The sequence below is a fragment of the Pseudomonas sp. dw_358 genome, assembly GCF_018449655.1.
In the GTDB taxonomy this organism is placed as follows: domain Bacteria; phylum Pseudomonadota; class Gammaproteobacteria; order Pseudomonadales; family Pseudomonadaceae; genus Aquipseudomonas.
Genome location: NZ_JAAVUX010000025.1, coordinates 1 through 57,671 on the forward strand (window position 1 = coordinate 1; position 57,671 = coordinate 57,671).

Genomic DNA, 57,671 nt, shown 5'->3' on the forward strand with positions numbered 1-57,671 from the left:
ACAAGAGGTTTTTCGTTTCGTCTGCGCCGGAAGTGGGGCGAATTATAGAGAGATCTGAAGGGGCGTCAAGCCCCCCTTTCAACTTTATTCGGGTTTAAGGGTGATACGGGCAAAAGCCTTCTTCCCAGCCTGGCAGACGTGGGTCTTGCCCAGCGCGAAGACAAACCCGCGATCAGCCGCTTCACCATCTATACGCACGCTACCCGCCGCCAGCAGGTCGCGTGCCGCGGCCGAGTTCTTCACCAGCCCCGCCTTGTTAAGGACGGCAGCAATGGGCATCGCCTCGGACGCAGTGATCACGACCTCAGGTAGATCATCCGGCAATTCACCATCCTTCATGCGGTTGCCAGCACCACGGTGCGCGTTGGCTGCCGCTTCTTCACCGTGAAACCGCGCCACGATCTCTTCGGCCAGCTTGATCTTGATGTCGCGCGGATTGGCGCCAGTGTCTACATCGACCTTGAACTGATTGATCTCATCCATCGAGCGGAAGCTCAGCAGCTCGAAGTAACGCCACATCAATGCATCAGGGATGGACACCAGCTTGCTGTACATCACCCCCGGCGCCTCCTGAATGCCAACGTAGTTGTTCAACGACTTGGACATCTTCTTCACACCGTCCAGCCCCTCGAGCAACGGCATGGTCAGAATGTTCTGCGCCTCCTGCCCATAGGAGCGCTGCAACTCGCGCCCCATCAGCAGGTTGAATTTCTGGTCAGTACCGCCCAGCTCGACATCCGCCTTCAAAGCCACAGAGTCGTAGCCCTGAACCAGCGGGTACAGAAACTCATGAATGGCAATGGGCTGGTTCGAGCTATAGCGCTTATCGAAGTCGTCGCGCTCCAGCATCCGCGCCACGGTGTACTGGGACGCCAGGCGAATGAAGTCGGCGGGACTGAATTGATCCATCCAGGTGGAGTTGAACGCCACCTCGGTCTTGGCCGGGTCAAGGATCTTGAACACCTGAGCCTTGTAGGTCTCGGCATTCGACAATACTTGCTCGCGAGTGAGCGGCGGGCGCGTCGCACTCTTGCCGCTGGGGTCGCCGATCATCCCGGTGAAATCACCAATCAGGAAGACCACCTGATGACCCAACTCCTGGAACTGGCGTAGCTTGTTGATCAAAACCGTGTGCCCCAGGTGCAGATCGGGAGCCGTTGGATCGAAACCTGCCTTGATGCGCAGGGGCTGCCCACGCTTGAGCTTCTCGACCAACTCGGACTCGACCAACACCTCTTCGGCGCCGCGCTTGATCAGCGCCAGCTGCTCTTCAACCGACTTCATATAAAGGGACCCACAGGCTCAGATTTCAAAGGGGTTCAACCATACAAGATCAACCGTCAAATACAAGGTGTGCCCGCGACCGCGACCCGAGAGGGTCGATGTGACGCCCACACGCTTGCCTAGATGACGATTTGGTTATATTTTATACAGTTATTTCATCTTCATCATGTCATTCATCTTCTCCTTTTCATTTATTCCAAAGCCAAAAATCACCTATGACCACCGAACCGACTAAAGCGCCCCCGCTTTATCCGAAGAGCCATCTATTGGCCGCCAGCGGCATAGCCGCCCTTCTCAGCCTGGCCCTGCTGGTATTTCCGTCCAGCGAAGTGGAAGCCAAACGAACCTCCAACAACCTTGACGTACTGACCCCGGCGGACCGTCTGAAGGAAGAGCAGGACGTCGACACCAGCGAAACACCTTCAAACGCCCCCTCCCCCTTCGCCCAGATCGACAACGGCCAGAGCGAAGCCGAGAACGCTGCCCAGACCGTTGCACCGACAGTCGCTTCCACACCCAAAAGTCCCGGGCACCGCGAGGTCAAAGTGGCCAAGGGCGATACCCTGTCGACCCTTTTCGCCGAAGCCGGTCTGGCCCCTGGTGTCGTTCATGACGTGCTGGCCAGCGACCGTCAGGCCAAGCAGTTCTCGCAACTCAAGAACGGTCAGGTTCTGCAATTCGAACTCAGCGATGCCGGCGATCTGCAAAGCCTGCACAGCACGATCAGCGAGACCGAAACCATCCGCCTCGACAGGACCGCCAAGGGCTTCGCCTTTACCCGCGACGTCGTCAAACCCATTGTGCGTCAGGCCTACGCCCACGGCGTGATCACCACATCACTGTCGCTGGCCGCCCAACGGGCCGGCCTGAGCCACGCCCAGATCATGGACATGACCAGCATCTTCGGCTACGACGTGGATTTCGCCCAGGATATCCACCCTGGCGACGAGTTCGACGCGATCTATGAGCAACGCGTGCTCAATGGCAAGGTCATCGGCACCGGCAGCATCCTCTCGGCGCGCTTTACCACCCGCGGCAAGACCTACACCGCCGTGCGCTACACTAACCACCAAGGCAACACCAGCTACTACAGCGCCGATGGCAACAGCCTGCGCAAGGCCTTCATTCGGACGCCCGTCGATTACGCGCGCATCAGTTCGCGCTTCTCGCTGGAGCGCAAGCACCCGATCCTGAACACGATTCGCGCGCACATGGGTGTGGACTACGCCGCTCCGCGAGGCACGCCGATCAAGGCCACCGGTGATGGCAAGGTGTTCCTCGCCGGCCGCAAGGGCGGCTATGGCAATACCGTCATCATTCAGCACGGCAAGACCTACCGTACGCTCTATGGGCACATGCAGGGATTTGCCAAGGGGATTCACAGCGGCGTGAGCGTCAAGCAGGGCCAGGTCATCGGCTATATCGGTACCACCGGCCTGTCCACCGGACCGCACTTGCACTATGAATTCCAGGTCAATGGCGTTCACGTCGACCCGCTGGGCCAGAAGATCCCGATGGCCGACCCGATCGCCAGGAGCGAAAAAAACCGGTTCCAACAGCAAAGCCAACCCTTGATGGCGCGCATGGAACAGGAAAAATCCACCCTGCTGGCGAGCAAGCGATAAACCATGAGCCTCTATATAGGTGTGATGTCGGGTACCAGCCTGGACGGGCTGGACATTGCCCTGATCGAACAGCAACAACATACACGCTTGCTGGCCACGTATTACGTGCCGATGCCCGCCGAACTGCGCAGCCAATTGCTGGCGCTGTGCAGCAGCGGTGTCGACGAAGTTGCCCGTAGCGCCCTCGCCGAGAATGCCTGGGTCACTTTGGCCGCGCAAGGCATTGCGCATCTGCTCGACGCGCAACGACTCACTGCCCAAGACATCACCGCGATCGGTAGCCATGGCCAGACCATACGCCACGAGCCCGCTCGCGGGTTTACCGTGCAGATCGGCAACCCGGCGCTGCTGGCCGAGCTGACCGGCGTCACTGTGGTCGGTGATTTTCGGCGGCGTGACGTCGCGGCCGGAGGCCAGGGCGCGCCGCTGGTACCCGCTTTCCACGAAGCCCTGTTTACCGAATCAGCCGATGAGCGTGCCGTTCTGAACGTCGGTGGCTTCAGCAACCTGAGCCTCATCACACCCGGTGCCGGGGTCAGCGGATTCGACTGTGGGCCCGGCAATGTGCTACTGGATGCGTGGATCGACCTCAAGCAAGGCGTGGCGTTTGACCGCAACGGTGACTGGGCAGCCAGCGGCCATGTGTCCTCGACGCTCCTGAAAGCACTGATGAGCGATCCTTTTTTTGCCGGCACTGGCCCGAAAAGCACCGGCCGCGAAGTCTTCAACTTGCCGTGGCTCCAGCAGCACCTGGCGCATGCGGGACCGATCAGCAACGAAGATGTGCAGGCGACCCTGCTCGAGCTGACCGCATTGACCATTGTTCAGTCGCTGCAGACCGCCCAGCGCGAGACCCGCCAATTGCTGGTATGCGGCGGCGGCGCGCACAACAAGGCACTGCTTGACCGTTTGGCGACACTGCTGCCTGCCACGCGAGTGGCCAGCACCGCCCTCGTCGGCGTCGATCCTGATTGGGTCGAAGCCATGGCCTTCGCCTGGCTGGCCCACTGCTGCCTCGAAGGCATTGCCGCCAATCGCCCCAGCGTCACGGGTGCAAAAGGCCTGCGAGTGCTGGGCGCGATCTACCCGGCGTGATCGGACACCGCAATGCAAAACGCCGCGCAAGAAGCGCGGCGTTTGCAGGTGAAACAAGCCCGATCAGATCGAAAACGACTGACCGCAACCACAGGTGGTCGAGGCATTCGGGTTATTGATCACAAAGCGTGAACCTTCCAGGCCTTCCTGGTAATCCACCTCGGCACCGGCCAGGTATTGAAAGCTCATCGGGTCGACCACCAGACTGACGCCTTCGCGTTCGACAATAGTGTCATCATCGGCCACGTCCTCATCAAAGGTGAAGCCGTACTGGAAACCCGAGCATCCACCACCGGTGACGAATACCCGCAGCTTGAGGCGGTCATTGCCTTCTTCGTCGACCAGGTTCTTTACCTTGGAAGCAGCCCCTTGGGTGAATTGCAGGGCCGTAGGCGTAAAGGATTCAACAGTCATGCGGATAATCTCCCGGCACATTGCCGTCATATAGCCTGATGACACTCATTATCCTCTTCCCCGACAAAATTGGTCAACTATTGTCCAGCATGACATTTCTCGGTACCGACAAACGCGCCCCCTCAGGGTGACGCTGCCTGCCGCAGCCACTACTATCGCGCTACCGTGAACCTGGGAAATTACTCGAATGCTCTATCTATGGATCAAAGCCCTGCACATCGTCAGTGTCGTCTGCTGGTTTGCCGGGCTGTTCTACCTGCCACGCCTGTTCGTCTACCACGCCTCCAGCAACGACAGCATCAGCCACGAACGCTTTTGCATCATGGAACGCAAGCTCTACCGGGGCATCATGCTGCCCTCGATGATCGCCAGCCTTGCCTTCGGCATCTGGATGATCGTTCTTTCCCCGGGCTGGATGACGCAGGGCTGGTTGCACGCCAAGCTCGCGCTAGTGGTCATTTTGATCGGCTACCACCATATGTGTGGTGCGCAGCTCAAGCGTTTTGCCCGCGGCGAAAATACACGCAGCCACACATTCTATCGTTGGTTCAACGAAGTCCCGGTGCTGATCCTGTTGGCCATCGTGATCCTCGTGGTCGTGAAACCTTTTTAAAGGAACGCCAGCGACCGTGGCACCTCGCAGGCCTGTAAACTAGCCGGCATTGAAGGCACGGAGAGCTGCATGCCGAGTTACGCATTGATCACCGGCGCGTCCAGCGGTCTGGGACTGGCCATGGCCGAGGCACTGGCACGCCGGGGATACCCTTTGTTGCTGGTCGCGCGCCAACGTGACCCATTGGAAAGCATCGCGACCGAACTCACCCAGCGCTTTGGCGTAGAGGTGCTCTTTCGCGCCTGCGATCTGGGCGAACCGCTGCGCCTGTCCGGCTTTTTGCTGGAAATAGAGGAGAGCGACCGGCGCATCGATCTGCTGGTCAATTGTGCGGGCATTCGCAGCTACGGGCACTTCCTGGCGCAGGAATGGGCAGACGAACAGGACTTGATCGAACTCAACATCCTTGCCCTGACCCGGCTGTGTCACGCCATCGGCAACCGCATGGCCGTGCACGGTGGCGGGCAGATTCTGAACGTGGCGTCGATCGCCGGGTTTCAGCCAGGCCCATGGATGGCCAGCTATGCGGCCAGCAAGGCCTACGTGCTGAGTTTCTCCGAAGCCCTGCGCGAGGAACTGCGGCAAACCGGAATCAAGGTCTCGGTCCTTTGTCCGGGCCCTGTCCTGTCACCTCACCGGGTGATCGGCCGCTTGCGAGCCGCCCGTTGCATGAGCCCGGAGGAAGTTGCCCTGTACACCGTGCGCGCCCTCGCCCGCAACCGCGCCATCATCATTCCCGGCAAGCGCAATCGCTGGCTCGCCAGGGCACCTCGTTTGACCAGCCGCTGGCTCACGCGCAAGCTCGCCGGCACGATCAACAAGATGTTCCGACCGCACCAGCCGTTGTAAACCACACGGCCTGATACACTGGACGCGTCTGTAACCCAGGAGAAAACGCAGTGGATACTCTGTTCACCAAGATCATCAATCGGGAAATCCCGGCGAAGATCATCTATGAGGATGACCAGGTCCTGGCCTTCCACGACATCGCGCCGCAAGCGCCGGTACACTTTCTGGTCATCCCGAAAAAGCCGGTGCGCACGCTAAACGACCTGACCGAGGACGACAAGGCGCTGGCCGGTCATCTTCTACTCACTGCCCAACGTCTGGCGCTGGAGTTGGGTTGCGAGGAGGGCTTCCGAGTGGTCATGAACTGTAACGAACTGGGTGGCCAGACCGTCTACCATATCCATATGCATGTGCTGGGGCAGCGCCAGATGAACTGGCCACCGGGCTGAGCCTGTCTCCGCAACCGCATCATGAATCTCATAGTGGAGGTGCCCATGGCCACCGAACGTCATTACTCGCCCATTGACCGGCTGTTGCTGCAGGCCGACACCGCAATGCGCACGCTGCTCCCATTCAGCGGCCAACCCGCGCGACCGTCCCCCGCCATCGTGCAACCCGACAGCCAGATGAGCGAAGAGGACAGCCGTCACGCGGCCGGCTTGATGCGCATCAACCATACGGGCGAAGTCTGTGCTCAGGGCTTGTACCAAGGCCAGGCGCTGACGGCCAAGTTGCCTGAGGTGCGCAAGGCCATGGAACACGCCGCAGAAGAAGAGGTGGATCACTTGGCCTGGTGTGATCAACGGATCCGCCAGCTTGGCAGCCACACCAGCATTCTCAACCCGCTGTTCTATGGCATGTCATTCGGCATCGGCGCTGCGGCCGGGCTGATCAGCGACAAGATCAGCCTGGGGTTCGTGGCAGCCACCGAGGATCAGGTGTGCAAGCATCTGGATGAGCATCTGGTGACCCTGCCGTCCGGGGATGAAAAATCCCGGGCGATTCTCGAGCAGATGCGCACGGATGAGCAGCAGCATGCGGAGTCTGCACTGGACGCCGGGGGCTATCGCTTTCCGGCGCCAATCAAGTTCGGCATGAGTTTATTGGCCAAGCTCATGACCAAAAGTACTTATCGGGTTTGATTGGCGGCACTTCAACCTACGCGCGCCGGCCCCTGCATGACCGAGCATGCTCGGGAACCTTTTTCCCAAGCACGCTCGGTCATGCAGGGGCCCTGCTGATCAGCCCAGCTCGACAATTTCGTAATCGTGAGTGATTTCCACTCCTGCAGCGCCCAGCATGATCGAAGCCGAGCAGTATTTCTCGGCTGACAGCTCGATGGCACGCTTGACCTGCGCCTCTTTCAAGCCCCGCCCCTTGACCACGAAATGCAGGTGGATCTTGGTAAACACCTTCGGGTCTTCATTGGCCCGTTCAGCTTCCAGAAAAGCTTCGCAGCTCTCGATCGGCTGGCGAGCCTTCTTCAAGATGCTGACCACGTCATAGTTGCTGCACCCTCCCAGGCCGATCAGCACCATTTCCATGGGCCGTACGCCCAGGTTGCGACCACCGCTTTCCGGCGGGCCATCCATCACCACCACATGGCCACTGCCCGACTCGCCGAGAAACATCGACTCACCGGCCCACTGAATACGCGCTTTCATTACCGGGACTCCCGTTGATAAAAATGGCGGCCAGCTTAGCACAGGCTATTCAACAGGCCGATCCATCCCCCCCTATCACAATGGCCTCAAGTCGTGCGATGAGTGGCCGTTAAATAAAGAGATACAGTTCACACCCTCTGGTAAGCTTCGCCAAACCCATGACGTCAATATGATGTCATTCACTGCTTTCCCCGGAATTCAGAGCATGGTCGCGCCCCGCCCCAAAATTAAGAACATCGACCGACTTCTGGTGCATTGCCAGCGGCGCAGTTTTCGCGCGAAGACCAATATCATTTGCGCCGGCGAGCATTCGCAGACGGTGTCTTTCATTTTGAAAGGGTCCGTCACCATTCTCATCGAGGATGAAGATGGCCGCGAAATGATCATCGCTTACCTCAACCCTGGCGACTTCATTGGCGAAATGGGCCTGTTTGAACCTGTGGGTGACGACCATGAGCGCAGTGCCTGGGTACGCGCCAGAACCGAATGCGAAGTGGCAGAGATCAGTTACAGCAAATTTCGCGAGTTAGCCGATCAAGAGCCCGAAATTCTCTATGCCCTCGGCAGCCAAATGGCCAAGCGCCTGCGTGATACCACCCGCAAGGTGGGCGATCTGGCATTTTTCGATGTGACCGGACGGGTTGCTCGCTGCCTGCTGGAGTTGTGCAAGCAGCCAGACGCGATGACCCATCCTGATGGCATGCAGATCAAGATCACGCGCCAGGAAATCGGCCGTATCGTCGGGTGTTCGCGGGAGATGGTCGGCAGGGTGTTGAAAGATCTGGAGGAGCGCAGCCTCGTGCACGTCAAAGGCAAGACCATGGTGGTGTTCGGTACGCGCTAAACCTGGGAGAGAATCCGCGTAAAAGCCGCTGTCAGCTTTTCCAGCAAAGGTCCCCCTGGAAACACCTCATGCAAGGCAATGTGGCTTGCCGCGCGGCAACGCTGCTCCAGTGCACAGCGTTCATTGAACAGATTGACCGCGTCCACCATCGACTCGCGCTCGTTATCCAACAGAGCAGCACCATGAACCAGCACCACCGGCCGGGCTCCGTTCAAGCCTTGCCGCCAACGCTGCGCGGTGCCCACCCATTTACGCCCATTCAAATTGACGTTGTAGCGCCCGTCACAGAAAGCCCCGTCAATTTCTCCCAGCGACGCCTCGCCGCCCCAACCCTGCAACACATCGCACAATGGTTGGCACAGGCGCTGATACGCCGTTTCGATACGATTCAGATCCCCTTCGGCCTTGGGCGCCACGTACACCAGGGCGATATTGAGCGTGGCCGGCGACTGGGGTACCGGCTCACCGCCAGTTTCTCTAAGCAACACCGGCCAGCCCGAGGCCTGGACGGCGTTGCAGGCAGGTTCGAATTCGGCCAGGCGGCTCATACGCCGGGGCATGACCAAAGCCCGATCAAGCGGCTGCCAGAACAATAAACCACTGGCCAGGTGCCCGGCGCAGACATCCGCCAGCAGCGCTTGCTCGGCCTGAAGGCCGGCCTCGACAGTGAGCCGCTGCAACACGCTGATCAGTCCAGCCCCGGCACGATGTTCTGCGGCACTCGCTCCGGGAAGAACAACCGTTGCAATTCGGCTCCCGGGCTTTCGGCGCGCATAAAGGCCTCGCCCACCAGAAAAGAATACACCTCACTGATTTCCATCAGTTCGACGTCGGCCCGGTTGAGGATGCCGCTTTCAGTGATCACCAACTTGTCCCGCGGAATCCGCGGCAACAAATCCAGTGTGTTTTCCAGGCTGACTTCGAAGGTATGCAAATTGCGGTTGTTGACACCCAGCAGCGGGCTGTCCAGCAACTTCAAGGCACGGTCCAGTTCGAGACCGTCGTGGACTTCCACCAGCACATCAAGCCCGACGCTTTTCGCAGCAGCAGCCAGTTCGCTCAGGTGGCCATCGTCCAGTGCGGCGACGATCAGCAGAATGCAGTCTGCACCCAGCACCCGTGACTCGACGATCTGATAGGGGTCGATCATGAAATCCTTGCGGATCACCGGCAACTTGCACGCCTCGCGCGCCTGCTGCAGATAGAGATCGGCGCCCTGGAAATAATCCACGTCGGTGAGCACGGACAGGCAAGTCGCTCCGCCCTTCTCGTAGCTGCGTGCGATGTCCGCAGGAACAAAATGCTCACGGATCACGCCTTTGCTGGGCGAAGCCTTCTTGACCTCGGCGATCACGGCGGGCTGTTTGCGCGCCGCTTGTGCAATCAATGCCTGAGCGAAACCCCGTGGCGCGGAAGCGCCAGCCAGCCTTGCCTGCAAGTCGGCCAGCGTTACTTGCCCTTTGCGCTCGACCACTTCCTCAGCCTTGCGCGCCAGGATGTTCTCCAGCACGGTCGGTACCTTGAACGCTGTCATTGCTCGTTCTCCAACTTGAATACCGCAGTAAAGGCACCCAGCTCGTCGAGCTTTTCCCGGGCCAGGCCCGTGTGCAGAGCGTCGTGGGCCAACGCCACGCCCTCTTTCAGGCTGCTGGCGAGATCGGCGGCATACAACGCGGCCCCAGCGTTGAGGATAATCATTTCCGCCGCTTTCTGACCATTTTCGGTCTTGCGACGGCCCAGGGCGTCGCGAATCAGCTCGAGCGAAGCGGCTGGACCGTCCACGGCCAGGCCATGCAACGTCTGGCTCTTGATGCCCAGATCTTCGGGCTCGACCCAATACTCGCTGATTTCACCCTGCTTCAGCTCCGCCACGAACGTCGGCGCGGCCAGGCTGAACTCATCCAGGCCGTCCTTGGAATGAACCACCAGCACATGTTTGCTGCCCAGGCGCTGCAACACTTCAGCCAAGGGTCGGCAAAGTGCCTGATTGAAAACACCAACGACCTGATGCTTGACCCCGGCCGGATTGGTCAACGGGCCAAGCATATTGAACAGCGTGCGCAAGCCCAAATCCCGACGGGGGATGGCGGCAAAGCGCATGGCGCTATGGTGCTGCTGGGCAAACATGAAGCCGATGCCGACGCTGTCGATGCAGCGAGCCACTTGAACCGGCGTCAGGTTGAGAAATACGCCCGCCGCTTCGAGCAAGTCGGCACTGCCGCTTTTGCCCGAGACCGCGCGGTTGCCGTGCTTGGCCACCGTACCGCCAGCGGCGGCAATGACGAAGGACGAGGCGGTGGAAACGTTGAAAATGTTCGCGCCGTCACCGCCGGTGCCCACGATGTCCACGACGTGATCGAGGGTCTTGAGCTCGACCTGGCTGGCCAGTTCACGCATCACCGAAACGGCACCGACGATTTCGTCGATGGTTTCGCTTTTCATGCGCATGCCCATCATGAATGCACCGATCTGCGCCTCCGTGCATTGGCCCGTCATGATCTGGCGCATGACATCGCGCATTTCGTCGGTGGTCAGGTCCAGTTGTTCGGCGATACGCGCCAGCGCTTGCTTGATGTCCATGATCAGCCCTTGTTCGAGCGGCTGCCGCCGGTCTGCTTGAGAAAGTTGGCGAACAGTTCATGGCCCTGCTCGCTCAGGATCGACTCGGGGTGAAACTGCACCCCTTCGATGTTCAGCGTCTTGTGCCGCAGGCCCATGATCTCGTCCACCGAGCCGTCTTCCAGCTCGGTCCACGCGGTGGCTTCGAGGCAGGCGGGCAAGGTGTCGCGCTTGACCACCAGCGAGTGATAACGGGTCACGGTCAGCGGATGATTCAAGCCCTCGAACACCCCTTGATCCTGATGGGTCACCGGACTGGTCTTGCCATGCATGACCTGCCTCGCACGGACCACATCACCACCGAACGCCTGGCCGATGGATTGATGCCCGAGGCAGACGCCGAGAATCGGCAGCTTGCCGGCGAAGTGCTTGATGACTTCAAGGGATACGCCGGCCTCGGACGGGGTGCACGGGCCGGGGGATACGACGATGCGTTCCGGCGCCAGCGCTTCTATTTCTGCCAGGGTCAGCTCGTCATTGCGAATGACTTTGACATCGGCACCGAGCTCGCCCAGGTATTGCACGACGTTGTAGGTAAAGGAGTCGTAATTGTCGATCATGAGCAACATGGTGGTGGGCCTCAGGCGTCGAAGTCGGAAGTTTGTTGGGCCAGCGCTACGGCACGGAACATCGCGCGGCGCTTGTTCAGGGTTTCTTCCCACTCCGCTGCAGGCACCGAATCGGCGACGATGCCGCCGCCGGCCTGCACATGCAGCTCGCCATCCTTGATCACCGCCGTGCGAATGGCGATGGCGGTGTCCATGTTGCCGTTCCAGGCCAGGTAACCCACCGCGCCGCCATAGACGCCACGCTTGACCGGTTCCAGTTCATCGATGATTTCCATGGCGCGGATCTTCGGCGCGCCAGACAGGGTGCCCGCCGGCAGGATCGCCCGCAGCGCGTCCATGGCCGTGAGGCCTTCCTTCAGATGTCCGGTGACGTTTGACACGATGTGCATCACATTCGAATAACGCTCGATGACCATTTTCTCGGTCAGGCGCACTGAACCGATCTCGGACACCCGCCCGGTATCGTTGCGGCCCAGGTCGATCAGCATCAAATGCTCGGCAATTTCCTTCTCGTCCGACAGCAGGTCCACTTCCAGAGCGTGGTCCGCCTCTTCGGTGGCACCGCGCGGGCGGGTGCCGGCGATAGGGCGCACGGTAATCAGGTTGTCTTCGACCCGGACCAGCACTTCCGGCGAGCTGCCCACCACGTGGAAATCGCCGAAATTGAAAAAGTACATATAGGGCGTCGGGTTGAAGCAACGCAGGGCGCGGTACAGATCGATGGGTGCCGACTCGAAGTCGATGGTCATCCGTTGCGACGGTACGACTTGCATGCAGTCGCCCGCGAGGATGTATTCCTTGATGGTATCGACAGCCCGCTCATAGTCGTTCTGGGTAAAGCTGGAGCGGAACACGGGCTCGGCGGCAGCGGGACGATCCAGGTCAAGCCCGCGACGCGGGGTAATGGGCTGACGCAGCTTGTCCATCAAGGCATCGAGTTGCGCCTGGCCGAGGTCGTAGGCTTCGGCGTCTGCAGGATCCGCCAGGACGATGGCGTGCATCTTGCCGGCGAGGTTGTCGAACACCACCACCGCATCGGATACCATCAGCAGGATATCGGGGACGCCCAGCGGGTCCGGATTCGGCGACTGGCCCAGGCGCTTCTCGACATAGCGCACACAGTCATAACCGAAATACCCCACCAGGCCACCATTGAAGCGCGGCAGGCCCGGGATGGTTGGCACGTTGTAACGCGCCTTGAAGGCTTCGACGAAGGCCAGCGGGTCTTCGACGTCGTGGCTTTCGACTTCGACGCCGTCGCAGGTGATGCTCACGTGATAGTCGTGCACCCGCAATACGGTGCGGCATGGCAGGCCGATGATCGAATAACGGCCCCACTTTTCACCGCCCTGCACCGACTCCAGCAGATAGGAGTTGGGCTCGTCGGCCAGTTTCAGGTAGATCGACAACGGCGTGTCGAAGTCAGCCAGGGTTTCGCGGGCAAGGGGGACACGGTTATAGCCGGCAGCGGCCAAACGCAGGAATTCTTCGCGGATCATGATCAGCCTCGTGGCATGAGGGGCAAACGGTCGGGTAGGCAAACGTGCCGGCACACAAGCCGGCGGATGAAAGTCAGGCGCGCCAACGCCAGCGGGCCAAGGCCTTGATGACTTTCATCCAGAGTTTGCGGGTGACCACCACGATGGAATCTCTACGGCAGGGGGAAAAATCGTCCGCCAACGTTATCTCAGCGGCCGAATCTGCGCAACCGGGGATCAGCGCTCGCAGATCGTCGATGACCATGGCCGGCGACTCGTCGGCAATCGGCCGGCCATGGTTATAGCCATAGCTCAAGGCCACGCAAGGCACATTGGCGGCTTTGGCCGCCTGGACATCGGAGCGCGAGTCGCCCACGAACAGCGCCTGGTGAGCCGGCACGCCGGCCATTTTCATCACAAAAAACAGCGCCGCCGGGTCCGGTTTCTGCTGGGGCAGGGTGTCACCCCCGATGATCCACTTGAAATAACGGCCCAGCTTCAACTCGTCCAGCAGAGGCGCGACAAAACGCTCGGGCTTGTTGGTGATCATGGCCATCGGCACCTTGCGCTTGCGCAGCCACTTCAAGGTTTCGACCACGCCGGGGTACACCACGGTCAATTCATGGTTGTCCGCGTAGGCCTCCATGAACAGCGCCAGCGCCTGCTCGGCTTCGGCTTCGTCCACCGCCTCGTGCTCCAGCTGGCCGGCCAACGCCCGGCGCACCAGCACCCGCGCGCCGTTGCCGACCCAGTGGCGCACCGACTCCAGCGCCACCGGCGCACGGTCCATTTGCGCCATTACGACATTGACCGCTGCGGCGAGGTCCGGTACCGAATCCACCAAGGTGCCGTCCAGATCGAACATCACCAGTTTCGGCAGGTTGCCGGAGAACAGCTGGGCGAAGGCACTCATGCGCGGGCGAGAGCCAGTTCCGCGCGCATCTGCTCGATCACTTCACGGTAGTTCGGCGCATTGAAAATGGCCGAGCCGGCAACGAAGGTATCAGCGCCAGCGGCGGCGATCTCGCGGATATTGGCCACATTGACGCCGCCGTCGATCTCCAGGCGAATGTCACGTCCGCTGGCGTCGATCAAGGCGCGCGCTTCACGCAGCTTGGTCAGGGTGCCAGGGATGAATTTCTGCCCACCGAAGCCCGGGTTGACGCTCATGAGCAGGATCATGTCGACCTTGTCCATCACGTACTCCAGCAGGCTCAGAGGCGTGGCCGGGTTGAACACCAGGCCAGACTTGCAGCCGCCTTCACGCACCAACTGCAACGAGCGGTCGATGTGCAGGGTCGCCTCGGGATGGAAGGTGATGGAGCTGGCACCGGCTTCGATGAAGTCGCCAATGATACGGTCCACAGGGCTGACCATCAGGTGCACGTCGATCGGTGCGGTCACGCCGTACTTGCGCAACGCCGCGCAGACCATCGGGCCGATGGTCAGGTTGGGCACATAGTGATTGTCCATGACATCGAAATGGATCATGTCCGCGCCGGCGGCGAGAACCTTGTCGACTTCTTCACCCAGGCGGGCGAAATCTGCAGAAAGAATGGACGGAGCTATGAAGAAAGGCTGCATGACGCACCTGTTGGCTGGAATCACGGTGGGGCGCATTGTACATCACCCGCACCGCGATCAGGCCATCAGGCCGCCGTGCGCAACTTCTCGCCGCGCCCGCGCAGCCACTCCAGGGTCAGCAGCAACACCACCGAAAAGGCGATGAGCAAGGTCGCCGCCGCCGCGATGGTGGGGCTCAGGTTTTCGCGAATGCCGCTGAACATCTGGCGTGGCAGGGTCGCCTGTTCGGGTCCGGCGAGGAACAGCGTCACCACCACTTCGTCGAACGAGGTGGCAAAAGCGAACAGCGCCCCGCTGATTACCCCGGGGGCAATCAACGGCAAGGTCACCCGAAAGAAGGTCTCCAGCGGCGCGGCCCCCAGGCTGGCGGCTGCCCGCACCAGGTTATGGTTGAAACCTTGCAGCGTAGCCGACACGGTGATGATCACGAAGGGCACACCCAGCACCGCATGCACCAGGATCAACGAAACAAAGCTGTTGCCCAGGCCAAGCGGCGCAAAGAACAGGTAGCTGGCCACACCGACGATCACCACCGGCACCACCATCGGCGAAATCACCAGGGCCATCACCAGCGCTTTGCCGGGGAAGTTGCCACGGGTCAGGCCAATGGCAGCCAATGTACCGAAGACCATGGCCAGCACGGTGGCCGCCGGGGCAACGATGACGCTGTTGCGCAGGGCGCGCATCCATTCATCCGAGGTGAAGAAATCCTGGTACCAATGCAGGGAAAACCCCTGCAGCGGATAGACCAGAAAACTGCCGCCGTTGAACGACAACGGAATGATCACCAGCACCGGCAAGATCAGGAACAACAGGATGAGGCCACACAAAATGCGCAGGCTGTAGAACCAGATGCGTTCGATGGGCGACAGGTAAGGGCTGCTCGACATGATGACGCTCCTCAGCTCAGGCGCAGGCGGCTGGCACCGACCAATTTGTTGTAGATCAGGTAGAGCACCACCGTTGCCAACAGCAGCAAACCGCCCAGCGCCGTGGCCATGCCCCAGTTGATGCTGACGTTGGTGTAGAACGCCACGAAGTAGCTGACCATCTGATCGTTCGGGCTGCCCAGCAAGGCCGGGGTGATGTAGTAACCAATCGCCAGAATGAACACCAGCAGGCAGCCGGCGCCGACACCGGCATAGGTCTGTGGGAAATACACCCGCCAGAAGCTGGCGAAGGGATGGCAGCCCAGGGAGATGGCGGCGCGCATGTAGGTGGGCGAAATGCCCTTCATCACGCTGTAGATCGGCAGAATCATGAATGGCAGCAGAATGTGAACCATGGAGATGTACACGCCGACCCGGTTGAACACCAATTCCAGCGGGTGATCGATGATGCCCATGGCCATCAGTGCGCTGTTGATCAGGCCACCCGATTGCAGCAGGACGATCCAGGCCGCCACGCGCACCAGAATCGAAGTCCAGAAAGGCAACAGCACCATGATCATCAGCAGATTGCTGCGCCGGGCCGGGAGATTGGCCAGGAGGTACGCCAACGGGTAGGCCAGCACCAGGCAGATCAACGTGATTACCAGGCCCATCCAGAAAGTCCGGGCGAAGATGTCCAGGTAAATAGCCTGGTCCGGGGTCGCCGGGGCCACCTGGCCGGAGTCGTCGATGCGATGGTCCACCGAGGCCAGCAGGTAATACGCCGTGACGCTGCTGCCGTTACGCCGAATGGCCTGCCAATAGGCCGGATCGCCCCAGCGCTCGTCGAGGTTTTCCAGGGCTTCTTTATAAGAGGCCGGCGTACCATTGAAGGGCAATGCGCGGCCGGTTTTCATCAGCAGGCTGCGGTAGCCGGCCAATTCCATGTTCAGGCGTTTGGACAAGTCGCCAAGTTTCTGTTCTTTGCGGGCCTGAGCCAGATCTTCGCTCAGGGCCAGATAGACCGGCTCGTCGGGCAGGCCGCGGCCATCCCAATGGGCAATGGCTGCCACGGTACGGGGCAAGGCCCCCACCACTTCCGGGTTTTCGACGCTTTTGTACAACAGCGCCACGATGGGCACCAGAAACACCAACAGAAGGAAGAGCACCAATGGCGCGATCAAGGCTTGCGCCTTCCAGCGGTTGACCCGCTCGGCACGGGCCAGGCGTTGCTTCAGGCTGGGGCCAGTGACATCGGCCAGCGGTACGGTGAGGGCCATCGAGAACTCCTTGAACCCTTGCAGCGATGGCCGCGCGCCTTGCGGTGCGCGGCATGACGGTGTTGCCGTGACTTACTTGGCAGCCCAGGCGTTGAAACGCTGTTCCAGCTGCTCGCCGTTGTCAGCCCAGAAGCTCACGTCGATCTGCACCTGGTTGGCGATGTTTTCCGGGGTGGTCGGCATGTCCTTCAAGACAGTCTTGTCCAGCAGCGGCACCGCCAGCGTGTTGGCCGGGCCGTAGGCAATGTTTTCCGAATAGATCTTCTGCTGCCCCGGGGAGACCGAATAGGCAATGAACTTCTTCGCCGCTTCGGCATTCTTTGCGCCCTTCGGGATAGCCCACGCATCAAAGTCGTAGATGCCGCCGTTCCAGACCACTTTCAGGTTGCTCTCTTTCTGCACGGCAGCGATGCGGCCGTTGTAGGCCGAGCTCATCACCACGTCACCCGAGGCCAGGTACTGCGGCGGCTGGGCACCGGCTTCCCACCACTGGATGTAAGGCTTGAGCTGGTCGAGCTTCTTGAAGGCGCGGTCTTGGCCGTCTTTGCTGGCAAGCACTTTGTAGACGTCCTTGGGTGCCACGCCGTCGGCCATCAAGGCGAATTCCAGGGTGTACTTGGCACCCTTGCGCAGGCCGCGCTTGCCGGGGAATTTCTTGGTGTCCCAGAAATCCGCCCAGCTGGTCGGTGCGGTTTTCAACTTATCGGCGTTGTAGGCCAGCACGGTGGACCAGACGAAGAAACCGACGCCGCACGTCTGGATGGCGCCTTTGACGTAGTCACCCGAGTTGCCGAACATTTTCGGGTCAAGGGTTTCGAACATGTCTTCGTCGCAACCGCGGGACAGCTCGGGGGATTCGACTTCCACCAGGTCCCAGGTCACGCTCTTGGTGTCGACCATGGCTTTGACCTTGGCCATCTCGCCGTTGTACTCGCCAGCGATGATTTTGCCATTGCCTGCGGCTTCCCACGGCTCGTAGAACGCCTTGACCTGGGCCGCCTTGTTGGTCCCGCCAAACGAGACGACCGTCAGATCAGGGCCGGCAGCCATGACCTGAGCTGCCGCCAGCATGCCCAGGGTCAGGGCTGTGAATTTGAGGTGCTTGAGCATCGGTGTTCTCTCCAAATTGCAGGTTGGTGAGGCAGTGGCGCGAACGAGTCGGCCTGTTCTAATGACTTTCCAATGGGTCGAGCGCACGAGCGTGCTCGACTTCCCAGCCCAGCGGCACAACGTCCCCCACGGCCAGCGCAGGATCGAGCTCGGCAATGGGTTGTTTCACATAAAAATCGGTCAGGCCGCACACTTCCAGGCGCACACGCACGTGATCGCCCAGATAGACGAATTCGGCGACGCGACCGGAGAAGCGGTTCACGCACAGATCGCTGGCACCGTTGAGGCGCACCCGCTCAGGACGCACCGAGAGGGTCACCGCTGCCCCCGGCTGGCCTACGTTGATGGCCAGCGCCTCGACCCGCTCGCCCCGGGGCAGCCCTACCAGGCAGCGGTCACCGGTCCGGCTGATCAACTGCCCGCTGAGGCGGTTGTTCTCGCCGATGAAGTTGGCGACAAAGGTGTTCTTCGGGGATTCGTAAAGGGTGCGCGGTGCATCGATCTGCTGGATCTCGCCTTGGTGGAACACCGCGACCCGGTCGGACATGGTCAGCGCTTCGCCCTGATCGTGGGTCACGTAGACCACGGTCACGCCCAAGCGTTGATGCAAATGCTTGATCTCCATCTGCATGTGTTCGCGCAGTTGTTTGTCCAGTGCCCCCAGGGGTTCGTCCATCAGCACCAGCTGCGGCTCGAACACCAGTGCACGGGCCAGCGCCACACGCTGTTGCTGGCCGCCGGACAATTGCGCCGGATAGCGCGCGGCGAAGGCATCGAGCTGCACCATGCCGAGCACGCGCTTGACCCGCTCGGTGATGTCGGTCTTGCTCAATTTGCGCACCGACAACGGAAAGGCCAGGTTCTCGGCCACGGTCATGTGCGGGAACAGCGCGTAGTTCTGGAACACCATGCCGATGTCACGCTTGTGGGGCGGCACATGGTTGATCGAACGCCCGGCCAGGAGAATTTCCCCGGCAGTCGGGGTTTCGAAACCGGCCAGCATCATCAGACTGGTGGTCTTGCCCGACCCCGACGGCCCGAGCAGGGTCAGAAACTCGCCCTTGCGGATGTCCAGGTTGAGGTCTTTGACGATCAACTGCTCACCGTCGTAGCTCTTTTGCACGCCACGAAAACTGACCAGCACCTCGTTCGCCCCAGCGCTTGCTTCGACCTCGCTCATACCCACACCCTTGCGTTCATGACTAGCAGTGCACGCAGAGTAGTGAAGGCCACAGCCGGGGCACATCGGGACAGGAGAGAGATTGGGGTAGGGATTGCCCTACAAGGATGGCGCATTCAGATACGCCATCCTCGGCAGGACCGAGTTTGCCCGGGGAATCGATATGGCCTGCTTCCCCAGCAAGCTCGGTCCTGCGCGGGTGGCGGTGTATCAAGTGTTCATGAGGCCCTGTCGTTTCTGGATCGAGACGATTGAAGGGTTTGCGCAAAACAGCATCTGAAGGTCGCTTTCAGACCAACTTGTGCTCCATTGCATACTTCACCAGCTCTGCCAATGACGCGACATTGAGCTTTTGCATCAGCCGCGCCTTGTGGGTGCTGATGGTCTTGCTGCTCAGCGCCAGTTGCTGAGCGATGTCGTTGACGTTGGCGCCTTGCGCGAGGCGCTCGAACACCGAGAACTCGCGCTCGGAGAGCAGCGAGTGCAATGGCCGCGATTCGGTCAGGCCGACCTCGAAGATCATCCGGTCGGCCAGGTCCGGATCGATATAGCGGCTGCCCGCCGCGACCCGGCGAATAGCGGTGAGCAGCAGCGCCGGGTCACTGTCCTTGGTGGCGTAGCCGGCCGCGCCGTTTTTCAGGGCCCGAGCGGCCATCTGTGCTTCGTCATGCATGGACAACACCAGGATCGCCGGCGGACTGCTCAGCGCGCGAATGCGCGGGATGGCTTCGAGGCCGTTGACCCCGGGCATGGAGATGTCCAGCAACACCACGTCGCACGGGACATGGCGCAAGGTTTCCAGCAGTTGCTCGCCATGACTGGCTTCACCGACCACCAACAGGTCTGGCGCCATGCCGATCAGCTGCTTGATGCCCTCGCGGACAATGGTGTGGTCTTCAGCCACCAATACACGAATCACTGCGGCTCTCCATCCTGCTCAAAAAAGATCAATCGAACGGCACCCGCACGGTCAGGCTGGTGCCCTCCCCCGGCTCGCTGTCCAGCTCCAGCGTGCCGCCGAGCATGAGCACCCGTTCGCGCATGCCCACCAGCCCGAAGGACGCGCCGCGCCGGGCCCGGGCATCGAAGCCCTGGCCATCATCACTGATCGTCAGGCACAACTCGCCAGGGCTTTGGTTCAGGCTGATCTGCACAGTATGCGCCTGGGCGTGACGCATGACATTGGTCAGCGCCTCCTGAAGAATCCGGAACAGACCGATCGCCTTCGCATCGCCCAACTCCGACACCACCTCCGGCACTCGCACCAGACAAGGGATCTGCGTGCGCGCCTCGAAGCGCCGGGCCTGCCATTCAATGGCCGAGCCAATGCCGGCGTCGAGAATCGGCGGGCGCAAGGCGCTGGCCACGTCGCGCACCAACTGGAACAACTGGGCGATCAGGCGCTTCATGCTGTTCAGTCGTTCTTGCAGACCGGCGTCCAGATGCCCGTGAGCCAACTCGCACATCGAGGTCTCCAGCTTGAGCACGGTGAGCATCTGGCCCAGTTCGTCATGCACTTCCCGGGCGATCCGGGCCTTTTCTTCTTCGCGCACGCTTTCCAGATGGGCCGAGAGCTCGCGCAGTTGCGCTTCGCTTTGTTGCAAGGCGGCTACCGTGCGGCGCCGCTCGCTGATATCGCTGAGGTAGACCACCAGGTACTCGGCATCCCGCGAGCGCAAGAAGCTCAAGGACAGGTCCACCGGCAGCGCACTGCCATCGGCGCGCATGCACTGACTTTCGTAGCTCTGGGCGACCTGTTCGTTAAGACGCGCATTTTTCCAGCGGGCCATCCAGCGGTCCATGTTCAGCGCCGGTTCGATATCGCTCAACGGCCGGTCAACCAGAGTGCCACGGGTGTAACCCAGTACCTGTTCGGCCGCAGGGTTGGCGTAGCGCACGCGGCTGTCCCAGTTGACCCAGAGAATCCCCACCGTGCTCTGCTCGATGGAAAACTGGGTCAGACGCAGTGCCTCTTCGGCGGTTTCACGCAGGAGGAGGTCGGCTCGCGCGCTCGACAGGGCACGTTCGGTCTGCTGCAAACGTCGGCGCTGGACGATGACAATGGCTGCACTGGCAAAAAACAGCACCAGCAACAGTATGAACAGATTCTCCCAGAAACCGGGCGACTCGCTGAGCTTCGGCGTTTGCGGTTGCAGCCATTGCTTGCGCCATTGATCGAAATCACGGGCCGGGATCACATGCAGGGCCTGTTGCAGGACATTCGCCAGCATGGGCCAGTCACGCCGCGACCCTATGCGCAGCAACTGGGGGAAACCGATGTCTGCGACCACTGCCAACTCGGTAAACTCGGCCTCGTGAGCCAGCCGACTGAACTGCGCTTCATCCACCACGGCAAACCGGGACTGCTGAAGCACCACTGCCTGCAAGGCTTGGCGATCCTGAGTAACACCTTGCAGCGGCAGCCTGGGATAGGTGGTGCGCAGGTAATCGGCAACGGCCGATGGCTGACGCACGGCGATCGGCTCGCTGGTGTCCAGTTGTTCCAGGTCCACTCCGGTGGCACCGCCGCGCAGCCCTGCCAGCAGTTGTGAAACCCGCAAGTAAGGGTCGCTGAACAGCCAATGGCGCAGACCGGCCGGGGTTTGCGCCAGCCCCGGAGCAAAGTCGACGACCCCGCTTTGCAGCGCCACTAAAAGCGCCTCGGGGTCGTTGTAGTTGTGCCACTGCAATTGCACCCCCAGCACGGCGGCCAGGCAGTTGGTGATGTCGACGTTGAGGCCCGACAGTTGCTGCTGGCGGCGATCATACTGGGCGTAAGGCGCCTGCAGCACCACCCCCACCCGCAGCACCGGGTGCTGTTCGAGCCAGTGGCGCTGGGGCTCGTCAAAAGTTGCCGTTGCATTGCCGGGGCCGGACGCGCAAGCCACTTCGACGAGCCCCGCCCCGAGCACCAGACAGGCAATACACAGCAGGTGACGGACAACGGTCATGGAAGCTCTCTTGGGCAGGGGCACGCGACGAAATGAACAGCTACACAAGCTTGGCTGTCTCGGGTAAATACCATTAGTCTGCCGGGATTAGAACTGGCCAGGAACACCCAATGCCTTTCATCGACGTGGAAAACATCACGGCCTGCACGATCAAACGCGCCCTAGTGCCTGCGCTCTGTCTCTCTCTGCTGTGCATCGCCCTGCCCGTGCTGGCCGCCGACCCGGCACCCGCTGCGCCAGCCGCCGCCCCTGATACGATGGCACCGTTGCCTGAACGCAGTCAGGAAGACGCACTGGCCCTGCAGCGGCAACTGCCGGCAGATGAGCAACAACAGTTGCAGGCCGGTGGCGATAACTTCCTGGCCCTCTGGCAACCGGCCAACAGCGGCGCGCCGGAGGGCACCGTCGTGATCGTCCCGGGCGCTGGCGAAACCGCCGACTGGCCCAACACGGTCGGGCCCCTGCGGCGCAAAATGCCCGACGCCAACTGGGCTTCACTGAGCCTGACCTTGCCGGACCTCAGTGGCGACCTGCCCACCGTGGCGCCTGCCGAGCAACCGGCCGGGCCCGTCAGCTCGGACAATAAGTCTTCGCCGCCGGACGCCGGTGCGGGTGTGGAGAAAGCCACCGCGCCTGGGGCCGAAAATGGTTACAAGCCACCGGCAAACGACGCCAATCAGGATCAGACAAAAGCCGATGCCGAGCGGATCTTTGCCCGGATCGACGCTGGCCTGGCTTTCGCCCAGCAAAAAGGTGCGCGCAGCATTGCCCTCGTGGGTCACGGCACGGGGGCCTACTGGGCCGCCCGTTACCTCAACGAGCGCCAAGGGCCGCACGTGCAGAAATTGGTGATGATTGCTGCGAAAACCCCCACCGACGCCACCCAGACCCTGGTTCAACTTCTGCCCGGTCTGAAAGTGCCAACGGCGGACATTTTCTTCAATGACCGCAATCAGGCCCGAGTGGCTGCCGACCAGCGCTTGCAGGCGAGCAAGCGGCTCAAGGACAACGGCTACCGGCAGGTCAATCTGACGCCGATCATCGGCAACAGTGCAGACAACGAAGAACAGGTAGCGCGCAGGGTCAGGGGATTCCTGAGCCCGACGCCTCAATGAAACTCGTGCCTCAGCGAAAGTCCCGCTGCTCGCGGATCAGCGTATAGGCATTGTGCAGCTCGCGGGTGCGCTCGGTCGCCTCACGCAGTTGCGCGGGACTGGCACCAGCGCCGACGAGCTTGTCCGGGTGGTGGCGGCTGAGCAATCGACGGTAAGCGCGCTTGATCATCGCAGGCTCCGTATTGGCCCCTACGCCCAACAGCCGCATGGCTTGTTCATAGGCCCCCTCGCGGCTGGCAAGCGGCCGCTGGCGCGGCTCGTAATCACTGGACAAGGCTTGCACCCGCGCCACCGACCAGCCCAGCCAACTGCCCCATAACACGATCAACTCCCGCTCGTGCCGGCCTGCGCGGCCGTCAGCCCAGGCCATGCGCCAACACGCTCGCAGCACGCCCTCGGTCGCGTGAGGCTGCGAACCCAGGCGCTCCAGAGAAACCCGCAGGTCGTCCTGGCCACCCTTGCCCCGGTTGAACGAGGCAATGGCGCGCTGCTGGGTCACCTCGCTCATGCCCAGGTCATGCATCTCCTGGCGGGCCTGCTGGATATGGCCAGGCGCAACCACACCGTCAGCCTTGGCCAGACGCCCGAGCATGATGAATAGCAACTCATCATTGCGCAGCGTCGGACGCCCCTTGAGTCGCTCCCTCAATTCCTTCCAGCTGCGCAACTGCAACTGCCGGTCCACCACCTGCCCCAGCAGCACGCCCAGCATCGCCCCCGGGATACTGGCAACGTAATAGCCGGCCACCGCACCGATTACCGTCCCTGGCCACAGCATCTCAGGCGTTGTCCTTGAGCAGGCGTTCGGCCTCCGCCAGGCGTTCGTGGGTGCCCACGTCAACCCAACGGCCGCGATAATGCTCGCCGCTGACCTGCCCCAAAGCCATGGCATTGCGGTACAGCGGCGCAAGTTTGTGCACCCCTGGCGTGCAGCCGTGGAACAGTTCCGGGGTGAGCACGGCCAGACCGGCGTAAGTCAGGCGCGGATCAAGGTGAGGCACATCGCGCACCTGGCCTTCGACCAGAGAGAAATCCCCGGCCGGGTGATGCTCAGGATTATCCACCAGCACCAGGTGCGCCAGGCCCCTGAGGGGCACGCGCAGGGCAGCAAAATCGTAGTCGGTCCAGACGTCGCCATTGACCAGCACAAATGGCTCGGCGCCCAGCAAAGGCAGTGCCTTGAGAATTCCCCCCGCGGTTTCCAGCGGCTCGCCCTCGGCGGAATACTGGATGTGCAGGCCAAAGCGCGACCCGTCACCCAGGCCATCCTCAATCTGCCGACCCAGCCAGGCGTGGTTGATCACCACCTCGTGGAAGCCTGCGGCCGCCAGCGCTCGAAGGTGGTATTCAATCAGCGGCGAACCGCCCACCGGCAGCATGGGTTTGGGCGTGTGCAGCGTCAGCGGGCGCATGCGCTCCCCCTTGCCGGCCGCGAGAATCATTGCTTTCATCGAGAGACTCCGGCCGCCGTGTGCAGCTCATCGATCAGTTGGCCCAGCTCCGCCAGTTCCGGACGGCGCGCCAGCACTTCTTCTATATAAGTAAAGAAGCGCGGCACGTCGGCCAGGTAACGAGGTTTACCGTCGCGATGGCAGATGCGGGCAAAAATACCGATCACTTTGAGGTGCCGCTGCACACCCATCAGGTCACTGGCGCGATGAAATTCCTCGAAGCGCTCCTGGACTGGGATGCCCCGGGCCGCTGCCAGTTCCCAGTAACGGCGCAACCAGGCTTCGACCCGGGCTTGCGGCCAGCTCAGGAACGCGTCCTTGAACAGGCAGGTAATGTCGTAGGTCACAGGGCCATACACCGCGTCCTGAAAGTCCAGAACACCTGGATTGGGCGCGCTCTGCATGAGGTTGCGCGGCATGAAATCCCGGTGCACCAGCACCTTGGGCTGGGCCAGGGCGCTGTCGATCAATTGCTCGCTGACCCGCTCCCAGCGGGCCTGCTGCTCGCTGTCGAGGGTCAGTTTCAGCTCGCGCGCAACATACCATTCGGGAAACAACTGCAGCTCGCGACGTAGCAGCGCCACATCGTAGCTGGGCAGCGGTGCGTCCATGGCCAACTGCTGGTAAGCCAGCAGCGCCTCCATGGCATCGGCGAACAGCGTGTCGGCGTTGTCCGGGGTGATGATATCCAGGTAGGTCTGGGCACCCAGATCGCTGAGCAAAAGGAAGCCGCGATCGAGGTCTTCAGCGAGAATTTCCGGCACGTGAATGGCGGATTTTTTCAGCAATGCGGCGATTTCCACGAACGGCCGGCAGTTTTCATGTGGCGGCGGCGCGTCCATGACAATAAAACTGCGACCCTCGGCCTGCCAGCGAAAATACCGCCGGAAACTCGCATCGCTACTGGCCGCGACCAGCGTGGCCGGGGGTATCGCGCCCAAGCCGTGAGCGGCAAAAAGTTTTGTCAGCTGTTGTTCAAGCCAAGTTTCGAGCTGTTGCAGACGTACATCTTGATCGGGCATTGCAAGGGTCTCCGACGGCGCTAGCCGCCAAGCGGGTCATGCTTTATTATCCGGAATCTTTTTCAGACCATCGAGAGGCGTGCGGCCCCCCCGCGGGCAGATGGCACGCAGGAAGCCCGGACTAATAAGATGGCATTGAAATCCCCCGCGTTTCGTAAAAAATTTCCGTTGCTGGTCACAGGCGGTTTGCTGGCCATGCAACCTCTGGCCACACCCATGGTATATGCCGCCGAACAGTATGACTGTTCTGTTTCCGCTGCGGGAGCCTGGGACTGCAAACCCCGCGCCGAAGTCGGAAATCTGCCGCCGCGTCCCGTGCGCGAGGACCCTGCCTCGGCAGCTCCCGGCGCCGCCGTGGCCGACGCAGACGCCAAGCCCAAACAGGTGACCGAGGCCAAAGGCCGCGGACTGAGGTCGCGCAGCACCGACTACAGCCACCTGGACTGGGTCCCGCGTGACAAGCTCACCCCGGCGCAACTGGCCGAGGCTGGCCCGTATTGCGCCGGCTCCTACATCGAGCCGACCCGCCCGGGCATGAACGACAAGACGTCGAAGAAAGACTCGCCGACCTTCATCGGCGCCAAGGCTTCGCGTTACGATCAGGACTCGCAAGTCGCGACCCTGGCCGGTGACGTCGTCATGCGCCAGGGCAGTATGCAAATCGAAGCCGACGAGGCCAGCCTGAACCAGGCCCAGAGCCACGGCGAACTCACCGGCAACGTCAAGCTGCGCGACAACGGCGCATTGCTGGTGGGCGACCACGCCACCGTGCAGATGGACACCGGCGAAGCCCAGGTGGACAACGCCGAATACGTCCTGCACCAGCAGGGCATCCGCGGCAGTGCGTTGTATGCCAAGCGCGCCGAGAACTCGATCATCCGTCTCAAGGACGGTACGTACACCTCGTGCGAACCGAGCAGCAACGCCTGGGAAATCAAGGGCAACAACATCACCTTGAACCCGGCTACCGGTTTCGGTACCGCGACCAACGCCACGCTGCGGGTCAAGGACATTCCGATCCTGTATACGCCGTACATCTATTTCCCGATCGACAAGCGTCGTCAATCCGGCTTCCTGCCGCCGAGCTTCGGCACCGGCAGCGACACCGGCTTCACCCTGATGACGCCGTACTACTTCAACCTGGCGCCGAACTACGACGCCACGGTATATCCACGCTACATGGCCAAGCGCGGCATGATGGTGGAAGGCGAGTTCCGTTACCTGACGCCTTCCAGCGAAGGGCAACTGGGCGCCGCCTACCTGAACGACCAGGACGACGAGCGTGACGGTCAGTCCGATGCAACAGATCAGCGCTACATGCTCCACTGGGAGCATCAAGGTGGCTTGTCGGACCGCATCAGCACCAGGGTCGACTACACCAAGATCAGCGACCCGTACTACTTTCAGGATCTGTCCACCAATGAGTCGGGTATCGGCAACACCGACTACGTGAACCAGCAGGGCGTCGTCAACTATCGTGGCGACACCTTCAATGCCATGTTGAACGTGCAGAAGTACCAACTGGCGAACGTCTCCGACACCACGCCTTACGATCGCCTGCCGCAACTGCTGCTCACCGGCGCGTTGCCGGAACACCCATTCGGTCTGAACTTCGCCTACAAGGCCGAGGCCGTTCGCTTCCAGCGTGATCTGCTCACCGGTAACTACACCGACGAAGACGGCAACGTCAGCCCGCGCCTGGACAATAATGTCTTCGGTCTGGCCCGTGCCAATGGCAATCGCTTTTCCGTATCGCCGACCATCAGCCTGCCGATGCAGTCGACCTATGGTTTCGTCAAGCCAAGCCTGAAGTACGTGTATACCCAGTACGACCTGGACCTCGACTCAGAGGGCAAGGCAAACCTGCTGTCGGCCATGAACCAGCAAGCGGGCTACCGCCAGAGCTACGACAGCTCGCCTTCGCTCTCGATCCCTGTCGCCAGCATCGACAGCGGCCTGTATTTCGACCGCAACACCAACTGGTTCGGCACCAACTATCGCCAGACCCTGGAACCGCGGGCCTACTACCTGTATGTCCCGTATCGCAATCAGAATGACATTCCGGTCTTCGATACCGGGGAAAACACCTTCGACTTCGCCTCGCTGTTTCGCGACAACCGCTTCTCCGGGTCCGACCGTGTCGGCGACGAGAACAAGCTGTCGCTGGGCGTGACCAGCCGCTGGATTCAGGACAACGGTTTCGAACGCCAGCGCTACAGCATCGGTCAAGCCATCTACTTCGCCGACCGCAAGGTGCAGCTGCCTGGCATCGATTACGACACTCGCAAGGATGCCCAGACCAACCAGTCGCCGATCGCCCAGGAATACGAATATCGCTTCAACAAGGACTGGCGCTTCACCGGCAACCTGAACTGGGACCCGGACACCGACAGCACCCGTTCGGGCGCGGCGATGTTCCACTACCAGCCAGCAAACGACCCGAACAAAGTGGTCAACTTCGGTTATCGCTATCGTAACGACCTGATTCACTACGACGCTTCCACCGGCAAGTGGCAAGTGGGCGGTGGTGACTATGGCACACCGGGTCAGCCTGGTTATATCAAGGACTACTACAAGATCCAGCAGCATGACTTCTCGGTCATCTGGCCGGTGGTTCCGAAGTGGAACGCTATCGCTCGCTGGGAATACGACTACAACCGTCAACGTACGCTGGAAGCGTTCGGTGGTTTCGAATACGACAACTGCTGCTGGAAGATGCGCCTGATCACCCGTTACTGGGTCGACTACGACGAAACCAGCCAGCTGCTGCCGGAAAACGAAAAAGGCGACCGTGGCGTGTTCCTGCAAATCGTGCTGAAAGGCCTGGGTGGCATCGTTGGCACCAAGGTTGATAGCTTCCTCGACAAAGGCATTGAAGGTTATCGTGAACGTGAAGACCAAGCTAATTGATCGTCTGCGCCCGCTGTTGCTGGGCGCGCTGTTACTGGGCACTGCGGCACATGCCGAGGTCAAGCCACTGGATCGGGTCGTCGCCATCGTCGATAACGATGTAGTCATGCAAAGCCAACTCGACCAGCGCATTCACGAAGTGCAGCAAACGATCGCCAAGCGGGGGGCCGAGGTGCCTCCCGCCGATGTTCTGCAACAGCAGGTCCTGGATCGCCTGATCCTGGAAAACCTGCAGTTGCAGATCGGCGAGCGCTCCGGCATTCGGGTCACCGACGAGGACCTCAACCAGGCCATGGGCACCATTGCGCAGCGCAATGGCATGAACCTGGATCAATTCCGCGCCGCGTTGGCACACGACGGTCTGTCTTATGACGATGCCCGTGACCAGGTGCGTCGAGAGATGATCATCAGCCGCGTCCGTTCGCGCCGTGTGGCCGAACGGATCCAGGTATCGGAGCAGGAAGTGAAGAACTTCCTCGCCTCGGACCTTGGCAAGATGCAGCTCTCCGAAGAATTCCACCTGGCCAACATCCTCACGCCGACACCCGAGAATGCCAACGCCGAAGCCATCCAGGCGGCAGCCAAGCAGTCGATGGACCTCTACAACCAGCTCAAGGCCGGCGCTGACTTCGGCCAACTGGCCATCGCCAAGTCCACCAGCGACAACGCCCTGGAAGGCGGCGACATGGGCTGGCGCAAGGCAGCCCAGCTACCACCTCCGTTCGACAAACTGCTCGGCACCCTGGCCGTGGGTGACATCACCCAGCCGGTGCGCACGCCCGGTGGTTTCATCATCCTCAAAGTGCTGGAGAAGCGCGGCGGCGAAACCGTCACCCGCGATGAAGTGCACGTGCGTCATATCCTGATCAAGCCGAACGAGATCCGCAGCGACGAAGAGACTCATCTTCTGGCTGACCGTCTGTACGACCGGGTCAAGAATGGTGAGGATTTTGGCGAGCTGGCGAAGAGCTTCTCCGAAGACCCGGGCTCCGCGCTCAACGGTGGTGACCTGAACTGGGTCGATCCGAGCTCCCTGGTGCCCGAATTCCGCCAGGTGATGAACGAAACGCCGGTGGACACCGTGTCCAAGCCGTTCCATACCCAGTACGGCTGGCACATCCTCGAAGTCCTGGGACGCCGCGCCACCGACAGCACCGAGCAGGCCCGCGAGCAGCAGGCCATGACGGTCTTGCGCAACCGCAAATACGACGAAGAACTGCAGAACTGGCTGCGTCAGATCCGTGACGAAGCCTATGTCGAAATCAAGTTGCCTGGCGCCGACCAGGCCGCGCAGTGATCTCCCGCCGTTTTGCGTTGACGCCCGGCGAGCCGGCGGGCATAGGTCCAGACCTATGCCTGCTGCTCGCCACCCAGGCCCAGCCCTACCCCCTGATTGCCATCACCAGCCGTGACCTGCTCGCCGAGCGGGCCACCCAGCTGGGTGTGGCCGTCGACCTGATACTGGTCGACCCCGACGCCCTGCCCGATGCCCCGGCCGCTGCCGGGGCTTTGTATGTGTGGGACACGCCGCTGGGGGCACCGGTGCAGACGGGCGTACTGGACAAGCGCAACGCCGATTTCGTTTTGCAGACGTTGACCCGCGCCGGCCAGGGCTGCCTGGACGGGCGTTTCGCGGCAATGATCACCGCGCCGGTTCACAAAGGGGTGATCAACGACGGTGGCATCGCCTTTTCCGGCCACACCGAGTTCCTCGCCGAGCTGACCCAGACCGAACAAGTGGTGATGATGCTGGCCACCGGGGATCTGCGAGTTGCCCTGGTCACCACCCATCTGCCGTTGCGTGACGTGGCCGATGCCATTACCGCCGAGCGCCTGGAACGGGTCACGCGCATTCTGCACCGCGACCTGCGAAACAAGTTCGGCCTGGCCCGGCCACGCATCCTCGTCTGCGGGCTCAACCCCCATGCCGGCGAAAGCGGTCATCTGGGCCGAGAAGAACTGGACATCATCGAACCGACCCTCGAACGGCTGCGCGGCGAAGGCATGGACCTTCGCGGACCGCTACCGGCCGATACTCTTTTTACCCCCAAATATCTGGAGCACTGCGATGCAGTGCTGGCGATGTACCACGATCAGGGCCTCCCCGTACTCAAGTACAAGGGCTTTGGCGCGGCGGTGAACATCACTCTCGGCTTGCCGATCATCCGCACCTCGGTTGATCACGGCACAGCCCTGGACCTGGCCGGCAGCGGCCGGATCGACACCGGCAGCCTGCAAGTCGCGCTGCACACCGCCTACCAGATGGCCGAGACCCATTCATGAGTGAGCAATACCAACACCGGGCGCGCAAGCGCTTTGGCCAGAACTTCCTCCACGATGCTGGCGTGATCGATCGCATCCTGCGTGCCATCCGTGCGCGAGCGGGCGAACGCGTCCTGGAGATCGGTCCAGGCCAGGGCGCCCTGACCGAAGGCCTGCTGGACAGCGGCGCACAGCTGGACGTGGTCGAGCTGGACAAGGACCTGGTGCCGATTCTCAATCACCAGTTCGGCAACCGCGAAAACTTCAGCCTGCATCAGGGCGATGCCCTGAAGTTCGATTTCACCAGCCTGAATGCTGCCCCGGCCAGCCTGCGGGTGGTCGGCAACCTGCCCTACAACATCTCCACCCCGCTGATCTTCCACCTGCTGCAGAACGCTTCGCTGATTCGCGACATGCATTTCATGCTGCAAAAGGAAGTGGTCGAGCGTTTGGCCGCCGGACCCGGCGGCGGCGATTGGGGTCGCCTGTCGATCATGGTGCAGTACCACTGCAAGGTGGAGCACCTGTTCAACGTCGGACCCGGCGCGTTCAATCCGCCGCCCAAGGTCGACTCGGCCATTGTACGGCTGGTGCCCCACGAGGTCCTGCCCTACCCGGCCAAGGATCACCGCCTTCTGGAACGGGTTGTGCGCGAAGCCTTCAATCAACGCCGCAAGACCTTGCGCAACACGCTCAAGGCGCTGTTGCCGGCCGAAGCCATCGAGGCCGCCGGCGTGGACGGCAGCAAGCGTCCCGAGCAGTTGGACCTGGCCGCATTCGTGCGCCTGGCGGATCAGCTGGTGGATCAGTAACCGGTCGCTTCGCTGCGCCCATTCGCTCGGCGGGAGGCGCATCGATCCGGACGCGTTGCGGTCTCATGTCCTAGACTGATGAAATCGGCGGTGCCGGTTTTATCCTGCGTTTGTATTGGAAAGGCCCATTGCATGCCTGATTCTCGTTACCAGATCGACGTCAGCGTCGTCACCCGCTTCCTGGCGGAGCAATCCCAGCCCGAGCAGCAGCGCTTTGCGTTTGCCTACACGGTTACGGTCCAGAACAACGGTGAGGTGCCGGCTCGTCTGCTCTCGCGCCACTGGGTCATCACCGATGGCGATGGCAAGGTGGAGGAGGTTCGCGGCGCAGGGGTGGTCGGGCAGCAGCCGCTGATCGCCGCCGGCCAGAGCCACACCTACAGCAGCGGCACGGTGATGACCACCAAGGTGGGCAACATGCAGGGCAGCTACGAGATGCTGGCCGATGATGGCCAACGCTTTCATGCGGTGATAGCGCCTTTCCGGCTGGCGGTGCCCGGAGCCCTGCACTGATGACGGTGTACGCGGTCGGTGACCTGCAAGGTTGCCTTGAGCCCTTGCAGTGCCTGTTGGATCAAGTGGCTTTCGATGCGCGCAAAGATCAGCTCTGGCTGGTGGGTGATCTAGTCAATCGCGGCCCGCAATCCTTGGCGACCTTGCGCTATCTGTATGCCATGCGCGATGCCTTGACGTGTGTGCTGGGCAATCACGATCTGCACCTGCTGGCAGCGGCCGCCAATCCGGAGCGCCTGAAAAAGGGCGACACTCTTCGCGAAATCCTCGACGCTCCAGACGCCCCCCTGCTGCTCAGGTGGTTGCGCCAGCAAAAGTTGCTGCATTACGACGAACAGCGCAACACCGCTCTGGTGCATGCCGGCATTCCTCCGCAGTGGAGCATCCAGAAGGCCGGACGGCTGGCGGCGGAGGTGGAAACCGTGCTGCGCGATGACAACCTTTACCCGGCTTTTCTGGAAGGCATGTACGGGAACGAGCCGAACAAGTGGGACAAGGATCTGGAAGGCATTGCGCGGCTGCGCACCATCACTAACTACTTCACCCGAATGCGCTTCTGCACCCGCGATGGCAAGCTCGACCTCAAGGGCAAGGAAGGCGCCGACTCGGCGCCGCCCGGCTATGCTCCGTGGTTCAGTTACAAAGAGCGTAAAACCCGTGAGCAGAAGATCATCTTTGGCCACTGGGCAGCCCTTGAAGGTCGCTGTGACGAGCCTGGCGTCTTTGCCCTCGACACTGGCTGCGTGTGGGGCAACCGCATGACCTTGATGAACATCGACACCGGACAGCGCTTCGGCTGCGACTGCACCCAGGATGGCCACGCGGCCGCCGCGCAAAAACTGCCCGGCGACATTAGTACCGCAGCGTCCCCCCGGCTAGAATGACGCTTCAGCCAGCCACCAGGAGCGCTCCATGACCGAATTCAAACGCATCCCGCCCGCACAAGCCCAGGCTCTGCGAGAGCAAGGTGCGGTCGTGGTCGATGTCCGCGACCCCCAGACCTTCGCCAGCAGCCACATCGCCGGCGCCCTGCACCTCGATAATCATTCGCTGCACAGTTTCATCACCGGGGCCGACCTCGACAAGCCCGTGGTCGTGGTCTGCTACCACGGCAATTCGAGCCAAAGCGCTGCCGCCTACCTGGTGGGCCAAGGCTTTTCCGACGTCTATAGCCTCGATGGCGGATTCGAGTTGTGGCGCACCACTTATCCAGATGAAACAGCGCAAAGCGCCCCGCAATAAATTCAGCAATTTTTTTTGGGCGTCTACCCCGCAGGATACGCGGGCTGACGACCCCAAGCGCCGCGCGCGGCGCTTAACTAATTTCGCATTCCGCCTTGAAGTCTCCGATTCCGAACTACTCTTAAGCTCAGGCCATCCAAAACAGGGGAGAGCCGGTACACCGGCGCGCGGGTCATCGGTAACGATTTCAAGGTGTTTGGGGGGTATACAGAAGTCGGTTATCGGCTTCTGCCAGCATCAAACTGAGTGACCCGACGCCGGCTCCACGTATCGAGCGAGGTGACGTCATGAGTATTTTTAGCCACTTCCAACAACGCTTCGAATCCACTCGTCAGGAAGAGCTGTCGTTGCAGGAGTATCTCGAACTCTGCAAACAGGACCGGAGCACCTACGCTTCGGCTGCTGAGCGGATCCTGATGGCCATCGGTGAGCCGGAGTTGCTCGACACGTCGACCAATTCGAGGTTGTCGCGGATTTTCTCCAACAAGGTGATCCGGCGGTACCCGGCATTCGAAGACTTCCACGGCATGGAAGACTGCATCGATCAAATCGTGTCCTACTTCAGGCACGCGGCGCAGGGCCTGGAAGAAAAGAAACAGATCCTGTACCTCCTGGGTCCGGTGGGCGGCGGTAAGTCCTCCCTTGCCGAAAAGCTCAAGAGCCTGATCGAGAAGGTGCCCTTCTACGCGATCAAGGGTTCGCCCGTGTTTGAATCGCCCTTGGGCTTGTTCAACGCTACGGAAGATGGCGCGATTCTCGAGGAAGATTTCGGGATCCCCCGACGCTATCTCAATACCATCATGTCGCCCTGGGCGACCAAGCGGCTGTCTGAGTTCGGGGGCGACATCAGCCAGTTCCGCGTGGTGAAACTGTACCCGTCGATTCTCAACCAGATCGGCGTGGCCAAGACCGAACCGGGCGACGAGAACAACCAGGACATCTCCGCACTGGTGGGCAAGGTCGACATCCGCAAGCTCGAGGAGTATTCGCAGAACGACGCCGACGCCTACAGCTACTCGGGTGCATTGTGCCGGGCCAACCAGGGCATGATGGAATTCGTCGAGATGTTCAAGGCGCCGATCAAGGTCCTGCACCCCCTGCTGACCGCGACGCAAGAGGGCAACTACAACAGTACTGAAGGGCTGGGCGCCATCCCTTTCAACGGTATTCTGCTGGCCCACTCCAACGAGTCGGAATGGCACAGCTTTCGCAACAACAAGAACAACGAGGCGTTCATCGACCGGATCTACATCGTCAAGGTCCCGTATTGCCTGCGGGTCAGCGACGAAATCAAGATCTACGACAAGCTGCTGTTCAACAGCTCCCTGTCCAAGGCCCATTGCGCCCCCGACACCCTCAAGATGCTCGCCCAGTTCACCGTGCTGTCGCGGCTCAAGGAGCCGGACAACTCGAACATCTACTCCAAAATGCGCGTGTACGACGGTGAAAATCTCAAGGATACCGATCCCAAGGCCAAGTCCATTCTCGAATACCGCGACAGCGCGGGTGTCGACGAGGGCATGAACGGCCTGTCCACGCGCTTTGCGTTCAAGATCCTGTCCAAGGTCTTTAACTTCGACCCCCACGAGATTGCCGCCAACCCTGTTCACCTGCTCTATGTCCTCGAGCAGCAAATCGAGCAGGAGCAATTCCCGGCCGAAGTGCGCGAGCGTTATCTGCGCTACCTGAAGGAGTATCTGGCACCGCGTTACATCGAGTTTATCGGCAAGGAGATCCAGACCGCGTACCTGGAGTCCTACAGCGAGTACGGACAAAACATCTTCGACCGTTACGTGCTGTACGCCGATTTCTGGATTCAGGACCAGGAGTATCGCGACCCGGAAACCGGCGAGATCCTCAATCGCGTGGCACTCAACGAAGAACTGGAAAAAATCGAGAAACCGGCCGGTATCAGCAATCCGAAGGATTTCCGCAACGAGATCGTCAACTTTGTTCTGCGCGCCCGTGCCAACAACAACGGCAAGAACCCGACTTGGCTCAGCTACGAGAAGCTGCGGGTGGTGATCGAGAAGAAAATGTTCTCCAACACCGAAGACCTGCTCCCCGTCATCAGCTTCAATGCCAAGGCCAGCAAGGAAGACCAACAGAAGCACAACGACTTTGTCAGCCGCATGGTCGAGCGAGGTTACACCGACAAGCAAGTACGACTGTTATCCGAGTGGTACCTGAGGGTCCGCAAGTCCCAGTGAAGCAGCGCTGAGTTGCAAAGCTGACCGCTGCGGGCACGTGCAGTACGCCAGGCTCGACATTCTGCCGGCCTGGCGTTGTGCTGATGTGCGCCAGCCACAGCTTTTGACTCGTAGCTTGCAGCTAAAGCCTGAAGCTGCCCGGAGGGCCCCTTATGAGTTACGTGATTGACCGACGCCTGAATGGCAAGAACAAGAGCACGGTAAACCGCCAGCGCTTCCTGCGGCGGTACCGCGACCACATCAAGAAAGCCGTGGAAGAGGCGGTCAGCCGCCGCTCCATCACCGATATGGAGCACGGCGAACAGATCAGCATTCCCGGCCGCGATCTCGACGAGCCGGTCTTGCACCATGGCCGTGGCGGCAAGCAGACCGTGGTCCACCCCGGCAACAAAGAGTTCACCGCCGGCGAACATATCGCCCGCCCTCAAGGCGGCGGCGGTGGAGGCAAGGGGCCTGGCAAGGCGGGCAACTCCGGCGAAGGCATGGATGAGTTCGTCTTCCAGATCACCCAGGAAGAGTTCCTTGAGTTCATGTTCGAAGACCTCGAGCTGCCGAATCTGGTCAAACGCAACCTGACCGGCACCGACACCTTCAAGACGGTCCGCGCCGGGATCAGCAACGAGGGCAATCCCTCACGCATCAACATCATCCGCACCCTGCGCTCGGCCCATGCTCGGCGCATCGCACTGTCGGGCAGCAGCCGTGCCCGCCTCAAGGAAATGAAAGCCGAGCTGGTGCGTCTCAAGCGCGATGAACCCGACAACTTTGGCGATATCCAGGCCGTTGAGGCCGAAATCGAAAAACTCAGCGCCCGCATCCACCGCGTTCCGTTCCTCGACACCTTCGACCTCAAATACAACCTGCTGGTCAAACACCCCAACCCAAGCTCCAAGGCGGTAATGTTTTGCCTGATGGACGTTTCTGGCTCCATGACCCAGGCCACCAAGGACATTGCCAAGCGCTTCTTCATCCTGCTCTATCTGTTTCTAAAGCGTAACTACGACAAGATCGAAGTCGTGTTCATCCGCCATCACACCAGTGCACGTGAAGTGGACGAAGAAGAGTTTTTCTATTCTCGGGAAACCGGCGGCACCATTGTGTCCAGCGCCTTGAAACTGATGCAGGAAATCATGTCTGCCCGCTACCCCACCAGCGAGTGGAACATCTATGCGGCCCAGGCCTCGGATGGCGACAACTGGAATGATGATTCGCCGATCTGCCGAGAGATTCTGGTCAAGCAGATCATGCCGTTCGTGCAGTACTACACTTACGTCGAAATCACGCCACGGGAGCATCAGGCCTTGTGGTTTGAATATGAGCGCATCGGTGAGTCATTCGCCGATACGTTCGCCCAGCAGCAGCTGGTGTCGGCCGGGGATATCTATCCGGTCTTTCGTGAACTCTTCCAGCGCAGGTTAGTGTCATGACCGCTAGAGAGCAGAAACGCCAACCGTTATCCACCGGCTCGGAATGGACGTTCGAGCTGATCCAGGCCTACGATCGAGAAATCAGTCGCATCGCCGAGCGCTATGCGCTGGACACCTACCCCAATCAGATCGAAGTGATCACCGCCGAGCAGATGATGGACGCCTATGCCTCGGTGGGCATGCCGCTGGGTTATCACCACTGGTCCTACGGCAAGCACTTCCTGAGCACCGAGAAATCCTACAGCCGGGGCCAGATGGGCCTGGCCTACGAGATCGTGATCAACTCCGACCCCTGCATTGCCTACCTGATGGAAGAAAACACCATCTGCATGCAGGCACTGGTGGTTGCCCATGCCTGTTATGGGCACAACAGTTTTTTCAAAGGTAACTATCTGTTTCGCACCTGGACCGATGCCAGTTCGATCATCGATTACCTGGTGTTCGCCAAGCAGTACATCATGCAATGCGAGGAGCGCCACGGCATTGACGCCGTCGAAGATCTGCTCGACTCCTGCCATGCGCTGATGAACTACGGTGTGGACCGCTACAAGCGGCCTTATCCGATCTCTGCCGAAGAAGAGCGGCGCCGGCAGAAGGACCGCGAAGAGCACATGCAGCGGCAGATCAATGACCTGTGGCGTACCATACCCAAAAGTGCGGACAAGTTCAGCGAGAAAGACAGCGCGCGCTTCCCGTCCGAACCACAGGAAAACATTCTTTACTTTATCGAGAAGCACGCGCCCTTGCTCGAGCCCTGGCAGCGTGAAGTGGTGCGCATCGTGCGCAAGATCGCCCAGTACTTCTACCCGCAGCGCCAGACCCAAGTGATGAACGAGGGTTGGGCAACGTTCTGGCACTACACGCTGATGAACGATCTGTATGACGAGGGCCTGGTGACCGACGGCTTCATGATGGAGTTCTTGCAGTCCCATACCAGTGTGGTCTACCAACCGGGTTTCGACAGCCCCTATTACAGCGGCATCAACCCTTATGCACTAGGCTTTGCCATGTACCGTGACATCCGCCGGATGTGCGAGCACCCTACGGAGGAAGATCGCCGCTGGTTCCCGGAAATTGCCGGCAGTGACTGGCTTTCTACCATCAAGTTTGCCATGAGTAGTTTCAAGGACGAGAGTTTCATCCTGCAGTACCTGTCGCCTCAGGTCATTCGCGACCTGAAGCTGTTCAGCATCCTGGACGACGACCAGCGTGAAGACCTGACCGTGCCGGCCATTCACGATGAGCCGGGATACAGGATCATCCGTGAAACCCTGGCGGCCCAATACAACCTGGGCAACCGCGAGCCCAACGTGCAGATCTGGAGCATCGACCGTCGCGGGGACCGTTCATTGACCCTGCGCCATCAACAACATGACCGCAAGCCACTGGGCGAATCCACCGAGGAAGTGCTCAAGCATCTGCACCGGCTGTGGGGTTTCGACATTCATCTGGAAACGCTGCAAGGCGACCAGATCATGAAGACCCATCACGTGCCGCCACGCAGCGATCACGGTGATGGCGACTATGGCCGTCTGGACCTGGCAGTCGTCCACCTCTGACGCAATGATCCAAACCTCCGCGGGCCGCGAGCATCAGGTTATCCTGTGCAGCCAACGGAGGTTTTTTCATGCGTATCTACAAAGTCGGCGGCGCCGTCCGTGACCGTCTTCTCGGCTTGCCGGTCAGTGATATCGATTGGGTGGTGACCGGCGCCACTGCCGAGCAGATGACCGAACTGGGCTACAAGCCAGTGGGCAGCGACTTCCCGGTGTTCCTGCATCCACACACCCAAGAGGAGTACGCCCTCGCCCGCACCGAACGCAAGAGTGGGCGCGGCTACGGCGGTTTTGTCTTTCATGCCGACCCGCAAGTGACGCTGGAACAGGATTTGATTCGGCGCGACTTGACCATCAACGCCATGGCCGAAGATGAACACGGCCAACTGACCGATCCCTATCACGGCCAGAACGATCTGGACGCCAAGGTCCTGCGCCATGTGTCGCCGGCATTCGCCGAAGATCCTTTACGGGTGCTGCGCGTCGCACGGTTCGCGGCGCGCTATGCCAGCCTGGGCTTTGTCGTGGCCGACGAGACCCTCGCGCTGATGCGGGTGCTGAGCGAATCCGGTGAACTGCAGGCGCTCACGCCTGAGCGCAGCTGGAAGGAAATCTCCCGCGCGCTGCTGGAGCCACAGCCCCAGGTGTTCATTCAGGTGCTTCGCGACTGCGGGGCGCTGCAACAGCTGATGCCGGAAGTCGACGCGCTGTTCGGCGTCCCACAGCCGCCCGCCCACCATCCGGAAATCGACAGCGGCGTGCATACCCTGAGCGTGCTGGAGCAGGCCGCCCGATTTGCCCACCCGCTGACAGTACGCTGGGCCTGCCTGCTGCACGACCTGGGCAAGGGCACCACGCCGCCCGGCGAATGGCCCCGGCACATCGCCCACGAACATCGCGGCCTCAAACTGATCGGTGCGGTCAACCAGCGTTTCAAGGTGCCGAAGGACTGCGCCGAACTGGCCCTGCTGGTGGGCCAGTTCCACACCCACGGACACCGTGCGCTGGAACTCAAGCCATCGACGCTGCTGGAGTTGTTGCAAAGCTTCGACGTCTACCGCCGGCCCCAGCGCTTTGAAGAGTTTGTCGTGTGCTGCGAAATGGATGCCCGTGGCAGGTTGGGGCTGGAGGATCGCCAGTATCCACAGGCCGATTACCTGCGCGGTGCAGCCAAGGTGGCTCGGGAGCAAGCGGTGCAACCGCTGTTGGACCAGGGCTTCAAGGGGCCTGAGCTGGGGGAGGCGTTGAAGCGCGAACGCTTGCAGGCGCTGACCCGGTACAAGACTTCCAGCGCTCTCTAGGGCGGAGCTTGCTCGGAAACCAGACGCCGCTACCGAAACAGGTGTATGACGGCAACCGCTTCCCGAGCAAGTTTGCTCCTACAGGCCAAACGAAGCCGTGAGATCCCGCCCCCGCCACTCGAACGCAACGGGCGCCAGCACTTGATCAATCTGTGCCTCGGCCCACAACGTCGCAAAAGTCTTCCCGACCCCCCGATGTATCTGCGTCGGTGCGATCAACGACAGTGGCCACAAGACAAAGGCATTCTTCAGGATTTCGGCGCGCGGCAGTTCCAGGCCATCGACGTTACCGGTGTGCTCGCCGTAGGTCAGCACGTCGATGTCCAACGGCAAGCCCCGTCGACCCGGTGCATATCGGCCATTGTCGGCTTCAATGATTTTCAGCCGACGGTCCAGCTCCAGCAGCGGCAGATCGGTTTGCGCCGCCACCACCAGATTGAAGAACGGCCCACTCTTGATCCCCACCGGCGCACTCTCGAACACGGGAGAGCAGTGCAGGTGATGCAGGAATCCGCTCAAGGCATCGAGCCCGGCACAGAGGTGGATTTCTCGGTCGATATTGCTGCCCAGACCGAGCAGGATTGGCGTCAACGACATCCGCGCTCGATCTCCACGCCCACGCCCTTGGCGGCCGGGACGGCGCCGGGCTTGGTCACTTTGAGGCGTAGCCAGGGAATGTTGAACTCCGTCAGCAGCACCTGCGCCAAGCGCTCGGCGAAGGTCTCCACCAGCTCGAACTTCGAGACGCTGGCAAAAGCCTGGATACGCGAAGAGACCGTGGCGTAATCCAACGCCAGGGTCAGGTCGTCACCGGCCGCGGCCGGGCGGTTGTCCCAGGCAAAACTCAGGTCCAGGCGCAGGCATTGAACGATGTCCCGCTCCCAATCGTAGGCACCGATCACGGTGTCGACCTCCAGACCCTCGATGAAAACTGTGTCCAAACACTTCACTCCGCAGCACGACAAGGGCGCGACGCGCCGTTAGAATCGGGCGTCCCTACCCGGAATAGTAAGCATGTTTTGGTTGCTGGCGTTACTTGCCTACCTGCTGGGCTCACTGTCCTTCGCCATCGTTCTCAGCCACCTGACCGGTAGACCCGATCCGCGTCTTGGCGGGTCGGGAAACGCTGGCGCGACCAACATGTTACGCCTGGCCGGCAAAAAACTCGCCATCCTCACCTTGCTCGGCGATCTGTGCAAGGGCCTGCTGCCGGTCCTGATCAGCCGGTGGGCGGGGGCCGGACTGCAGGACCAGGCATGGATCGGCCTGTGCGCGGTGGTGGGCCACCTGTACCCCCTGTACTTTCACTTCAAAGGCGGCAAAGGCGTCGCGACCGCCGCGGGCATGCTGCTGGCCCTTTACCCGCCCGCCGCACTGCTCGCGGTACTGGCCTGGCTGCTGACGTTCTACTTGACCCGCACCAGTTCTCTCGCCGCCCTGATCGCCATGCCGCTGACCCTGCCATTGCTGGCCTGGCGCGAGCCCCAGGCCCTCCTGCCGATCTGCGTGCTCACTGCCCTGATCGTCTGGCGCCACCGCAGCAATCTGCGAGACCTGCTCGCCGGCCGCGAACGTCATTTCTAGAGAGCAGCGAGCTGCTCCATCGGCCAACGGGCCTGCACACTGATCGCCAGGCTTTCATGCTGCCCGGCCTGCAAGCGCTGGCAACCGGCGTAAGCGATCATTGCGCCATTGTCGGTGCAGAATTGCGGGCGGGCATAAAATACCTCGCCACCGATCCCCGCCAGCATGGTTTCCAGCGACTCGCGCAATGCCTTGTTGGCACTCACGCCGCCGGCGATGACCAGGCGCTTGAGCCCGGCATGCTTGAGCGCGCGCTTGCATTTGATGGTGAGAGTGTCCACCACCGCCTGCTGGAAGGCCAGCGCGATGTCGCTGCGGGTTTGCTCGTTGTCGTCCCCGGCGATCTGGCGTTGCTGCCAGGTGTTGAGGGCCGAGGTTTTCAAACCGCTGAAACTGAATTCCAGCCCTGGCCGATCGGTCATCGGCCGCGGGAAGGTAAACCGCCCGGCCACGCCTTGTGCCGCCAGGCGGGCGATTTCCGGCCCGCCGGGATAATTGAGCCCCATCATCTTCGCGGTCTTGTCGAACGCCTCGCCCGCTGCATCGTCGAGGGTCTCCCCCAGCAGCTCGTACTGGCCAATCCCGTCGACCCGTACCAGCTGGGTGTGGCCCCCGGAAACCAACAAAGCGACGAACGGGAACTGCGGCGGTTGCGGCTCCAGCATCGGGGCCAGCAGATGACCTTCCATATGATGCACTCCCAGGGCCGGAATGCCCCAGGCGAACGCCAGTGCCTGAGCACAGGAAGCCCCCACCAGCAGCGCGCCCACCAGGCCGGGGCCGGCGGTGTAGGCAATGGCGTCAATCTCCGTGGGAACACAATCCGCTTCGGCCAGGACCTGACGGATCAAGGGCAGCATGCGCTTGACGTGATCACGGGAGGCCAGCTCCGGCACGACGCCGCCGTAGGCGCGATGCAGATCGATCTGGCTGAATAATGCGTCAGCCAGCAAACCCCGCTCGCTGTCGTATAATGCGACTCCAGTTTCGTCGCAGGATGTTTCCAATCCCAGTACTAGCATGGGTTGTGGCCTTGTGTAGGCTGAATTCGAAGGCGCGCATGATAGTCGCCGCTCGTACCCTCGACCAGTCCTTTTCGATCAGAGGCTTTGCATTCCGGGCAGCTAAGGGTTAACATCCGCAACCCTTAAAAACCGACGTCCTTGAGCGCATGTTTTGCCCCCAGGAACGTTGACCCCGGTAATGAATGAAGGTAGCTCTGGATGCCAGCCGTCAAAGTTAAAGAGAACGAACCCTTCGACGTAGCTCTGCGTCGTTTCAAGCGCTCCTGCGAAAAAGCCGGTGTACTGGCTGAAGTTCGTAGCCGCGAATTTTACGAAAAACCGACTTCCGAGCGTAAGCGCAAGGCAGCAGCCGCTGTCAAACGTCACGCCAAGAAAGTACAGCGCGAACAGCGCCGCGCCGTTCGTCTGTACTAATCTACAGCCGACCGTCGAAAGTTTCTGCCTGGCCCGGCCTCAAACCGGGCTGTCGGCAGTAACAGCTACACGCAGTAACGCCTCAAACGTCAGACCTGGCTCTGTTGCCAGATTGTGCACGTTTTACTGACGAGCCTTTACCGGCTACCGACGAGCACGCCTATTTCCTGCCTTTACCACGCTTCGATACAGCTCGGCTGATCGGACGTAGCAGCGTTTCCGATACACTCTGTTCAGCCTATCGCTTGATGAAGAGAACGCCATGGCCGGGCTGATTCCCCAAGGTTTTATCGACGACCTCCTCAATCGCACCGACATCGTCGATGTGGTGACTTCACGCGTCTCGATGAAAAAGGCCGGCAAGAACTACACCGCTTGCTGCCCGTTCCACAAGGAAAAGACCCCTTCGTTCAGCGTCAGCCCCGACAAGCAGTTTTATTACTGTTTCGGCTGTGGCGCCGGCGGCAATGCGCTGGGGTTCATCATGGACCACGACAACCTGGATTTCCCCCAGGCGGTCGAGGAACTGGCCAAGGCCGCCGGCATGGAAGTGCCGCACGAAGAAGGTCGCGGCGGCAACAAGCCGCGCCAGCCGACCGATTCGCCGCTGTACCCGTTACTGACCGCAGCAGCCGACTATTATCGCCAGGCCCTGAAAAACCATCCCACCCGCAGGGCGGCAGTGGAATACCTCAAGGGCCGCGGGCTGTCCGGGGAAATCGCCCGGGATTTCGGCCTGGGCTTCGCCCCGCCCGGCTGGGACAATCTTTTCAAGCATCTGAGCAGCGACACCCTGCAGCAGCGCGCGATGATCGACGCTGGTCTGCTGATCGAAAACGCCGAATCCGGCAAGCGCTATGACCGCTTCCGTGACCGAGTCATGTTCCCGATCCGCGACAGCCGCGGCCGGGTCATTGCCTTTGGCGGCAGGGTACTGGGGGATGACAAGCCCAAGTACCTGAACTCCCCGGAAACCCCGGTGTTTCACAAGGGCCAGGAGCTTTACGGCCTGTACGAAGCGCGCAAGCACAATCGCAACCTCGACGAGATCATCGTCGTCGAGGGCTACATGGACGTCATCGCCCTGGCCCAGCAAGGCCTGCGCAACGCCGTCGCTACCTTGGGGACAGCCACCAGCGAGGAGCACCTCAAACGCCTGTTTCGCGTGGTGCCCAGCGTGCTGTTTTGCTTCGACGGCGACCAGGCCGGCCGCAACGCTGCCTGGCGCGCGCTGGAAGCGGCTCTGCCCAGCCTGCAGGACGGACGCAAGGCGCGATTCCTGTTCCTGCCCGAAGGGGAAGACCCGGACACTCTGGTGCGCAGCGAAGGCACCGATGCCTTCCGTGCCCGGATCAACCAGCATGCGCAACCGCTGGCGGACTATTTCTTCCAGCAACTGACCGACGAAGCCGATCCGCGCTCGCTGGAAGGCAAGGCCCACATGGTGACCCTCGCCGCGCCGCTGATCGACAAAGTGCCGGGGGCCAACCTCAAGGCACTGATGCGCAATCGGCTCAGCGAAATCACCGGGCTCACCGGCGAGGCGATGAACAACCTGGCGCAGAGCGCTCCGCGCCAGGCGCCACCGGTCTACGACCCGCACATCAACTACGATGCGGTACCGGGCTACACGCCGGACTACAGCGGCCAGCAGGCCGATGAATGGCAGCCGCAACAGGAATGGCAGCCGCAACAACAGTGGCAGCCCGACAAACCCGGCGGCCAGAAGAAGAAATGGGAAGGCAAACCTTGGGACAAGAAGGGCAAGCGGGATTTCGAGCCGCGACCGCCACCCCGCACCCCGACCACCGTAGAGCCGCCGACCCTCAGCGCATTACGGACACTGCTGCATCACCCGCAGCTTGCCGAGAAAGTCGAAGATGCGAGTCATTTCGCCGACGAACAGCACATTTATGCCCAACTGCTCGTGGCGCTGCTCGAGGCCCTGCAGAAAAACCCCAAGCTGCGTTCGCTGCAATTGATCGCCCGCTGGCACGGAACCGACCAAGGGCGACTTTTACGCGCCTTGGCAGAGAAAGAATGGCTGATCGATGCCGATAACCTTGAACAACAGTTTTTCGACACTATAACTAGCTTGTCCGCTCGCCAACGCGAGCGCAGCCTCGAACATTTGCTCAGGAAAGCCCGTCAGGAAGACTTGAGCATCGAGGAGAAAAATCAGCTGCGAGATCTCTTAAGTCGCAATGTTCTTGCACAAACCCCGACCTCAACTGGCGCGTGAGGTCCTGGCTCGGGTATAATCCCCGGCTTGTTTTTTGCCCGCCAAGACCTTCAGTGGATAGGGTGTTATGTCCGGAAAAGCGCAACAGCAGTCTCGCATCAAAGAGTTGATCACCCGTGGTCGTGAGCAGGGTTACCTGACTTACGCCGAGGTCAACGACCACCTGCCCGAGGATATTTCAGATCCGGAGCAGGTGGAAGACATCATCCGCATGATCAACGACATGGGGATCAACGTATTCGAGAGTGCTCCGGATGCGGATGCCCTTTTGTTGGCCGAAGCCGATACCGACGAGGCCGCTGCGGAAGAAGCAGCGGCTGCGCTGGCAGCTGTGGAAACCGATATCGGCCGCACGACGGACCCGGTGCGCATGTACATGCGCGAAATGGGCACCGTCGAGCTGTTGACCCGCGAAGGCGAAATTGAAATCGCCAAGCGGATCGAAGAGGGCATCCGTGAGGTGATGAGCGCAATCGCGCACTTCCCCGGCACGGTCGAGCACATCCTCTCCGAATACGATCGCGTCACCACCGAAGGCGGCCGTCTGTCCGACGTCCTCAGCGGCTACATCGACCCGGACGACGGCATTGCGCCACCGGCCGAAGTGCCGCCGCCTGTCGATCCGAAAGCCCCGGCAGCTGCCCCGGCCGACGACGATGAGGAAGAAACCGCCGAGGCGAGTGACGATGAGGAAGAGGCCGAGAGCGGCCCGGATCCGGTCATCGCTGCACAGCGTTTCGGCGCCGTGGCCGATCAGCTCGAGCTCACCGGCAAGGCGCTGAAGAAGCATGGCCGTGCCAGCAAGCAAGGCATCGCCGAATTGCTGGCCCTGGCCGAGCTGTTCATGCCTATCAAGCTGGTGCCCAAGCAGTTCGAAGGCCTGGTCGAGCGCGTACGCGGTGCATTGGACCGTCTGCGTCAGCAGGAACGCGCCATCATGCAGCTCTGCGTGCGTGATGCCCGCATGCCACGTGCCGATTTCCTGCGCCAGTTCCCGGGCAACGAAATCGACGCCGGCTGGAGCGAGTCGCTGGCCAAGGGCAAGAGCAAGTATGCCGAAGCCATTGGTCGCCTGCAGGCCGACATCCAGCGCTGCCAGCAGAAGCTGGTCGCATTGGAAGCCGAAACCGGGCTCACCATCGCCGAGATCAAGGACGTCAACCGTCGCATGTCGATCGGTGAAGCCAAGGCTCGTCGCGCCAAGAAGGAAATGGTCGAGGCCAACCTGCGCCTGGTGATTTCGATCGCCAAGAAGTACACCAACCGTGGCCTGCAATTCCTCGATCTGATCCAGGAAGGCAATATCGGCCTGATGAAGGCGGTAGACAAGTTCGAATACCGTCGCGGCTACAAGTTTTCGACCTACGCTACCTGGTGGATTCGTCAGGCGATCACTCGCTCCATCGCCGACCAGGCGCGCACCATCCGTATTCCGGTGCACATGATCGAAACGATCAACAAGCTCAACCGTATTTCCCGGCAGATGTTGCAGGAAATGGGTCGCGAACCGACCCCGGAAGAGCTGGGTGAACGCATGGAGATGCCTGAGGACAAGATCCGCAAGGTATTGAAGATCGCCAAAGAGCCGATCTCCATGGAAACCCCGATCGGCGACGACGAAGACTCCCATCTGGGCGACTTCATCGAAGACTCGACCATGCAGTCGCCTATCGATGTGGCGACGGTGGAAAGCTTGAAGGAAGCCACGCGCGAGGTGCTCTCGGGCCTTACCGCCCGCGAAGCAAAGGTACTGCGTATGCGCTTCGGCATCGACATGAACACCGACCACACGCTTGAAGAGGTGGGTAAGCAATTCGATGTCACGCGCGAGCGGATTCGTCAGATAGAAGCCAAGGCGCTGCGTAAACTGCGGCACCCGACGCGAAGCGAACATCTGCGTTCGTTCCTCGACGAGTAATACCCCAAACCCCCGGCCCGCCGGGGGTTTTCAATTGTGTCTGAAACGCCGCCCTGCGACTTCCCGTCGCACCCCTGCCCCGTCTACACTCGACTCAATTCATTTGAGCCCGAGGCGCTGTCATGCGCATACCGCGCACTCTCCTGCTATTGACCCTGCTGCCGCCCCTGGCGTGTGCCGAGGCTTCCGCACCGGCGGATGGCGGGCCCTATGCGGGCAACGAAATCCTCACCTACGGCTTGCCTGGCTTGCTGATACTCTGCGCCCTGCTCGCTATCGTTGTACGCACAAACCGCCGCATGACCTCGGAAATCACCCGCCGAGTCGCTCTGGAGCAAGAGCTGCGCAGCAGCGAATACCACTACCGCGGCCTTGTGGAAAGCCTGTCGGCCATTGCCTGGGAAGCTGACACCGCCGATTACACGTACAGTTATGTCTCTCCACATGCCGAATCCCTGCTGGGCTACCCCATCGCCAGTTGGTACCAACCCGGCTTCTGGCAAAGCATCCTGCACCCTGACGACAGCCTCTGGGCCCAGGCCTATTGTGCGAGCGAAACCGCCGCCCGGCGCAATCACAGCCTCGACTACCGCGTCAAAACCGCTGATGGCCACTGCGTCTGGGTTCGCGACATCGTCAGCCTCATCGACCATGGCCGACAACCGGTGATGCGCGGCCTGATGATCGACATCAGTGAAACCAAGAAAACCGAAGAAGCCCTTCGCCTGTCCGAGCAAAAGTTTGCCTCGGTGTTTCGTCAGTGCCCGGACATTCTCGTGCTCGCCCGCCAGAGCGACGGCTGCCTGCTGGAAGTCAACGCCGCGTTCGAAGACCAGATCGGCCTCCTCGCCCATCAAGTGGTTGGCCGCACAACGGCAGAGCTGGGCATCTGGGGGATCGACGGCGCCGGCCCGGCACTGTTGCGACAGATCAAGCAAGGCCGCTTGCGCAACCTTGAAATGCCGTTTCGGCGCAGCAATGGCGAGGTCTTCACCGGCCTGATCTCGGCAGAACCCTTCGACCTCGATACACTGCCGGCGATGGTCGTGGTGGTTCGCGACATCACCGACCTCAAAGAAGCCGAACAGCGCCTGCAAATCTCCGAGGAAAAATTCGCCAAGGCCTTCCACTCCTCCCCCGATGGCATGCTCCTGACCCGGCAAAGCGACGGCAAGCTGCTTGAGGTCAATGAGGGCTTTACCCGTATCACCGGTTACCCCATCGATGTGCTGTTGCAGCACTCGACGCTGTCGCTGGGCATCTGGGTCGACCTCAAGCAGCGCCAACGCCTGATCGAACGCATGCACCAAGAAGGTAATGTGCGTGATTTTGGCTGCATGATCCGCCGCAAGGACGGACAGATCCGCTTGTGTGAGGTCTCTTCGCGGCCCATGCCGATTGGCGGGGAAGCCTGCATGCTCACCGTTGCCCGGGACATCACCGAGCGCCACCTCATGCAGGAAAAACTGCAACTGGCTGCCACCGTGTTCGAAAGCACCGCTGAAGGGGTGCTGATCACTGACACGCGCCAGCACATCAGCGCCGTCAACCGCGCCTTCACCGAAATCACCGGCTATGCCGAACACGAAGCGCTGGGCGAGACCCCCCGCCTGCTTGCCTCAGGCCAGCATGACAGCGCCTTTTTCGTTGCCATGTGGCACCAACTTGCCGCTGTCGGCCACTGGCAAGGGGAGATCTACAACCGCCGCAAGAACGGCGAAGTCTATCCCTGCTGGCTGACCATCAATGCCGTGCGCGATCGCGACCAGGTCATCAACCATTTCGTCGCCGTGTTCGCCGACATCTCCAGCCTCAAGCACGCCCAGGCGCGTCTTGACTATCAGGCCCACCACGACCCGCTGACCGGGCTGCCCAACCGCACCCTCTTCGAAAGCCGCCTGCAAGCCGCCCTCAACGACCCCGGCGACGGCAACAGCCAGGGCGCCGTGCTGTTTCTCGACCTGGACCGCTTCAAGCACATCAACGACAGCCTGGGCCACCCCGTGGGTGACCTGCTGCTCAAAGGCATCGCGCAGCGCCTCAAGGAACAGGTGCGCGACGTCGACACCGTCGCGCGCCTGGGCGGCGACGAATTCATCATCCTGCTTCCCGGCCTGCACCACGCCAGCGATGCCGCCCATATCGCCAACAAACTGCTGGCCTGCTTCGTCCCGCCCTTCCAGGCCGGCGAACACGAGTTCTTCACCAGTGCCAGCATCGGCACCAGCCTCTACCCCCAGGACGGCGTCGATGTCGCCACCCTGGTGAAAAACGCCGACGCCGCCATGTACCGCTCCAAGGCCAAAGGGCGCAACCGCGTCGAGAGCTACACCCACGACCTTACCACCCAGGCCAGCACCCGCGTCGCCCTCGAACACGAATTGCGTCGCGCCATCGAGCGCAATGAACTGAGCCTGCATTACCAACCCAAATTCAGTCTGATAGACCAACACCTGGTCGGCGCCGAAGCCCTCATCCGCTGGAACCACCCCACCTTCGGCGACGTGGCTCCGGAACACTTCATCGCCCTGGCGGAAGAAAATGGCACCATTCTGCAAATCGGCGACTGGGTACTGGAACAAGCCTGCCGCCAGATGCGCACCTGGCACCGCCACTACCGCCCCTTCGGGCCGCTGTCGGTCAACCTCGCCGGCGCCCAGCTACGCCAGACCAGCCTGCTGGAACGTATTACGGGCCTGCTCCACGACAACCAACTGGACCCCGGCTGTCTCCAGCTGGAGATCACCGAAAACTTCATCATGAGCCAGACCGAAGAAGCCCTGGAAATCCTCCACCAGCTCAAGCACCTCGGCGTACAACTGGCCATCGACGACTTCGGCACCGGCTATTCATCCCTCAGCTACCTCAAGCGCCTGCCCCTGGATATCCTCAAGATCGACCAGTCCTTCGTCCGCGGCCTGCCCGACGACACCCACGACGCCGCCATCGTCCGCGCCATCATCGCCCTGGGCCGAAGCATGCAGCTCACCGTCATCGCCGAAGGCGTCGAAACCCCTGCCCAACAGGACTTCCTCGCCGCCGAAGGCTGCGAACACATGCAAGGCTACATCGTCAGCCAACCCCTGCCCCCCGAAGAATTCGCCGCAACATTTCTGCACATGAGCGTTTCGGATCTTTCGGATGGCACGTTACGCAAACCGTCGTTATAATCCGCGGCCACTGGGGGCCTATAGCTCAGTTGGTTAGAGCAGGGGACTCATAATCCCTTGGTCGTAGGTTCTTATGTAGGGTGCTCAGCAGGTGCACATTTGTACGTGATGCGTAGTCTGGTAAACTGTTGATGTGAAAGACTTTGGGCCTCTAGCTCATGTTGGTTAGAGCAGCGGACTTAACGGTTCAGAGCCTACCCCCTTCACAGGGCATGGTGATGAGCAAATGGGTTGCTTTAGGGTAAGTTAGCTCTGCCCTTTTGTAGAATCGCTCAAATTCGGGGAAGCCTCTGCGTCTGCGTGGTAATCCCGAGCCAAGCCTTGAGAGACCTCAAGGAAGGTGTAGAGACTGTACGGGCGAGCCGTAAAGGCAAGAGACAGTCCAGACCACGAACCCGAAAGGGGCAGCGAAAGCTGAAGTGGTATGCATAATCCGTTGGTGCCCGGTTCGACTCCGGGGAGGCCCACCATTCAAATAAAAGACCGCACTCTGTTGCGGTCTTTTTTTGGGAGAGACGCTCCCATAACTATTCGCTGTCTGGAGCGGGGCTCAGCGACGTGTCGGCATCCCGCCTTCCACCTCTGGATTCCACCGACGGCACGAAGCCGGCCATCACAAGCACACAGATCAACAGCTGTGTCGCGATCAGACTGCGCAGCCATCTAGGATCACCAACGACATCACCATAGCTGAGATAACCATGTCTAGGCTGGTGACAGGCGTGTCTAATGTGCAAATTTTGCATCTTGCTATTCATCAGCATAACAAGCGCGCACGTCGCTGGCTCGCATGGATTGAGTGACCTCAGACCAGCCACACATCCTGTGGCCTAAAAGATGCCTACTTTTGATACTCTCGAAGCCGAACCTGATCGGCAGCTAACGTCTCCTTTACCGCAATCAAGCTGCGCCCCTTTGCACGCGCTTCAAATCCTTCCTGTCCAAACAAAGGGGCTAAGTTCTCCACACGTTTAGCTCCCAAGCGAGTATTGAGCCACTCGAATAAATCAAGGTCGATGAATGGAAACGTTCGACCAGAGGTTCGGCAGACCGCAATGGCTTTCAATTCCGTCAGCTTGATCAGATCCCGTACGTCCTTGTCAGTGGAGATTAGAACGGGCAAATAAACCTCGCCGCGTGGAAGACCTTTAGGGGTCACCATTGCATCCATAATCCTGAGCATGAAAATATCCCAGGCAGCATTTCTTACAATATCGATTGCGTTTTCGCTCCTCTCGAATGAATTCAGCTTATTTGTCAGACTGGTTTTTCCCCGATAAAGAATTTCAGCGCAAATCACAAGCTCTCTTGCCATCACAACTTGGAGTTCTTCATACATAAATCTAATTAATTGCTCAAGTTTGTGCGGAGCGGATTTCTTGGATCCGAGGTCGATGAGTTTTGTACGTAGGATCATGGCTTCAATGAGCGCCAAACGATTGGTTGTTTCTTCGCTCAATGCATCGGTCAGAAGCTCATCGATCATACTCACCGCCTGCTGTTCGCAGGTCTCTCGATAAAGATTCATGAATCTATCATTCCAGCCTGGGCCCAGCGGATCAGAATCCATATGAAAAGCCAAAATCGCAGCGACAGTCTCTACACATGCCTCGCGGGTCTTTTCATTCCAGTTTCTCTGGCACTCCCAGATGTAATAAAATGGGTTGAGCCTTTGAAGACCATCAACACCAATCGCTTTTCTGAGATTGTTTTTATACGTTTCAAAATTGTCTGTAGAGCTGGAATTGTATGAGAGCCTTCTAAAGTAGGAGGCTACGTTTGAATCAGCATATAACCCATGGCCAATTTCATACCGAGTAGGCCCTTTAGAATTTATGAACTCTTTATCCAGTACAATTAATGATTGCCCGCCCATAGCGGAAGAGATTACTCCTGAGTTACCAAATTCTAGTCGCGGGACTTTGAATGCTCCTCGCATGTCTTGGCATGCGTAAACGATTCGCCAATCGCCTAATAGCTGTAAATTCGACTTAAACAGATCAAATGCGTTCTTTACGTCATCTGCTGTACAGACTTCTTGGAGAGCTGCTTGAATATCGAACTCGCTTGGTTGTTTTTGCTTATTCAAGGGAATCGCCTCTTAAACAGAGTTGTCAACGAACGTGAGCCATATCAGCATGCTCGAAAAATTATTTTCGCTTCTTTCAGCTCGTAGACGAGCCCACTCAACAGTTTTGCTAGACAAATGGTGTTGATGTCAAGAGAACGTGCACTTCCCATAACTGAGCCTGTGTACGGCATGCTTAAGGTCTTTTTTGGGCGTATGCTTTTGGCCGAAAGCGGAGATCCACCAGGGACGGCTAGCGGCCAGAAGCAGTCATTGCTGTTCGTCCGAGTCATCAGTCTCGCCGAACAAGAATTTCCCTGTGTTCCAAATCGATCGCCCAACGTTGTGGATAAGTTGCTCTCCTTGCCGCAATGGCGAGTCGTCTTCATCGACGCCAGCGAGCTTGATCGCGTCTGTAACCTTTGAGCCAGTAGGGTGTGCATCTCCCACTCGCATATCATAAGCACCGGCAATCTCAGCAAATACTTGCCTAGCTTTGTCGTCTCCAATTTTCTCAGCCAAAATACTTTGGAGTAATTTGTTTGAGCCGAGTTTGCCTTTTTCTTGGTGTGCAGAAAGCTTGCGTAGCTCGGTTATGTTGAGCCTGTCCGAGAATACGCGAATGATGTCCTTGGCCAATCTGAGTAGGGACGCTCTGTCTTTGCTTGCAAACCTAGATATCTGCTGCCCCGCTTCGGCGTCATCAATATCATGGGTGAAAAGAGATATTCCGTATTTATGCCTGAAGCCGTCGGCCAAAAGCCTCATGCTTCCGAAAAAAATTTCTTCAACTGCATATGTTGATGCCGGTTTCGCCCTCATCTGTGCGTCCAGCAGTTCACTTGAAACCTTTCCTTCAGGAACAATATTATGCCCCGCCCAAACATGCTGCTCCCATGGGGCGAGTCGTGCGATGTCATAAGCATGTACGGTGATAAGGTCCGAACTGTTTATCCCGAAATGAGTTTTATATCCTGACGTCGAATTAATAGCTCCAGTTTCAGCCGTGTACCACACTAACTTGAATCCCCGGCTATTCAGAAGCTCATTTACAACGCTGGCTCGAAACCATAGCCAGCGGCCTATGTCCTCGTTATCAAGCTCTGCTGATCTCATTCGCGCTCCATCGGTTTCCACAATGAAATGCGGGAGGTTCGGATCTGCATCTCCACGAACGCGTAGGCTTTTTGACTGGTGGTCTATCCATTCCTCACGCCAAAACTCCCCCTCTACCCGCACACCTGTATAGCCTCCACGATGCCCTTTTGAACTTTCATGGTCAGTGTTCGAGTCATTCTCAGGGCCCATCACAGGGGCGTCCTCATCCTCATCTACATCCGTTCGCCAGGCTCGAAACATCGCCCAGCTTCCCCCGAATACGTCATCAAGCTTGCGAATGATTAGGGAGAATTTTCCGTTATCTCTTTCCTCATTGTGGGGCAGCAAATTTGAATATGCGCTTTCCTCGAAGACGGTGACGTTTTCGATCCTCTGTCTGTAGTATGCAAGGCGGAGCGACAGGTTTCTGGCGGCTAGATAGTCAAGTAAAAATTCTCTTTTTATTTCTATCTGACGATGCTCGCCATCTTCACTCACTGTCTCGCGAGCTACCACAACGAAATTTTCTTCAGGTCTGACCCAGTTGTTGCCCTCTTTAACCAAGTGCAGCGCGATTACTAGGTCAGGGCTTAGTATCCACTTTCTGCCACCGACAACAGGTTGCGGGTGTTCGTAAACTAGATTGACACCTATTGGCTCTTTATCGTTGTATTGATATTGGTCAATAGACGCATAATATCCATCTTCGTAAGCATAAGGCGCCACCGTGTGCCCAATGCCTATGTCGCTCCATCCAAGACGCTCCTCAACCCGCTGGCGATGCTCTGGCGGGAATGCTACGGAGCCACAACCGAAATATTCACTGACATGGCCTACCTCTTTTAGATCCCCTTTCTTGCTCTCAACTGAAGCTCTTAAAGGAACCCACGCCGCGTTAGAAAATACCCTGCGGGTTTCCTTGGTCTGGAGAATCCACTCTTCACTCATGGTCGAATTTCCGTTATTCATGTCGGCATATTGGGATTATGAAGTGGCCTTCTCGGGGCCCTCGACAGGATGGTTTGCACGAGCTGGCAGATCAACAGGGCCATCTGCGGATTCCACGCCATCCGGACATTCAGCCCACCAACATCCGGACACCCGTTCCACGCTCATCCGGACAGGCAGTCGGAGCGCAGCGACGCAGGTTTGCATTGTTAGTCTGAAGTCCCTGTCGTCGTCAATTTCGTTGCGCGCCTGCGCATCGATTCGCCCTTCAACTCGATTCGATAAGCGTTATGCACCAGCCGGTCGAGGATCGCATCGCCCAAGGTCGGGTCGCCGATCAGCGCATGCCATTTGTCCACCGGCATCTGGCTGGTGACCAGCGTCGAGCGGTTGCCGTAGCGGTCGTCCAGCAGTTCGAGCATGTCGCGCCGTTGCGCGGCGGTAAACGGTGCCAGGCCCCAGTCGTCCAGGATCAGCAGGTCGGTCTTGGCGTAGCCAGCCATCAGTTTGGCGAAGCGGCCGTCGCCATGGGCTAGGCCCAACTCCTCCATCAAGCGTGGCAGACGAAGGTAGCGCACGCTGTAGCCGTCGCGGCAGGCCTTGTGGGCCAGCGCGCAGGCGAGCCAGGTTTTACCTACGCCTGTTGGCCCGCCTATGATCAAGTTCAGGCCGTCACGCAGCCACTGGCCACTGCCCAGTTGCAGGATCATGGCCTTGTCCAGGCCACGCGGGCTGCGGTAGTCGATGTCTTCCAGGCAGGCGTTGTGGCGCAACCGCGCCGCTTTGAGGCGAGTGGTCATGCGGGCGTCTTCGCGCTCGGTCACCTCGCGGTCGAGGCGTTCGTCGAAGCTCAGATCATTGATATCGGGCGTTGTGTGTTGCTCGCTCAGCGACTTGATCATGCCGTGCAGGCGCAGGGTTTGTACCTTGTCGAGCGTTGGATTCGGTAGCATTTCGAAGCTCCTTTTTCAGGTCAGTGGTAGTAGCCCGGGCCACGCAGGTTGATGTGCTCGTCGGGCAGCAGCGGCAGGTTTTGCTGGGCCAGCGGCAGACGCTCCAGCCCTTGGCGCAGGATTGATTCCAGGCTTTTGTAACTGCATGCGCCCAGTGCCAGCGCACGCTGGCACGCGGCTTCCAGCCGCGCTTCGCCGTGCTGTTTGCTCAGGCGCAGGATGCCCAGGCAGGCGCGGAAGCCGTGCTGTGGGTGGATTTGGCGTTCGAGGATGTAGGCGAAAACGCCAGCGGTGTTAGGCCCGGTCTGCTCTGCCCAGCGGATCAGCCGTTGCGGCGTCCACTCAGCATGTTCGCGGTGGCTCTTGGGCATGTGCTCGGTTTGGGTGGTGTGCCGGCCTTTATGCAGCGAGCGCAGGTGGCTGGCCACGCGCTGGTTGGCGTGGAAGCACTCGACGGTCTGGGCGGTGAGTCGTACCTCTAGTTGGTGCTTCACCAGCTGGTACGGCACCGAGTAGAAGTGGCCATCGACCTCGACGTGGTAGTCGATATGGACTCGCACTTTTTTCCATTCGGCATAGACGTACGGGTGTTCCGGCAGCCCTTGCAGGGCCGGTTGGTCGAGGGCCTCGAAGGCTGACCGGCGTGAGCCGGGTAGCTTTTTGAAGGGCTTGTGGTTGAGGCGATCCAGCAGCAGCGCGATGGCTGTATTGAGTTCGCCAAGCGAGAAGAACTGGCGGTTGCGCAGCACGGCGAGGATCCAACGCTCGACGATCTGGACGCCGACTTCGACCTTGGCTTTGTCCTTGGGCTTGCGCGAGCGAGCAGGCAAGACGGCGACGCCGTAATGCTCGGCCAGATCGCGATAGCTGGGGTTGATATCCGGCTCGTAACGGTGCGCTTTAGTCACGCCACTACGCAGATTATCGGGCACCAGGATCTGCGTTGTGCCGCCGAAAAAAGCAAAGCATCGGACGTGCGAGCCCAGCCAGTCGGGCAGTTTCTGCGACCAGGTGGCCTCGGCAAAGTTGTAGCTGGACGCGCCGAGAACGGCGACGAAGATCTGAGCCTGACGGATCTCGCCCATTTGCCGATCGATGACCGGCGCTGTTTGCCCGGCGTAATCGACGAACAGCTTTTCGCCAGCACGATGCTCCTGGCGCATGACCACGTCGACTTTGGCGGCCCAAAGGCGGTAGTGCTCGCAGAACCAGCTGTATTGGAAGCCTTGCGGGTGAGCGAGTCGATATTCCTGCCAGAGCAAGGCCAAAGTGACGCCGGGGCGGCGCAACTCCGCGTGTACCCACGCCCAGTCAGGCATTGGGCGCTGGTCGGTCGGCATTGGCGCTGCCGGTGGAAACAGCCGTCGATTCAACTCCGCGTCAGAAATATCGATGGGCCACTGAAGCCCACTGGCAGCGAACCGGCAAAGGTAATCCCCTGCACTCGAATGGCCGATGGATAAGCTGGCGGCGATCTTGCGCACGGACAGGCCGGCGTCGAACTTTAGGCGTAGTACCTCTCGGATTTTACGCATGGATAAACGCTCCACGACGACCTCTTCGCTTCGAAAAAAGAGGTCGATAGTAGTGAATAGTCCTGCGTTGCTGCCTGCCTGAAAGTGTCCGGATGGCCGTGGAATCGGTGTCCGGATGCTTGTGGAATGAGTGTCCGGATCAGCGTGGAATCAGTGTCCGGATGTCGGTGGAATGGGTGTCCGGATGGTCATGGAATCCCCATTGGTAGGCCTCGCGATGTCCGCGATTAAAGCCTTTCTTGTACCAGGACTCGCTAACGTCCTCTAAAGCTTGCTGAAGGCATTCACGAAGCTTTTTACGCATCGGCCGACTAGACGGACTGAAATCCGCGCCCTTCAGAAGCGCCTCAATATCACCAAGGGTCTTATTGATCGACTGGCCAGCGGCGGCGCCGCCGTCATCGTAATCAGATTTCGCCATGTGCAACTCCCTTTTGGAATTCAAAACGCTACCTACCCCGCACACTTCAGGGGGCAGTAAGTGTTAACAGTTTCCTATCAAACGCAACACCCGACACATCTACGCCTCACCTTTCTGGAGCGTTGCTATGGAAGATCTTCCAATCTGCGCTTGCTGGCTATGCGTGAGAAGTCGACCGTCGGATAGCCCGGCCATCTGAACGGCCATGGCATTGTGCAGGTCAGTACCGATGCGGCCAAAGCGCTTGGATTTGTAGGCATCTGAATCATGTACCCAACCGACTCGATGAACACCCTCCTGCCCAAGCAAGTCCGACGAATATGCATTGCGATACCAGGTACCCCTCGTGCACCGGTAGTTCCAAGTGCCAGATGAGCGCCTAATGGCTGAGAATCCGCATTGGTCCCGCAGAGCCGTTTAGGCCACAATCTTGGACACACTCAAGCGACGACAGGGAAGACTATGGTCGCCTCCGGGATTTATACCAACAGCTCAGGCGACGACCA

50 protein-coding genes and 1 pseudogene are annotated in these 57,671 nt (G+C 60.2%); 24 read left to right on the forward strand and 27 right to left on the reverse strand.

Annotated elements, in window-relative coordinates; translation table 11 throughout:
- Positions 1-84: 84 nt before the first annotated feature.
- Positions 85-1,284: a tyrosine--tRNA ligase gene (gene tyrS / locus HB675_RS24265; RefSeq protein ID WP_213881700.1), complete on the reverse strand. Its 1,200-nt coding sequence runs from the start codon at positions 1,282-1,284 to the stop codon at positions 85-87.
- Positions 1,285-1,499: 215 nt separating this feature from the next.
- Here tyrS and HB675_RS24270 point away from each other — a divergent pair, with 215 nt between their 5' ends.
- Together HB675_RS24270 and HB675_RS24275 are read left to right on the forward strand one after the other, a co-directional pair.
- Complete coding sequence (locus tag HB675_RS24270) at positions 1,500-2,909, forward strand: peptidoglycan DD-metalloendopeptidase family protein (protein WP_213881701.1); 1,410 nt, start codon at positions 1,500-1,502, stop codon at positions 2,907-2,909.
- Between the two features lie 3 nt (positions 2,910-2,912).
- Positions 2,913-4,004 (forward strand): anhydro-N-acetylmuramic acid kinase, encoded by a 1,092-nt coding sequence (locus tag HB675_RS24275; RefSeq protein WP_213881702.1) that lies wholly within the window; start codon positions 2,913-2,915, stop codon positions 4,002-4,004.
- A 63-nt stretch (positions 4,005-4,067) separates the two neighbouring features.
- Here the strand turns inward: HB675_RS24275 and erpA are convergent, their stop codons facing one another.
- Entirely contained in the window at positions 4,068-4,418 is a 351-nt protein-coding gene (gene erpA, locus HB675_RS24280; protein ID WP_213881703.1) for an iron-sulfur cluster insertion protein ErpA, read from the reverse strand.
- Between the two features lie 187 nt (positions 4,419-4,605).
- Here erpA and hemJ point away from each other — a divergent pair, with 187 nt between their 5' ends.
- The 4 genes from hemJ to coq7 all read left to right on the forward strand — a co-directional run bounded on the left by hemJ (position 4,606) and on the right by coq7 (position 6,962).
- Positions 4,606-5,031, forward strand: coding sequence for a protoporphyrinogen oxidase HemJ (gene hemJ, locus HB675_RS24285; RefSeq protein WP_213881704.1), 426 nt, complete (start codon positions 4,606-4,608; stop codon positions 5,029-5,031).
- Positions 5,032-5,100: 69 nt separating this feature from the next.
- A complete protein-coding gene (locus HB675_RS24290; RefSeq protein ID WP_213881705.1) occupies positions 5,101-5,880 on the forward strand; it encodes an SDR family oxidoreductase in 780 nt (259 codons plus the stop codon).
- A 50-nt stretch (positions 5,881-5,930) separates the two neighbouring features.
- Complete coding sequence (locus HB675_RS24295; RefSeq protein ID WP_213881706.1) at positions 5,931-6,269, forward strand: HIT domain-containing protein; 339 nt, start codon at positions 5,931-5,933, stop codon at positions 6,267-6,269.
- A 45-nt stretch (positions 6,270-6,314) separates the two neighbouring features.
- A complete protein-coding gene (gene coq7, locus HB675_RS24300; RefSeq protein WP_213881707.1) occupies positions 6,315-6,962 on the forward strand; it encodes a 2-polyprenyl-3-methyl-6-methoxy-1,4-benzoquinone monooxygenase in 648 nt (215 codons plus the stop codon).
- Positions 6,963-7,061: 99 nt separating this feature from the next.
- On the opposite strand, the gene HB675_RS24305 is transcribed toward coq7, so the two are convergent.
- Positions 7,062-7,484: an OsmC family protein gene (locus HB675_RS24305; protein ID WP_213881708.1), complete on the reverse strand. Its 423-nt coding sequence runs from the start codon at positions 7,482-7,484 to the stop codon at positions 7,062-7,064.
- Between the two features lie 205 nt (positions 7,485-7,689).
- Here HB675_RS24305 and crp point away from each other — a divergent pair, with 205 nt between their 5' ends.
- A complete protein-coding gene (gene crp, locus HB675_RS24310; RefSeq protein ID WP_213881709.1) occupies positions 7,690-8,328 on the forward strand; it encodes a cAMP-activated global transcriptional regulator CRP in 639 nt (212 codons plus the stop codon).
- On the opposite strand, the gene HB675_RS24315 is transcribed toward crp, so the two are convergent.
- The 13 genes from HB675_RS24315 to HB675_RS24375 all read right to left on the reverse strand — a co-directional run bounded on the left by HB675_RS24315 (position 8,325) and on the right by HB675_RS24375 (position 21,968).
- Entirely contained in the window at positions 8,325-9,011 is a 687-nt protein-coding gene (locus HB675_RS24315) for a lipoate--protein ligase family protein (protein ID WP_345945797.1), read from the reverse strand. The genes crp and HB675_RS24315 overlap by 4 nt on opposite strands.
- Positions 9,012-9,016: 5 nt before the next feature.
- Positions 9,017-9,862 (reverse strand): indole-3-glycerol phosphate synthase TrpC, encoded by an 846-nt coding sequence (trpC, locus tag HB675_RS24320; RefSeq protein ID WP_213881710.1) that lies wholly within the window; start codon positions 9,860-9,862, stop codon positions 9,017-9,019.
- Positions 9,859-10,908, reverse strand: a complete 1,050-nt coding sequence (gene trpD / locus HB675_RS24325) for an anthranilate phosphoribosyltransferase (protein ID WP_213881711.1) — start codon at positions 10,906-10,908, stop codon at positions 9,859-9,861. Before trpD ends, trpC begins: the two co-directional genes overlap by 4 nt.
- Before the next feature lie 2 nt (positions 10,909-10,910).
- Positions 10,911-11,516 carry an aminodeoxychorismate/anthranilate synthase component II gene (locus HB675_RS24330; protein WP_213881712.1) on the reverse strand — a complete coding sequence of 202 codons (606 nt, stop codon included), beginning with the start codon at positions 11,514-11,516 and terminating at the stop codon, positions 10,911-10,913.
- A gap of 11 nt (positions 11,517-11,527) precedes the next feature.
- Complete coding sequence (trpE, locus tag HB675_RS24335; RefSeq protein WP_213881713.1) at positions 11,528-13,015, reverse strand: anthranilate synthase component I; 1,488 nt, start codon at positions 13,013-13,015, stop codon at positions 11,528-11,530.
- 73 nt (positions 13,016-13,088) lie between these two features.
- A complete protein-coding gene (locus tag HB675_RS24340) occupies positions 13,089-13,907 on the reverse strand; it encodes a phosphoglycolate phosphatase (protein ID WP_213881714.1) in 819 nt (272 codons plus the stop codon).
- A complete protein-coding gene (gene rpe, locus HB675_RS24345) occupies positions 13,904-14,578 on the reverse strand; it encodes a ribulose-phosphate 3-epimerase (RefSeq protein WP_213881715.1) in 675 nt (224 codons plus the stop codon). Before rpe ends, HB675_RS24340 begins: the two co-directional genes overlap by 4 nt.
- Before the next feature lie 65 nt (positions 14,579-14,643).
- Entirely contained in the window at positions 14,644-15,468 is an 825-nt protein-coding gene (locus HB675_RS24350; RefSeq protein ID WP_213881716.1) for an ABC transporter permease, read from the reverse strand.
- Between the two features lie 11 nt (positions 15,469-15,479).
- Complete coding sequence (locus tag HB675_RS24355; RefSeq protein WP_213881717.1) at positions 15,480-16,727, reverse strand: ABC transporter permease; 1,248 nt, start codon at positions 16,725-16,727, stop codon at positions 15,480-15,482.
- A gap of 72 nt (positions 16,728-16,799) precedes the next feature.
- Positions 16,800-17,837, reverse strand: a complete 1,038-nt coding sequence (locus tag HB675_RS24360; protein ID WP_213881718.1) for an ABC transporter substrate-binding protein — start codon at positions 17,835-17,837, stop codon at positions 16,800-16,802.
- 58 nt (positions 17,838-17,895) lie between these two features.
- Positions 17,896-19,017 carry an ABC transporter ATP-binding protein gene (locus tag HB675_RS24365; RefSeq protein WP_213881719.1) on the reverse strand — a complete coding sequence of 374 codons (1,122 nt, stop codon included), beginning with the start codon at positions 19,015-19,017 and terminating at the stop codon, positions 17,896-17,898.
- A 289-nt stretch (positions 19,018-19,306) separates the two neighbouring features.
- Complete coding sequence (locus HB675_RS24370; protein WP_213881720.1) at positions 19,307-19,936, reverse strand: response regulator; 630 nt, start codon at positions 19,934-19,936, stop codon at positions 19,307-19,309.
- Between the two features lie 28 nt (positions 19,937-19,964).
- Positions 19,965-21,968 (reverse strand): transporter substrate-binding domain-containing protein, encoded by a 2,004-nt coding sequence (locus HB675_RS24375; protein ID WP_213881721.1) that lies wholly within the window; start codon positions 21,966-21,968, stop codon positions 19,965-19,967.
- A gap of 110 nt (positions 21,969-22,078) precedes the next feature.
- Between HB675_RS24375 and HB675_RS24380 the strand changes: the two genes are divergently transcribed.
- Positions 22,079-23,083, forward strand: a complete 1,005-nt coding sequence (locus tag HB675_RS24380) for an alpha/beta hydrolase family protein (RefSeq protein WP_213881722.1) — start codon at positions 22,079-22,081, stop codon at positions 23,081-23,083.
- A 10-nt stretch (positions 23,084-23,093) separates the two neighbouring features.
- Here HB675_RS24380 and HB675_RS24385 read toward each other — a convergent pair whose 3' ends face one another.
- The 3 genes from HB675_RS24385 to HB675_RS24395 are packed head-to-tail and all read right to left on the reverse strand — an operon-like array spanning position 23,094 to position 25,556.
- Entirely contained in the window at positions 23,094-23,861 is a 768-nt protein-coding gene (locus tag HB675_RS24385; RefSeq protein WP_213881723.1) for a TerB family tellurite resistance protein, read from the reverse strand.
- A 1-nt stretch (position 23,862) separates the two neighbouring features.
- On the reverse strand, positions 23,863-24,534 hold the full coding sequence (murU, locus tag HB675_RS24390; protein ID WP_213881724.1) for an N-acetylmuramate alpha-1-phosphate uridylyltransferase MurU: 672 nt from the start codon (positions 24,532-24,534) through the stop codon (positions 23,863-23,865).
- Positions 24,531-25,556 (reverse strand): phosphotransferase, encoded by a 1,026-nt coding sequence (locus HB675_RS24395; RefSeq protein WP_213881725.1) that lies wholly within the window; start codon positions 25,554-25,556, stop codon positions 24,531-24,533. Before HB675_RS24395 ends, murU begins: the two co-directional genes overlap by 4 nt.
- Positions 25,557-25,685: 129 nt before the next feature.
- Between HB675_RS24395 and HB675_RS24400 the strand changes: the two genes are divergently transcribed.
- From HB675_RS24400 to HB675_RS24450, 11 genes are all read left to right on the forward strand, one after another.
- Entirely contained in the window at positions 25,686-28,466 is a 2,781-nt protein-coding gene (locus tag HB675_RS24400) for an LPS-assembly protein LptD (protein WP_213881726.1), read from the forward strand.
- Positions 28,447-29,763, forward strand: coding sequence for a peptidylprolyl isomerase (locus tag HB675_RS24405; RefSeq protein WP_213881727.1), 1,317 nt, complete (start codon positions 28,447-28,449; stop codon positions 29,761-29,763). The genes HB675_RS24400 and HB675_RS24405 overlap by 20 nt, the downstream gene beginning before the upstream one ends.
- On the forward strand, positions 29,763-30,749 hold the full coding sequence (gene pdxA / locus HB675_RS24410; protein ID WP_213881748.1) for a 4-hydroxythreonine-4-phosphate dehydrogenase PdxA: 987 nt from the start codon (positions 29,763-29,765) through the stop codon (positions 30,747-30,749). The genes HB675_RS24405 and pdxA overlap by 1 nt, the downstream gene beginning before the upstream one ends.
- Positions 30,746-31,540, forward strand: a complete 795-nt coding sequence (rsmA, locus tag HB675_RS24415; protein WP_213881728.1) for a 16S rRNA (adenine(1518)-N(6)/adenine(1519)-N(6))-dimethyltransferase RsmA — start codon at positions 30,746-30,748, stop codon at positions 31,538-31,540. Before pdxA ends, rsmA begins: the two co-directional genes overlap by 4 nt.
- Positions 31,541-31,672: 132 nt before the next feature.
- Positions 31,673-32,053, forward strand: coding sequence for a Co2+/Mg2+ efflux protein ApaG (gene apaG / locus HB675_RS24420; RefSeq protein ID WP_213881729.1), 381 nt, complete (start codon positions 31,673-31,675; stop codon positions 32,051-32,053).
- Complete coding sequence (locus HB675_RS24425) at positions 32,053-32,937, forward strand: symmetrical bis(5'-nucleosyl)-tetraphosphatase (protein ID WP_213881730.1); 885 nt, start codon at positions 32,053-32,055, stop codon at positions 32,935-32,937. The genes apaG and HB675_RS24425 overlap by 1 nt, the downstream gene beginning before the upstream one ends.
- Before the next feature lie 28 nt (positions 32,938-32,965).
- Positions 32,966-33,295, forward strand: coding sequence for a thiosulfate sulfurtransferase GlpE (glpE, locus tag HB675_RS24430; RefSeq protein WP_213881731.1), 330 nt, complete (start codon positions 32,966-32,968; stop codon positions 33,293-33,295).
- 287 nt (positions 33,296-33,582) lie between these two features.
- Entirely contained in the window at positions 33,583-35,505 is a 1,923-nt protein-coding gene (locus HB675_RS24435) for a PrkA family serine protein kinase (protein ID WP_213881732.1), read from the forward strand.
- A 152-nt stretch (positions 35,506-35,657) separates the two neighbouring features.
- Positions 35,658-36,932 (forward strand): YeaH/YhbH family protein, encoded by a 1,275-nt coding sequence (locus tag HB675_RS24440; RefSeq protein WP_213881733.1) that lies wholly within the window; start codon positions 35,658-35,660, stop codon positions 36,930-36,932.
- Complete coding sequence (locus HB675_RS24445; protein ID WP_213881734.1) at positions 36,929-38,491, forward strand: SpoVR family protein; 1,563 nt, start codon at positions 36,929-36,931, stop codon at positions 38,489-38,491. Before HB675_RS24440 ends, HB675_RS24445 begins: the two co-directional genes overlap by 4 nt.
- A gap of 68 nt (positions 38,492-38,559) precedes the next feature.
- Positions 38,560-39,789, forward strand: a complete 1,230-nt coding sequence (locus HB675_RS24450; RefSeq protein ID WP_213881735.1) for a multifunctional CCA addition/repair protein — start codon at positions 38,560-38,562, stop codon at positions 39,787-39,789.
- A 78-nt stretch (positions 39,790-39,867) separates the two neighbouring features.
- On the opposite strand, the gene folK is transcribed toward HB675_RS24450, so the two are convergent.
- Together folK and folB are read right to left on the reverse strand one after the other, a co-directional pair.
- Complete coding sequence (gene folK, locus HB675_RS24455; RefSeq protein WP_213881736.1) at positions 39,868-40,386, reverse strand: 2-amino-4-hydroxy-6-hydroxymethyldihydropteridine diphosphokinase; 519 nt, start codon at positions 40,384-40,386, stop codon at positions 39,868-39,870.
- Positions 40,377-40,730, reverse strand: coding sequence for a dihydroneopterin aldolase (gene folB / locus HB675_RS24460; protein WP_213881737.1), 354 nt, complete (start codon positions 40,728-40,730; stop codon positions 40,377-40,379). The genes folK and folB overlap by 10 nt, the downstream gene beginning before the upstream one ends.
- 73 nt (positions 40,731-40,803) lie before the next feature.
- Between folB and plsY the strand changes: the two genes are divergently transcribed.
- Positions 40,804-41,373, forward strand: coding sequence for a glycerol-3-phosphate 1-O-acyltransferase PlsY (gene plsY / locus HB675_RS24465; RefSeq protein ID WP_213881738.1), 570 nt, complete (start codon positions 40,804-40,806; stop codon positions 41,371-41,373).
- Here plsY and tsaD read toward each other — a convergent pair.
- Positions 41,370-42,395, reverse strand: a complete 1,026-nt coding sequence (gene tsaD, locus HB675_RS24470) for a tRNA (adenosine(37)-N6)-threonylcarbamoyltransferase complex transferase subunit TsaD (protein ID WP_213881739.1) — start codon at positions 42,393-42,395, stop codon at positions 41,370-41,372. The genes plsY and tsaD overlap by 4 nt on opposite strands.
- A 201-nt stretch (positions 42,396-42,596) precedes the next feature.
- Between tsaD and rpsU the strand changes: the two genes are divergently transcribed.
- From rpsU to HB675_RS24490, 4 genes and pseudogenes are all read left to right on the forward strand, one after another.
- Positions 42,597-42,812, forward strand: a complete 216-nt coding sequence (rpsU, locus tag HB675_RS24475; protein ID WP_002551877.1) for a 30S ribosomal protein S21 — start codon at positions 42,597-42,599, stop codon at positions 42,810-42,812.
- Between the two features lie 262 nt (positions 42,813-43,074).
- A complete protein-coding gene (gene dnaG, locus HB675_RS24480) occupies positions 43,075-45,054 on the forward strand; it encodes a DNA primase (protein ID WP_213881740.1) in 1,980 nt (659 codons plus the stop codon).
- A 67-nt stretch (positions 45,055-45,121) separates the two neighbouring features.
- The gene (gene rpoD / locus HB675_RS24485; RefSeq protein ID WP_213881741.1) at positions 45,122-46,972 is read left to right on the forward strand and encodes an RNA polymerase sigma factor RpoD; all 1,851 of its coding nucleotides are present in this window, start codon (positions 45,122-45,124) and stop codon (positions 46,970-46,972) included.
- Positions 46,973-47,193: 221 nt separating this feature from the next.
- Positions 47,194-50,142, forward strand: a pseudogene (locus HB675_RS24490) (EAL domain-containing protein); the annotation flags it as partial.
- A gap of 841 nt (positions 50,143-50,983) precedes the next feature.
- Here HB675_RS24490 and HB675_RS24495 read toward each other — a convergent pair.
- The 5 genes from HB675_RS24495 to HB675_RS24515 all read right to left on the reverse strand — a co-directional run bounded on the left by HB675_RS24495 (position 50,984) and on the right by HB675_RS24515 (position 57,165).
- Positions 50,984-52,231 (reverse strand): hypothetical protein, encoded by a 1,248-nt coding sequence (locus HB675_RS24495; RefSeq protein WP_147460277.1) that lies wholly within the window; start codon positions 52,229-52,231, stop codon positions 50,984-50,986.
- A 249-nt stretch (positions 52,232-52,480) separates the two neighbouring features.
- Entirely contained in the window at positions 52,481-54,256 is a 1,776-nt protein-coding gene (locus tag HB675_RS24500) for a hypothetical protein (RefSeq protein ID WP_213881743.1), read from the reverse strand.
- A 209-nt stretch (positions 54,257-54,465) separates the two neighbouring features.
- Entirely contained in the window at positions 54,466-55,209 is a 744-nt protein-coding gene (gene istB / locus HB675_RS24505; RefSeq protein ID WP_213881744.1) for an IS21-like element helper ATPase IstB, read from the reverse strand.
- A 20-nt stretch (positions 55,210-55,229) separates the two neighbouring features.
- On the reverse strand, positions 55,230-56,744 hold the full coding sequence (istA, locus tag HB675_RS24510) for an IS21 family transposase (protein ID WP_213881745.1): 1,515 nt from the start codon (positions 56,742-56,744) through the stop codon (positions 55,230-55,232).
- Between the two features lie 139 nt (positions 56,745-56,883).
- Positions 56,884-57,165: a hypothetical protein gene (locus HB675_RS24515; RefSeq protein ID WP_213881746.1), complete on the reverse strand. Its 282-nt coding sequence runs from the start codon at positions 57,163-57,165 to the stop codon at positions 56,884-56,886.
- Positions 57,166-57,671 lie beyond the last annotated feature (506 nt).

Excerpts from the sequence above, each read along its gene's own strand:
- coq7 (WP_213881707.1), top strand. The coding sequence starts at position 6,315 with ATGGCCACCGAACGTCATTACTCGCCCATTGACCGGCTGTTGCTGCAG.
- plsY (WP_213881738.1), top strand. The coding sequence starts at position 40,804 with ATGTTTTGGTTGCTGGCGTTACTTGCCTACCTGCTGGGCTCACTGTCC.
- HB675_RS24375 (WP_213881721.1), bottom strand. The coding sequence starts at position 21,968 with ATGACCGTTGTCCGTCACCTGCTGTGTATTGCCTGTCTGGTGCTCGGG.
- trpE (WP_213881713.1), bottom strand. The coding sequence starts at position 13,015 with ATGATCCGCGAAGAATTCCTGCGTTTGGCCGCTGCCGGCTATAACCGT.
- istA (WP_213881745.1), bottom strand. The coding sequence starts at position 56,744 with ATGCGTAAAATCCGAGAGGTACTACGCCTAAAGTTCGACGCCGGCCTG.
- HB675_RS24305 (WP_213881708.1), bottom strand. The coding sequence starts at position 7,484 with ATGAAAGCGCGTATTCAGTGGGCCGGTGAGTCGATGTTTCTCGGCGAG.
- HB675_RS24275 (WP_213881702.1), top strand. The coding sequence starts at position 2,913 with ATGAGCCTCTATATAGGTGTGATGTCGGGTACCAGCCTGGACGGGCTG.
- erpA (WP_213881703.1), bottom strand. The coding sequence starts at position 4,418 with ATGACTGTTGAATCCTTTACGCCTACGGCCCTGCAATTCACCCAAGGG.
- rsmA (WP_213881728.1), top strand. The coding sequence starts at position 30,746 with ATGAGTGAGCAATACCAACACCGGGCGCGCAAGCGCTTTGGCCAGAAC.
- HB675_RS24365 (WP_213881719.1), bottom strand. The coding sequence starts at position 19,017 with ATGAGCGAGGTCGAAGCAAGCGCTGGGGCGAACGAGGTGCTGGTCAGT.
- HB675_RS24400 (WP_213881726.1), top strand. The coding sequence starts at position 25,686 with ATGGCATTGAAATCCCCCGCGTTTCGTAAAAAATTTCCGTTGCTGGTC.
- HB675_RS24425 (WP_213881730.1), top strand. The coding sequence starts at position 32,053 with ATGACGGTGTACGCGGTCGGTGACCTGCAAGGTTGCCTTGAGCCCTTG.
- tsaD (WP_213881739.1), bottom strand. The coding sequence starts at position 42,395 with ATGCTAGTACTGGGATTGGAAACATCCTGCGACGAAACTGGAGTCGCA.
- HB675_RS24515 (WP_213881746.1), bottom strand. The coding sequence starts at position 57,165 with ATGGCGAAATCTGATTACGATGACGGCGGCGCCGCCGCTGGCCAGTCG.
- rpe (WP_213881715.1), bottom strand. The coding sequence starts at position 14,578 with ATGCAGCCTTTCTTCATAGCTCCGTCCATTCTTTCTGCAGATTTCGCC.
- HB675_RS24380 (WP_213881722.1), top strand. The coding sequence starts at position 22,079 with ATGCCTTTCATCGACGTGGAAAACATCACGGCCTGCACGATCAAACGC.
- HB675_RS24350 (WP_213881716.1), bottom strand. The coding sequence starts at position 15,468 with ATGTCGAGCAGCCCTTACCTGTCGCCCATCGAACGCATCTGGTTCTAC.
- dnaG (WP_213881740.1), top strand. The coding sequence starts at position 43,075 with ATGGCCGGGCTGATTCCCCAAGGTTTTATCGACGACCTCCTCAATCGC.
- HB675_RS24385 (WP_213881723.1), bottom strand. The coding sequence starts at position 23,861 with ATGCTGTGGCCAGGGACGGTAATCGGTGCGGTGGCCGGCTATTACGTT.
- HB675_RS24360 (WP_213881718.1), bottom strand. The coding sequence starts at position 17,837 with ATGCTCAAGCACCTCAAATTCACAGCCCTGACCCTGGGCATGCTGGCG.
- tyrS (WP_213881700.1), bottom strand. The coding sequence starts at position 1,284 with ATGAAGTCGGTTGAAGAGCAGCTGGCGCTGATCAAGCGCGGCGCCGAA.
- HB675_RS24330 (WP_213881712.1), bottom strand. The coding sequence starts at position 11,516 with ATGTTGCTCATGATCGACAATTACGACTCCTTTACCTACAACGTCGTG.
- istB (WP_213881744.1), bottom strand. The coding sequence starts at position 55,209 with ATGCTACCGAATCCAACGCTCGACAAGGTACAAACCCTGCGCCTGCAC.
- HB675_RS24290 (WP_213881705.1), top strand. The coding sequence starts at position 5,101 with ATGCCGAGTTACGCATTGATCACCGGCGCGTCCAGCGGTCTGGGACTG.
- glpE (WP_213881731.1), top strand. The coding sequence starts at position 32,966 with ATGACCGAATTCAAACGCATCCCGCCCGCACAAGCCCAGGCTCTGCGA.
- folK (WP_213881736.1), bottom strand. The coding sequence starts at position 40,386 with ATGTCGTTGACGCCAATCCTGCTCGGTCTGGGCAGCAATATCGACCGA.
- HB675_RS24440 (WP_213881733.1), top strand. The coding sequence starts at position 35,658 with ATGAGTTACGTGATTGACCGACGCCTGAATGGCAAGAACAAGAGCACG.
- HB675_RS24450 (WP_213881735.1), top strand. The coding sequence starts at position 38,560 with ATGCGTATCTACAAAGTCGGCGGCGCCGTCCGTGACCGTCTTCTCGGC.
- trpD (WP_213881711.1), bottom strand. The coding sequence starts at position 10,908 with ATGGACATCAAGCAAGCGCTGGCGCGTATCGCCGAACAACTGGACCTG.
- trpC (WP_213881710.1), bottom strand. The coding sequence starts at position 9,862 with ATGACAGCGTTCAAGGTACCGACCGTGCTGGAGAACATCCTGGCGCGC.
- HB675_RS24270 (WP_213881701.1), top strand. The coding sequence starts at position 1,500 with ATGACCACCGAACCGACTAAAGCGCCCCCGCTTTATCCGAAGAGCCAT.
- HB675_RS24340 (WP_213881714.1), bottom strand. The coding sequence starts at position 13,907 with ATGAGTGCCTTCGCCCAGCTGTTCTCCGGCAACCTGCCGAAACTGGTG.
- murU (WP_213881724.1), bottom strand. The coding sequence starts at position 24,534 with ATGAAAGCAATGATTCTCGCGGCCGGCAAGGGGGAGCGCATGCGCCCG.
- HB675_RS24395 (WP_213881725.1), bottom strand. The coding sequence starts at position 25,556 with ATGCCCGATCAAGATGTACGTCTGCAACAGCTCGAAACTTGGCTTGAA.
- HB675_RS24500 (WP_213881743.1), bottom strand. The coding sequence starts at position 54,256 with ATGAGTGAAGAGTGGATTCTCCAGACCAAGGAAACCCGCAGGGTATTT.
- crp (WP_213881709.1), top strand. The coding sequence starts at position 7,690 with ATGGTCGCGCCCCGCCCCAAAATTAAGAACATCGACCGACTTCTGGTG.
- rpoD (WP_213881741.1), top strand. The coding sequence starts at position 45,122 with ATGTCCGGAAAAGCGCAACAGCAGTCTCGCATCAAAGAGTTGATCACC.
- rpsU (WP_002551877.1), top strand. The coding sequence starts at position 42,597 with ATGCCAGCCGTCAAAGTTAAAGAGAACGAACCCTTCGACGTAGCTCTG.
- apaG (WP_213881729.1), top strand. The coding sequence starts at position 31,673 with ATGCCTGATTCTCGTTACCAGATCGACGTCAGCGTCGTCACCCGCTTC.
- hemJ (WP_213881704.1), top strand. The coding sequence starts at position 4,606 with ATGCTCTATCTATGGATCAAAGCCCTGCACATCGTCAGTGTCGTCTGC.
- HB675_RS24435 (WP_213881732.1), top strand. The coding sequence starts at position 33,583 with ATGAGTATTTTTAGCCACTTCCAACAACGCTTCGAATCCACTCGTCAG.
- HB675_RS24445 (WP_213881734.1), top strand. The coding sequence starts at position 36,929 with ATGACCGCTAGAGAGCAGAAACGCCAACCGTTATCCACCGGCTCGGAA.
- HB675_RS24355 (WP_213881717.1), bottom strand. The coding sequence starts at position 16,727 with ATGGCCCTCACCGTACCGCTGGCCGATGTCACTGGCCCCAGCCTGAAG.